At 56.0% G+C, this 57,671-nt stretch carries 46 protein-coding genes, 1 tRNA gene and 3 pseudogenes (2 of these 50 only partly in view); 36 read left to right on the forward strand and 14 right to left on the reverse strand.

Annotated elements, in window-relative coordinates:
- The 5 genes in view from LQK91_RS02530 to LQK91_RS02550 are tightly spaced (at most 29 nt apart) and all read right to left on the reverse strand, a layout consistent with a single transcriptional unit that may run on beyond the window.
- Positions 1 to 187, reverse strand: partial view of an ABC transporter substrate-binding protein gene (locus tag LQK91_RS02530; RefSeq protein WP_039659879.1) — the 5' end (the start) only. The gene continues 797 nt to the left of window position 1, outside the view; only the first 187 of its 984 coding nucleotides appear in the window; the start codon lies at positions 185 to 187; the stop codon falls past the left edge of the window.
- A gap of 13 nt (positions 188 to 200) precedes the next feature.
- Entirely contained in the window at positions 201 to 1,082 is an 882-nt protein-coding gene (locus LQK91_RS02535; protein ID WP_004571368.1) for a creatininase family protein, read from the reverse strand.
- A 29-nt stretch (positions 1,083 to 1,111) separates the two neighbouring features.
- Positions 1,112 to 1,573: a RidA family protein gene (locus tag LQK91_RS02540; RefSeq protein ID WP_105099009.1), complete on the reverse strand. Its 462-nt coding sequence runs from the start codon at positions 1,571 to 1,573 to the stop codon at positions 1,112 to 1,114.
- Positions 1,563 to 2,843 carry an amidohydrolase family protein gene (locus LQK91_RS02545; protein ID WP_039659882.1) on the reverse strand — a complete coding sequence of 427 codons (1,281 nt, stop codon included), beginning with the start codon at positions 2,841 to 2,843 and terminating at the stop codon, positions 1,563 to 1,565. Before LQK91_RS02545 ends, LQK91_RS02540 begins: the two co-directional genes overlap by 11 nt.
- A gap of 20 nt (positions 2,844 to 2,863) precedes the next feature.
- Positions 2,864 to 3,838, reverse strand: coding sequence for a PDR/VanB family oxidoreductase (locus LQK91_RS02550; protein ID WP_105099010.1), 975 nt, complete (start codon positions 3,836 to 3,838; stop codon positions 2,864 to 2,866).
- Between the two features lie 212 nt (positions 3,839 to 4,050).
- Between LQK91_RS02550 and LQK91_RS02555 the strand changes: the two genes are divergently transcribed.
- The 4 genes from LQK91_RS02555 (at position 4,051) to LQK91_RS02570 (ending at position 8,680) form a co-directional block, all read left to right on the forward strand.
- Entirely contained in the window at positions 4,051 to 4,974 is a 924-nt protein-coding gene (locus LQK91_RS02555) for a LysR family transcriptional regulator (RefSeq protein ID WP_039659886.1), read from the forward strand.
- Between the two features lie 263 nt (positions 4,975 to 5,237).
- Positions 5,238 to 6,227, forward strand: coding sequence for an ABC transporter substrate-binding protein (locus LQK91_RS02560; RefSeq protein ID WP_105099011.1), 990 nt, complete (start codon positions 5,238 to 5,240; stop codon positions 6,225 to 6,227).
- Positions 6,228 to 6,238: 11 nt separating this feature from the next.
- Entirely contained in the window at positions 6,239 to 7,666 is a 1,428-nt protein-coding gene (locus tag LQK91_RS02565; RefSeq protein ID WP_105099012.1) for an amidohydrolase family protein, read from the forward strand.
- Between the two features lie 27 nt (positions 7,667 to 7,693).
- Positions 7,694 to 8,680, forward strand: coding sequence for an isopenicillin N synthase family dioxygenase (locus LQK91_RS02570; protein WP_105099013.1), 987 nt, complete (start codon positions 7,694 to 7,696; stop codon positions 8,678 to 8,680).
- 466 nt (positions 8,681 to 9,146) lie between these two features.
- On the opposite strand, the gene LQK91_RS02575 is transcribed toward LQK91_RS02570, so the two are convergent.
- From LQK91_RS02575 to LQK91_RS02590, 4 genes are all read right to left on the reverse strand, one after another.
- Positions 9,147 to 9,707, reverse strand: coding sequence for a hypothetical protein (locus tag LQK91_RS02575; RefSeq protein WP_139364710.1), 561 nt, complete (start codon positions 9,705 to 9,707; stop codon positions 9,147 to 9,149).
- Between the two features lie 170 nt (positions 9,708 to 9,877).
- Positions 9,878 to 10,330 carry an AfaD family invasin gene (gene afaD / locus LQK91_RS02580; protein ID WP_008925995.1) on the reverse strand — a complete coding sequence of 151 codons (453 nt, stop codon included), beginning with the start codon at positions 10,328 to 10,330 and terminating at the stop codon, positions 9,878 to 9,880.
- A 55-nt stretch (positions 10,331 to 10,385) separates the two neighbouring features.
- Positions 10,386 to 12,842, reverse strand: a complete 2,457-nt coding sequence (locus LQK91_RS02585; protein WP_370640807.1) for a fimbria/pilus outer membrane usher protein — start codon at positions 12,840 to 12,842, stop codon at positions 10,386 to 10,388.
- Between the two features lie 72 nt (positions 12,843 to 12,914).
- Positions 12,915 to 13,700, reverse strand: a complete 786-nt coding sequence (locus LQK91_RS02590; RefSeq protein WP_105099016.1) for a fimbria/pilus periplasmic chaperone — start codon at positions 13,698 to 13,700, stop codon at positions 12,915 to 12,917.
- An 847-nt stretch (positions 13,701 to 14,547) separates the two neighbouring features.
- Here LQK91_RS02590 and LQK91_RS02595 point away from each other — a divergent pair.
- Both LQK91_RS02595 and LQK91_RS02600 read left to right on the forward strand, forming a co-directional pair.
- Positions 14,548 to 15,330, forward strand: a complete 783-nt coding sequence (locus LQK91_RS02595) for a winged helix-turn-helix domain-containing protein (RefSeq protein ID WP_231001589.1) — start codon at positions 14,548 to 14,550, stop codon at positions 15,328 to 15,330.
- Between the two features lies 1 nt (position 15,331).
- Entirely contained in the window at positions 15,332 to 15,826 is a 495-nt protein-coding gene (locus LQK91_RS02600) for a FidL-like protein (protein WP_008925991.1), read from the forward strand.
- A 298-nt stretch (positions 15,827 to 16,124) separates the two neighbouring features.
- Here LQK91_RS02600 and LQK91_RS02605 read toward each other — a convergent pair.
- Positions 16,125 to 16,200 (reverse strand) — tRNA-Asn (locus tag LQK91_RS02605).
- Positions 16,201 to 16,706: 506 nt separating this feature from the next.
- Here LQK91_RS02605 and LQK91_RS02610 point away from each other — a divergent pair.
- The 24 genes from LQK91_RS02610 (at position 16,707) to LQK91_RS02725 (ending at position 48,524) form a co-directional block, all read left to right on the forward strand.
- The gene (locus LQK91_RS02610; protein WP_008925990.1) at positions 16,707 to 17,630 is read left to right on the forward strand and encodes a sugar ABC transporter substrate-binding protein; all 924 of its coding nucleotides are present in this window, start codon (positions 16,707 to 16,709) and stop codon (positions 17,628 to 17,630) included.
- 32 nt (positions 17,631 to 17,662) lie between these two features.
- The gene (locus tag LQK91_RS02615) at positions 17,663 to 19,147 is read left to right on the forward strand and encodes a sugar ABC transporter ATP-binding protein (RefSeq protein WP_105099018.1); all 1,485 of its coding nucleotides are present in this window, start codon (positions 17,663 to 17,665) and stop codon (positions 19,145 to 19,147) included.
- 23 nt (positions 19,148 to 19,170) lie between these two features.
- Positions 19,171 to 20,196 carry an ABC transporter permease gene (locus LQK91_RS02620; RefSeq protein ID WP_181162214.1) on the forward strand — a complete coding sequence of 342 codons (1,026 nt, stop codon included), beginning with the start codon at positions 19,171 to 19,173 and terminating at the stop codon, positions 20,194 to 20,196.
- A gap of 452 nt (positions 20,197 to 20,648) precedes the next feature.
- Entirely contained in the window at positions 20,649 to 21,566 is a 918-nt protein-coding gene (gene nac / locus LQK91_RS02625) for a nitrogen assimilation transcriptional regulator NAC (RefSeq protein ID WP_003852599.1), read from the forward strand.
- A 1,303-nt stretch (positions 21,567 to 22,869) separates the two neighbouring features.
- On the forward strand, positions 22,870 to 23,829 hold the full coding sequence (cbl, locus tag LQK91_RS02630) for an HTH-type transcriptional regulator Cbl (protein WP_003853203.1): 960 nt from the start codon (positions 22,870 to 22,872) through the stop codon (positions 23,827 to 23,829).
- A gap of 158 nt (positions 23,830 to 23,987) precedes the next feature.
- The gene (locus tag LQK91_RS02635) at positions 23,988 to 25,445 is read left to right on the forward strand and encodes an NAD-dependent succinate-semialdehyde dehydrogenase (RefSeq protein ID WP_105099020.1); all 1,458 of its coding nucleotides are present in this window, start codon (positions 23,988 to 23,990) and stop codon (positions 25,443 to 25,445) included.
- A gap of 446 nt (positions 25,446 to 25,891) precedes the next feature.
- Complete coding sequence (locus LQK91_RS02640) at positions 25,892 to 27,361, forward strand: aldehyde dehydrogenase family protein (RefSeq protein WP_008926926.1); 1,470 nt, start codon at positions 25,892 to 25,894, stop codon at positions 27,359 to 27,361.
- A 28-nt stretch (positions 27,362 to 27,389) separates the two neighbouring features.
- On the forward strand, positions 27,390 to 28,058 hold the full coding sequence (locus LQK91_RS02645; RefSeq protein ID WP_105099021.1) for a haloacid dehalogenase type II: 669 nt from the start codon (positions 27,390 to 27,392) through the stop codon (positions 28,056 to 28,058).
- 10 nt (positions 28,059 to 28,068) lie between these two features.
- Entirely contained in the window at positions 28,069 to 29,346 is a 1,278-nt protein-coding gene (locus LQK91_RS02650; RefSeq protein WP_105099022.1) for an NAD(P)/FAD-dependent oxidoreductase, read from the forward strand.
- A gap of 82 nt (positions 29,347 to 29,428) precedes the next feature.
- Positions 29,429 to 31,036 (forward strand): ABC transporter substrate-binding protein, encoded by a 1,608-nt coding sequence (locus tag LQK91_RS02655; protein WP_003852374.1) that lies wholly within the window; start codon positions 29,429 to 29,431, stop codon positions 31,034 to 31,036.
- 40 nt (positions 31,037 to 31,076) lie between these two features.
- Positions 31,077 to 32,033, forward strand: coding sequence for an ABC transporter permease (locus LQK91_RS02660; RefSeq protein ID WP_003852376.1), 957 nt, complete (start codon positions 31,077 to 31,079; stop codon positions 32,031 to 32,033).
- Entirely contained in the window at positions 32,030 to 32,881 is an 852-nt protein-coding gene (locus LQK91_RS02665; protein WP_105099023.1) for an ABC transporter permease, read from the forward strand. Before LQK91_RS02660 ends, LQK91_RS02665 begins: the two co-directional genes overlap by 4 nt.
- On the forward strand, positions 32,878 to 34,542 hold the full coding sequence (locus tag LQK91_RS02670) for an ABC transporter ATP-binding protein (RefSeq protein ID WP_003852379.1): 1,665 nt from the start codon (positions 32,878 to 32,880) through the stop codon (positions 34,540 to 34,542). Before LQK91_RS02665 ends, LQK91_RS02670 begins: the two co-directional genes overlap by 4 nt.
- Positions 34,543 to 34,664: 122 nt before the next feature.
- Positions 34,665 to 35,996 carry an NAD(P)/FAD-dependent oxidoreductase gene (locus LQK91_RS02675; protein WP_003852381.1) on the forward strand — a complete coding sequence of 444 codons (1,332 nt, stop codon included), beginning with the start codon at positions 34,665 to 34,667 and terminating at the stop codon, positions 35,994 to 35,996.
- Positions 35,997 to 36,007: 11 nt separating this feature from the next.
- Positions 36,008 to 36,850, forward strand: a complete 843-nt coding sequence (locus LQK91_RS02680; RefSeq protein WP_105099024.1) for a GNAT family N-acetyltransferase — start codon at positions 36,008 to 36,010, stop codon at positions 36,848 to 36,850.
- Complete coding sequence (locus tag LQK91_RS02685) at positions 36,850 to 37,776, forward strand: 2-hydroxyacid dehydrogenase (RefSeq protein ID WP_039659905.1); 927 nt, start codon at positions 36,850 to 36,852, stop codon at positions 37,774 to 37,776. The genes LQK91_RS02680 and LQK91_RS02685 overlap by 1 nt, the downstream gene beginning before the upstream one ends.
- Before the next feature lies 1 nt (position 37,777).
- Positions 37,778 to 38,911 carry a M20 aminoacylase family protein gene (locus LQK91_RS02690; RefSeq protein ID WP_105099025.1) on the forward strand — a complete coding sequence of 378 codons (1,134 nt, stop codon included), beginning with the start codon at positions 37,778 to 37,780 and terminating at the stop codon, positions 38,909 to 38,911.
- Between the two features lie 113 nt (positions 38,912 to 39,024).
- Positions 39,025 to 40,341, forward strand: coding sequence for a 4-aminobutyrate--2-oxoglutarate transaminase (gene gabT / locus LQK91_RS02695; protein WP_003852389.1), 1,317 nt, complete (start codon positions 39,025 to 39,027; stop codon positions 40,339 to 40,341).
- 166 nt (positions 40,342 to 40,507) lie between these two features.
- Positions 40,508 to 41,017 carry an Lrp/AsnC family transcriptional regulator gene (locus LQK91_RS02700; RefSeq protein WP_003852391.1) on the forward strand — a complete coding sequence of 170 codons (510 nt, stop codon included), beginning with the start codon at positions 40,508 to 40,510 and terminating at the stop codon, positions 41,015 to 41,017.
- A gap of 252 nt (positions 41,018 to 41,269) precedes the next feature.
- Positions 41,270 to 41,716 carry a GNAT family N-acetyltransferase gene (locus LQK91_RS02705; protein ID WP_105099026.1) on the forward strand — a complete coding sequence of 149 codons (447 nt, stop codon included), beginning with the start codon at positions 41,270 to 41,272 and terminating at the stop codon, positions 41,714 to 41,716.
- 18 nt (positions 41,717 to 41,734) lie between these two features.
- On the forward strand, positions 41,735 to 43,780 hold the full coding sequence (locus LQK91_RS02710; RefSeq protein WP_105099027.1) for a hydantoinase/oxoprolinase family protein: 2,046 nt from the start codon (positions 41,735 to 41,737) through the stop codon (positions 43,778 to 43,780).
- A 1-nt stretch (position 43,781) separates the two neighbouring features.
- Entirely contained in the window at positions 43,782 to 45,740 is a 1,959-nt protein-coding gene (locus tag LQK91_RS02715) for a hydantoinase B/oxoprolinase family protein (RefSeq protein WP_105099028.1), read from the forward strand.
- A 61-nt stretch (positions 45,741 to 45,801) separates the two neighbouring features.
- Positions 45,802 to 47,583 carry a thiamine pyrophosphate-requiring protein gene (locus tag LQK91_RS02720; RefSeq protein ID WP_003852397.1) on the forward strand — a complete coding sequence of 594 codons (1,782 nt, stop codon included), beginning with the start codon at positions 45,802 to 45,804 and terminating at the stop codon, positions 47,581 to 47,583.
- A 98-nt stretch (positions 47,584 to 47,681) separates the two neighbouring features.
- On the forward strand, positions 47,682 to 48,524 hold the full coding sequence (locus LQK91_RS02725; RefSeq protein ID WP_105099029.1) for an oxidoreductase: 843 nt from the start codon (positions 47,682 to 47,684) through the stop codon (positions 48,522 to 48,524).
- An 87-nt stretch (positions 48,525 to 48,611) separates the two neighbouring features.
- On the opposite strand, the gene LQK91_RS02730 is transcribed toward LQK91_RS02725, so the two are convergent.
- On the reverse strand, positions 48,612 to 48,839 hold the full coding sequence (locus LQK91_RS02730) for a hypothetical protein (RefSeq protein ID WP_003852400.1): 228 nt from the start codon (positions 48,837 to 48,839) through the stop codon (positions 48,612 to 48,614).
- On the reverse strand, positions 48,826 to 49,392 hold the full coding sequence (locus LQK91_RS02735) for a hypothetical protein (protein WP_003852402.1): 567 nt from the start codon (positions 49,390 to 49,392) through the stop codon (positions 48,826 to 48,828). Before LQK91_RS02735 ends, LQK91_RS02730 begins: the two co-directional genes overlap by 14 nt.
- A 366-nt stretch (positions 49,393 to 49,758) precedes the next feature.
- On the opposite strand from LQK91_RS02735, the gene LQK91_RS02740 reads away from it, so the two are divergent.
- The 3 genes from LQK91_RS02740 to biuH are packed head-to-tail and all read left to right on the forward strand — an operon-like array spanning position 49,759 to position 53,175.
- A complete protein-coding gene (locus LQK91_RS02740; protein ID WP_105099030.1) occupies positions 49,759 to 51,195 on the forward strand; it encodes an amidase in 1,437 nt (478 codons plus the stop codon).
- The gene (locus tag LQK91_RS02745; RefSeq protein WP_008926915.1) at positions 51,192 to 52,508 is read left to right on the forward strand and encodes a purine-cytosine permease family protein; all 1,317 of its coding nucleotides are present in this window, start codon (positions 51,192 to 51,194) and stop codon (positions 52,506 to 52,508) included. The genes LQK91_RS02740 and LQK91_RS02745 overlap by 4 nt, the downstream gene beginning before the upstream one ends.
- On the forward strand, positions 52,489 to 53,175 hold the full coding sequence (biuH, locus tag LQK91_RS02750) for a biuret amidohydrolase (protein WP_008926914.1): 687 nt from the start codon (positions 52,489 to 52,491) through the stop codon (positions 53,173 to 53,175). Before LQK91_RS02745 ends, biuH begins: the two co-directional genes overlap by 20 nt.
- A gap of 91 nt (positions 53,176 to 53,266) precedes the next feature.
- On the opposite strand, the pseudogene LQK91_RS02755 reads toward biuH, so the two are convergent.
- Positions 53,267 to 53,450: pseudogene (locus tag LQK91_RS02755) on the reverse strand (EAL domain-containing protein); the annotation flags it as partial.
- Between the two features lie 200 nt (positions 53,451 to 53,650).
- Here LQK91_RS02755 and LQK91_RS02760 point away from each other — a divergent pair.
- On the forward strand, positions 53,651 to 54,742 hold the full coding sequence (locus LQK91_RS02760) for a mechanosensitive ion channel family protein (RefSeq protein WP_003852412.1): 1,092 nt from the start codon (positions 53,651 to 53,653) through the stop codon (positions 54,740 to 54,742).
- A gap of 55 nt (positions 54,743 to 54,797) precedes the next feature.
- Here LQK91_RS02760 and LQK91_RS02765 read toward each other — a convergent pair.
- Positions 54,798 to 55,073 (reverse strand): annotated as a pseudogene (locus LQK91_RS02765) (BCCT family transporter); the annotation flags it as partial.
- Here LQK91_RS02765 and LQK91_RS02770 point away from each other — a divergent pair.
- Together LQK91_RS02770 and LQK91_RS02775 are read left to right on the forward strand one after the other, a co-directional pair.
- Positions 55,072 to 55,493, forward strand: a pseudogene (locus tag LQK91_RS02770) (STAS domain-containing protein); the annotation flags it as partial. The pseudogenes LQK91_RS02765 and LQK91_RS02770 overlap by 2 nt on opposite strands.
- Before the next feature lie 585 nt (positions 55,494 to 56,078).
- A protein-coding gene (locus tag LQK91_RS02775; RefSeq protein ID WP_105099031.1) for a methyl-accepting chemotaxis protein crosses the window boundary here: on the forward strand, positions 56,079 to 57,671 show its 5' portion. 324 nt of this gene lie beyond the right edge of the window; the window shows 1,593 of its 1,917 coding nt (coding positions 1–1,593); it begins with the start codon at positions 56,079 to 56,081; its stop codon lies off the right edge, out of view.

The following is a 57,671-nucleotide window of genomic DNA, read 5'->3' on the forward strand; positions in this document are numbered from 1 at the left end:
TAATGCTGACATCCAGACCGGCGGTTTTGTACAACCCTTTAGCCTGCGCCTCGTAAAATCCGCCATGCTCCGCCTGCGCGTACCAGTTGGTCAGGAACGTGAATTTCTCTTCCGCCATTGAACTGGCCGAAACGCCGCTCAGCAGCAGAGCCAGCAGGGTGTAAGCGGGTGAACGCCGTAGTTTCATCTTGAGAATTCCTTTATTCAGAGGCCAGAGAAGACGAAGGAGGAGTGAAGCGGGTTTGCACAAAGCCGTTCCAGTGGTGTTTACCCCAGGTGGGTTCGCTGCGGACTGTCCATTCCATCAGGTGGATCTCCGTGATCGCCTGCGCCCAGCTTGCCGCCAGCGAATCGAGGATCGCGTGCCCCTGTTCGGCGGTTGCGCCAATCGGATCGCCGATTACGCCGCTCGGACCAAAATCATAAGAAGCCCAGGCGGCGACAGGGCGGCCAGATGACAGCGTCGGACAGGGAAACGCCGGCGGATAATTGGCGACCGCGTGCTCCATGTGAACGCATTCCGGTGCCAGAGCCAGCATCACTGCCGTTTCGCTGTGACCGGCATGCATCGCCATTTTCTGCTCCTGCGCACTCAGGAACTGATTTTCCACGTTAGGCACGCGGAACACGTCGTGCGGGATCATGATCATGTCCCCGTGACGCAGGCGCATTTCCCGCGAGGCCATTTGCAGCACCTGCGGCTGTCCGCCGTGCCCATTGATCATCAGCAGTTTGCGGAACCCGGCGCGGTAGAGCGATTCGGCAATTTCCAGCACCGTCTGCAACAGCGTGTCGCCGGTCAGGGTCAGCGTGCCGGGGAAGTTCAGATGCTCGTCCGACTTGCCGTAAGTAATGGGCGGAATCGCGAAGGCCGGAATCTCTTCCGGAAGCCGCGCCAGTGCGTGACCCGCGACGCCGGAGGAAATCACGCTGTCCACCGAACACGGCAGATGCGGGCCATGCTGTTCGATGGCGCCGGTCGGTAAGACAATCACGGTGTTAGCCTTGTCGGGCAGAGCAGCGATAGCTGTCCAGCTCAGAAAAGGGAGAAAACGTTCTGCGGGAATATAGCCGTTAATCATGCTCTGCCTCGTATTCGGACTTGTCAGGGTTAGCGGGACTGGAGTAACCAGGCGGTGGCTTCCACTTCAATCAGCACGTCGGCGCAGGGCAGCATTTCGCTGACCTGAACCACGGTAGAAACCGGCGGTTGACCGGGATAAAAAAGCTTTCTGACCCGGCTGTAATAGGGGAAATGATCAAGATTGCGAAAGTACTGCACCAGCTTGATCACATCACTCATCTGCCCGCCGGCGTCTTCAATGATGTGGCGGATACTTTCGAGCACATACCAGCTCTGGGCGAGGATCGGCCCCTGTTTGATATCAGTCGAGAATTCGCCGGTTTCACCCAACAGCAGGCGTGCTTCGGCGGGGATATCCTGAAAGCCGCGCACGAAGGTCCCGCTCTGCGGATTAACCGGAATCACGCCCGAGAGAAAAACAAAATCGCCCGCGCGGCGCCACGCGGCATAGTTGGCGAGCGGTTTACCCGCACCCGCTTCAAGACTCATGGGATAACTCCGGATTCCAGGTACGTTGGTGGGCAAGCCTGCCATGGTGGAAAACCAGCCGGGCTGCGCTGTTTAAAGGCCAGGTCAGGCTGTCGCTGCCTGGAAAGAGAATCAGCGTGGCATCGCTGCCAGGTGCGAGTGGCAGGCCGGGCGGTGCATCACCGCTCAGCGCGGCGACATCGCAGATCAGTCGCGACTGCCAGTCAAAAACGTTATCCAGCTGCAGTGCGAACAGGGCACAGGCCAGCGTATCCAGCGGGTCGTAGCTGCCGGCCGGACAAAAAGCGTCCTGCACGTTATCGCAACCGAGCAGCACCGGAACGCCTGCCGCCTGCGCCTCTTTCAGCAGCGTTATGCCGCGCTGTCGTGGCGTGCGGCCGGTGACGGCATCCTGCAACAGCAGGTTGGTCATCGGCAGTGCAATCAGCGTGACGCGCTGCTCCGCCAGCAAACGCAGGACCTCCACTGCCTGATGTTCACTGCCGGAGGCCAGCGCGCAGCCGTGGCTGCAACAGATATGGCCGCTGAATCTATTTTCTGACAGGTAATGCGCCAGCCAGCTCAGGCCGTGTGCCACCGGCGAGAGCTCTTCATCGATATGCAAATCCAGATTCAGTTGCCAGCGCGAGGCACTGCGCATCAGGTTGGTCATGGCGGCCGGATCCCAGTTGGATGAGTGGATAAATCCACCCAGCAGGCAGTGGTTCCCGCTTTGCGCCACCGCAGCGGCGATGCGGTCAGCGGCCTCGCTGTCGGCAAAAAGAGTCAGCGGGACCAGCGCCACCCGTTCCAGCATGACGCCGGGTTGTGTGATAGTGGCCAGTGCCGTCCAGGCCAGCGGCGGCGTGGCATCGAACCAGTCAATATGGGTGCGCAGGCGGGTTACGCCGTTGGCGGCGGCCCATGCCATTCCCTGTCGGGCACGCTGATGAAGATCTGCCGTGGTCCAGTGCCGGCGATCCTCATGCAGGGTTTCAATCGCGGCCAGCAGACCGGGTTTTAGGGGACGGCTGCGACCAATGGTGAAGGTTTTATCAAGATGCGCATGAGGTTCGAGCAGACCTGGCAGCGCCAGCATGCCCTGTGCGTCCCACAAATCATTCTGGTCGGGCTGAAAAGGCGTCATGGAAGTTATTTTGCCTGCCTCAACGCGCAGATCTGCCGTCACCGGTTCACCTGCCTCCTCAGGCCACCCGGCAGGAAGCAGCCAGGCGGGAAGGCGAACGTTGGCAATGCCGTTTAACGGTGAGGCAAAAGAAGGAAAGTTCATATTGAGGCTCCGCGTTGGCATTACAGGTCCAGGACCAGAACAGGACTCTTAGCGCGCGAACAGCACAGCGTAATCTGCGTGTTCTCCGCTTTCTCTTCTTCTGTCAGCACGCAGTCGCGGTGATCGGGAATACCGTCGATGACATCCGTAATGCATGAGCCGCAAATACCCTGTTCGCACGACAGCATAATATCGACTCTGGCACTCAATAAGACTTCTGCAATGCTTTGGTCTGAACCAACTAAATAACGTTTTCCGCTGGATTTCAGCTCAATGTGAAATTCAGAGTTGGCGTTATTTTTGTTTATAGTGTTATTGCTGAATCGCTCAAAAGATAATTGATTCTTATGCCAGTGGTGCGTGTACATAATCTCTTCAAGGCGCTTAATAAACCCATCCGGGCCACAGGCCATCACCTGCGTATTGGCATCCGGCTGACACAGGCTCAGCGGCGTCGTGTGCCGCAGGGAATCGTTTGCGCTGCTGTCATGTAAAAAGAGATTTTTTGCCAGTGAAGGTGCTGTGAGACGCGGTATATACGCCGCTTTATCCAGGCCCGAAATGTAGTAGTGCAGTTCAAATTCAATGCCTTGCCGAGAAATCTGTTCCGCCATCGCCAGCAGTGGCGTAATGCCAATTCCTCCGGCAAATAACAGATAGCGCCCGGCGGCTGGCAGAGGGAAATGGTTACGTGGCATCGAGATATTGAGTGTGTCGTTAGCACTGAAATGATGATGAATAAAGTGCGACCCGCCGGTCGCGTTGTCTGCCAGTTTTACGCAGATTTCATAATATTCCCCGCTGTGATTTTCGTTGCAGAGAGAATACTGGCGCGGGCCAATTTCAGGAATGAAAAGGTCAATGTGCGCACCGGGTAACCAGGGCGGTAATAATCCACCGTCCTGCGCAATAAGTTGCAGTGAAATATTTCCTTTACCATTTTCGCCGATCGCCTTGATCGTGACAGGAATTAATCCGGCATCATTCATCGTCATTTACCGTATTCATTTTGATGAGTCATTCATAAACCAGGGTAACCTGTTCACCGCATAACCTGCTGCCATCCGGCCTGGAATAGCCCGCGGCGGGATGTAATGTCGATGAAACGATTGTTCCCATTGCAATGAAAGCTACGTTATTGTTGTAAAGCTGTTGCGTCCAGCGCTTTGATTCGCACATCCCGTTGCAAAAAAGAGAGCACTCAATCATGTTCGCATTCTCACGGTTTCTGCTGTACTTCACTGAGGTTGCCCGCCAGGGCTCGTTTCGTAAGGCGTCAGAAACCTTACATGTCGCCGCATCGTCGATTGACCGGCAGATCCTGCGGGTGGAAAAAGAACTGGCAATGCCGCTGTTTGAACGGCACCCGACCGGATTGCGGCTAACGGCAGCCGGCGAGCTGCTATTGCACGCCGCCAACAACTGGAAAAAGGATTTCACCCGCGTCTGCGAGCAACTCGATGACCTGCGCGGTCTGCGGCGCGGACACGTGCGAATTGCCACCATTGACGCCATCAACCGGCAGTTTTTCTCGGCGATGCTCAGGAAGGTGCATGCTGATTATCCGAATATCTCTTTCACGCTGACCACCATGAACAATGTGGACATTCAGCAGGCGCTGATATCTGGCGATGCTGACTTTGGTCTGATGCTTAATCCGCAAAGTTCACGAGAGTTGCAGGTACGCGCTTTTGCAGAAATCGAGCTGGGGATTGTGGTGCCGAAAGGGCACCCGCTCGGCGACAGAAGCCACGTGCGTTTTAGCCAGTGCATGGAATATCCGTTTATCCTGCCGGCTGCGCCGCTGATGCTGGCCGAACCCGTCCAGGCGCTGATGAATATCAACGGCGACATGATTAACGAAGTCGCGGTATCCAATAACATCCACATGATCCGCACGCTGATTAAAGAGAAAATGGGCATCGGTATTCTCTGCTGGCTCGACATCATTGATGAGGTGGAAAGCGATGAACTGCAATTTATTCCGCTGACCGATCCGCAATTAAAAACGTTCACCCTTTCGTTGTGCGTCGCCCCGACAAGACAGCTTTCGCTGGCCGCCTCGATGATGCTCAAACAGCTGGAGATGTTGTTCAGCGAGATCCAGATGCCGCGAGGTGATCGGGATTGATTTGCACTGTTCTGGTGCTGGTTGCTTTGTAATGAATCAAAGGTTGCAGAGCCAGCGCCGATCAATCCCCTGTTAAAGCGCAGAGAAAGCGCATTCGTGAAGTTGGCACCTTTCTTGTATAACCCACAGTGAGTAGAAGCGGTCAGTGCGGGCAACTGCGCGGGACATTGCTCAGCAACCATTTCGCGGTTCATTTTGAGCCGGTCAGGGGAGCTGAGCCGCATTCGCTCAACGCCCCTCCGGTGATGATTAGGAGAGGAGCAATGAAGTCAGTTTCCCGCATTCCCCTGTCTTGCTGCGTGCTGAGCGCGCTGATCCCTGCCGCATTTTCACTGTCGGCACACGCCGATGAGAAAATAGCGCTACTGACATCCTGGTACGCGCAGGCGGAGCAGGGCGGCTATTATCAGGCGCAGGCCACAGGCATTTACAAGCGTTACGGGCTGGATGTCAGCATTCAGTCCGGCGGCCCGCAGGTCAACGGCATGCAGTTGCTGCTGGCAAAGCGCGCGGACGTGATCATCGGTTATGATCTCCAGCTACTCGAATCCGTACAGCGCGGTTTTCAGGCCAAAGCCATCGCCGCCCCTTTCCAGTTTGATCCTCAGGGGCTGCTGACACATGCTTCAGTCACTTCCCTGGACGGTCTGAAAGACAAAACCATTTTAGTCTCCAGCTCCGGGCAATCGACCTGGTGGCCATGGCTGAAAGCACGCTATCAGCTTAGCGATTCACAGGTTCGTCCTTACACCTTCAATATCCAGCCCTTTGTGGCTGACGAAAATGTCGCGCAGCAAGCCTATGTCAGTTCTGAAGTTTTTCAGGCACAAAAGGCGGGTGTGAAATCGAATTTCTTCCTCTTCTCAGAGCACGGCTATCCCCCTTACGGCGGCATTCTGATCACCCGTCCTGAACTGATCAGCGGCCGTAAAGAGGCGATGGCTAAGTTTGTAAAGGCGTCGATGGAAGGATGGGTAAGCTATCTGCAAAATCCGGCGGCGGGCAACGCGCTGATCAAAAAGGATAACCCGAAGATGACGGACGACCTGCTGGCCTGGGGCGTTCAGCAAATCAAAGCGCACCATCTGATTGACGGCGGTGATGCGGCAACAAAGGGGTGGGGCACCATGACGGAAGCCCGCTGGCAGAAAACCCGTGATTTCATGGTGAACGCCAGACTGCTGAATGCGAATACCGACTGGAAGCAGGCGTATACCACTGAAATTGTCGACCAGATGCAGGTTAAGCCCTGAGGAGTGTTGCAATGTCATCTGACGTTTTACTGATTAAAAATGCGCACGCAATCCTCACCGGCTTGCCGGGAGAGGCAGCGCGTCACGCCGGGCCGGATATTCGCGTGCGTCATGGGGTGATCGAGGCGATAGGTTCCCTGACGGCAATGCCCGACGAGCAGCTGATCGACGCCCGCGATTGCGTGGTTTATCCCGCCTGGGTGAATACGCACCATCACCTGTTTCAGTCATTGTTAAAAGGGGAACCGCAGGGGCTGAACCAAAGCCTGACCGCATGGCTGAGTGCCACGCCTTATCGTTTTCGTGCCACCTTCGATGAATCCACCTTTCGTCTTGCGGTGCGTATCGGCCTGACTGAACTGCTGCGTTCCGGCTGCGCGACGGTGGCGGACCATAACTACCTTTACTGGCCAGATATGCCGTTCGATACCTCGGAAATCCTGTTCAGTGAAGGTGAGGCGCTGGGAATGCGCATTGTGCTATGTCGGGGTGGCGCAACGCAGGGGCGCGCGATCGAGAAAGATTTGCCGCAGGCGCTGCGCCCGGAAAACTTCGGGGATTACATGGCGGATATTGAACGGCTGGTGGGTCGTTATCACGATCCGAAACCAACGTCACTGCGCCGTGTGGTGATGGCACCTACAACCTTGCTGCATTCTGCACCCGGTGCGGAGTTGCGCGAAATGGCGAAACTGGCCCGCAGTCTGGGGATTCGGCTGCACAGCCACTTGTCGGAAACCGTGGATTATCTTGATGCGGCGCGTGCCAGATTCGACATGACGCCGGTGCAGTTTTGTGCGGAACACGACTGGCTGGGTGAGGACGTCTGGTTTGCGCACCTGGTAAAACTGCTGCCGCAGGAAATCACGATGCTGGGTCAGACCCGCTCTGGCATTGCACACTGCCCGCAAAGCAACGGGCGTCTGGGCAGCGGCATCGCTGATTTGCTGGCGCTGGAACAGGCCGGTGTGCCTGTTTCATTAGGCGTAGACGGTGCGGCATCGAACGAAGCTGCCGATATGCAAAGTGAAGCGCATGCGGCCTGGCTTTTGCAGCGCGCCCGAAAAGGCATGCTGGCGACACCGCGTTATGACGGCGGCACGTTTGAAGGCGGCGGCGACGCAGCATCTGTTGAAGACGTGGTGCGGTGGGGCAGCGCAGGCGGGGCGCAGATCCTTGGCCTGCAACAAAGCGGCACCGTGCAGGTGGGCAGGCTGGCGGATATCGCCATTTATCGGCTGGATGACCCGCGCTACTTCGGCCTGCACGAAATGGCCATTGGTCCGGTGGCCTGTGCCGGACGCGCTTCGCTTAAGGCACTGATGATAAATGGCCGGGTGATCGTCGAAAACGATGTCATCCCCGGACTCGATTTGGAGGCCATGCGCCATGAGGCAATGTCTGCCGTCCGTACTTTACAACAGCGCGCTGCGCGCTAACCCTATTGATTAAGAAGGATAAGAACAATGACGCAATCAAATCAAACAGCATATGCATTACAGGAACTGGAAAAAGAAGCAGGAATGGGCGCGATGGGTGAAGAAACTTTTGCCCGTGAAGTGCGTTGTATCGATTTATCAGATTTCGAAAACCGTAAAAGTGAGATCGCCGACGAACTCTGGAGCGCAGCCGTAGAAATTGGCTTCTTCCAGGTCAGCAATCACGGCATTGCACTCGGCGATATCCGTCAGGCGTTCAGCATGACAGAGGATTTCTTCTCACTGCCCGAAGAGATAAAAGCGCAATATCCGCTGGCGCGTAACGCAGGCTGGGAGAATAAGTCTCAGGTGCGTCCATCAACCCGAACGCCAGACCAGAAAGAGTCTTACCAGATTACCCGTCCGCTGATGGCACCGCTATGGCCGACCGAACAGGAACTGCCGGCCTTCAAAGAGACCATGCTGAATTTTGAATCGCAATGCTGGCAACTGGGCATGAAACTGCTTTCCTGTTTTGCCCTCAAACTGGGCTTTCCTGAGCACTTTTTCGAGCAGGCACATAATCCGGACCTGCAAACTTACCAGAGTACGCTGCGCATGCTGCACTACTATGCCACTGAGCAGTCAGAGCAGGGGATGTGGCGCGCGGGTGCGCATACAGATTTTGACTGTCTGACGCTGCTGTTCCAGCGTCCCGGTCAGGGCGGGTTGCAGGTATGTCCTGGCAAAGACCGCGAAAGTCAGCAGTGGACCAGCATCGAGCCGCGCGAAGAGGTGATCACCTGCAACATCGGCGACATGCTGATGCGCTGGAGCGACGATCAGCTGCCGTCAAATTTCCACCGTGTGAGAAGCCCACTGCCCGGCGAATACCAGGGTGCGCGCTACAGCCTGGCCTTTTTCTGTCAGGCTAATAAAGATGTGGAGATTCTGGGGCCGCAGGCGAAATATCCGGCCATCACCGCCGAAGATTATCTGCAACAGCGCATTCAGGCGAACTTTGCGAAAGGATAATTTGCCAGAAAGATAAAGAGAGCTGAAAAGCAAAAAGCCCGCTCAGGGAAAACTGAGCGGGCTTTTTTAATTCTGGCTTTTCTGGCTGAGATCGCCTTTGTCAGTAACTCGCTAATATAGCCTTCGCCTTCATGTACTTACGGGCATAAAAAATACAACCCTCGCATAGAAGGAATTTAATGCGATCTCATTATTTGATTTGAACATGATAACAACATTCTTTGTTGCGTAAATCTCTGTTACTGCCGAACAGGCAGAACAATGTAACCAGAAGGATTTGTGTCGATTACTGTTAATGAATGTTGAAATATGAAGCTATTCTCTGAACTGGCTTACCTGAGATTGAAAATTTGAAGCTGTAAGCATAGGCGGGATTCCCCGCCTATGCTTCTGATTAACGTCAATGCGACAGAGTCAGTCAAATCCCTGAACATTACAGGGTGTTCGCCTGATGTTTTTATTTCTGTCAGTCTCCATACGCGTAAGCGGTGGTCTGGACGGTATAGGTATCAGGTTTCACTTTCTGCGTCCCGCTTAATGTAACATTGTAAGTTGATACGCCGTTGGTGGCAGTGCTGTATAAAATGTAATCGGTGTCGGTGTTACATGTCAAACCTAACTCTGTGCAACGAGTAAAGCCAGTAGAGCCAGGAGTATCAGAAGGCCTGAGTATTGTTACAAGAATGGCGTTATTGCTGTCGTTTTTGCCTTTAATATTTAATGGGAACTGGGGTGTGCCGTTACCAGACCCTGTTAATGACCCGGGCATACCCAAAGCTATGTAATGACGAGAGGCGCCGCCTGTCGAAGTGATGGTACCATTTGCCAGCACTTTTCCACTATTATGAGTCCCGTCCGACAGACCCGACACCGGTGTCAAAACGTTAGAAACAGTGAGCGGAGAAGTAAAAGTAATGTCGGCCGACGTAGTACTGGCTTCGGACACCGTTGCGATTGCTGCGTGGGATGAAATACCCGCGATGATTATCGCTGCTGCCGCTGAGGTTTTGATGTTTAAAAATTTCATATCTCTATCCTTTGTTGTGTTGAATTAACGACTGCAGTCGTCCCTAAAAGTCGTAGACAGTGCGTCTACCCGACCATCGAGGCATATGTGCCACCGATGGCTCCCCGTCACCAAAAATGTCAGTGACGTGGTATTCGTGAAATCTCTATATAGCGCCCGGCTGTTGCACGTTACTGAGTGACCACCTGACCAGCGATGTTTAAAGAGTAGGTATCCGCTTTCACCCTCTGGTCACCATCCGCCAGAATGTCAAAAACCATTCTGTCTTCGCCGGTATGCACGGTTATCACCTGCATGTCCGCCATTTCCGTTACCACCTGTTGCTGTGGCACCAGACGCACCCGCAACTGATGCGCCGGATTCTGCTGGCCTGTCAGCACATAACGTCCTCCCTGCTGGCCGGATACAGCCTGCTCGCTCCGGAGCTGAAAGCCCGTATGGATGTCGTAGCTGACCAGCGTGCCCCTGCCGAGCTTTGTGCCGTCTCTGACAGCACCCGCCTGCAGGCCATGGTTCATCTGCAACACCAGTTGCGGGCTACCCGTCGCGACAGCCGGAGCGCTGCTGGCCATGACTGTCAAAAGCGCTGCCGCTATCAGATACAATCTTTTTCTGTTCATCATTCCCCTTCTCCGGGTGATGTTTCTGTTCAGTTTTTTCGGGAGCCGGTAACTGCTTTCAGCGACAAACTGCCTCTGACAGATACAGCCCTGCTGGCCCTGGTTTTTCCGGCAGACGGTAATCAGCCCGGCACTGTTGCTTCTCTCCCCATCTCGCCATCAGGGCACCTTTTCCGTTCAGTCCGGACAGATACACCTGCCCGGCTTCACCGGTAATGCCACTGCCTGATGACGCCTGGTTTTCCGGGGTAACCAGTGCCCCAAAAGGAACCGGTTTACCGTCCGGACGTATCAGTGTCACCAGCGCCCGCCGGCCAATATGCGTGATAAAGGTGGCCGGGATAACCGCGCCCTGCGTCGGCACTACCGTCACGTCCGTCTGTTTTATTTCTGCATCAGCCGAAAGACGAGCAGGGTCCAGGCTGACAATATTCTTCCGGTAAGGCTGCAGGCCTGACTGTGTGGTGTAGCCACGAAAATCGGTTTTCACTCCCGGCCAGCCGCCAACAGCCACTCCGGAGGCACCCGGCGCTTCCACCAGTGCCACGGTATCGTTCAGCGTCTGCCCTGCGGTGACACTACTGCGGGTAATCACGATGCCGCCTGACGCATCCAGTCCTGTCTGCCGGTAAGACGGACTGTAGCCGTAACGGCCATTCAGCTGGCCGTAGCCCCCGCTCCAGCCAAGGTTCAGGTCGCTGTCGTTGCGGTCTCCGCTCACCGCCCCCGAACGTTGACGCTGGTTCACATTCCACTGCAACTGGCGGTCATACGCCTGACCACTGAGCCCCACCTGCTGTGTATTGCCGCCGGATGAAGGCGACGTCATCTGATAGGTCGCCCGGGTTGCCCCACCAGGCCAGCGGTCCAGTGGAATACTGACCATCATGTTAATCAGCCGGTTATCCTGCCATTTACTGCCGCTGTTCCGGTTACGGTTCTGCGTCGCATTCAGCGACAGGGAAACGCCGCGTATACTGACGCCATAGCCGGCACTGAACGACTCTGTACTCCCTTGCCCGTTGCCGTAACTGTTGCGAGAACCGCTCAGGCTGAGACTCCCCAATCCGCCCAATGACTGACTGAGCGTCAGGGTTGTCTCAGACCGGCGTTGTGCGTCACTGCCGGCTGGGTTTTCCTGCCGATAGCTGTCCATTACCTCAGACAGCGTGCTGAAACCGGATGCGTCATAGCGGGTATGGGACAGATCAAGCGAGGTGTTGGTTACCTCAACGCGCTTGCTGTAGCGCAGCCGTCCGTATCCCCCCGTTTCACTTTCACGCTCTTTCTTCTGCCCACGGCCGTGGGTCCCATCCAGAGATACCGCGCCCCACGACCCGAGCAACATACCCAGCCCCGCAGTCGTCGCCTGATAGCGCTCCGCGCCCTGCAAACCGCCGTATAGGGTCAGGCTCCACGGCAGGCCATACATAACAGTGGCCTGTGCAACCAGAGGCGAATCAACCGTGTTATCTGATGCCCGATACTGCCCGGCCATCAGGTTGTACACGCTGTGGCCTTCCTGCAGCGCAATCGCCGGCGTCTGATAAGGGACGCTGAATTCCTGAGTAGTGCCGTCGGCTTCCCATACGGTAACCTGCAAATCCCCACCCGAGCCGCCAGCGGCAAAGTCACTCAGGGCAAACGGGCCGGGCGCTACCGTGGCGTTGTAAACCGTGTAGCCATTCTGCTTCACTTCTACCCTGGCCTGAGTGCGGGCAATACCGCGCACCACGGGTGAAAAAGTCCGCTGCGAAGAGGGCAGCATATTTTCATCCGAACCCAGCATCACGCCGCGAAAAGGTACGCTGTCAAAAATTTCAGACGGCGTGAAACGCTCTCCCAGCGTCAGCCTGCTTTGCATGTCATACAGGCCCCGATCAAGATAGGTATAAGGAGTCTGCCAGCGGCCGGTCTGTCCGCGGCTCTTCTGCCACGTCGTCGAATTACGTAATCGCCATGGTCCCCAGTTAGCGCCGGGCTCCAGCTGCAGGTACTGCGATTCATTGACATTTCTACTCCCGACCCGGGATTCCACATGGCTGGTACCGGTCCGGTAATTCATCAGGATCGCCGGGACTCCCTCATCCCACAGCTCTCGGGGAGAAATGCCCTTTACTTCAGGGCGCAATGCTATCTGCGGAACGCTCAGCACCAGCTGCTGTGCCCCGAAATTAAAATCAGCTCTGGCATGCGGAATAACGCGGATGTCAGCACAATCTTTGTTTGCGTCCAGGCCTTTGCCGGACAATGCCGGATAGTCTTCCGTCTTTATGCCGTAACGTAAAAGCTGCTTCCTGCTCAGGCAGGGCTGCAAAACAGGCATGCCCCGGGAATCTTCCTGCTGAACAAAAACCACTTCACGGGAATCCACCTGCTCACCATTGAGCAACACGTCAACCAGATAGGTTCCTGGAAGCTGCCCGCCCTGGTTAAATAGAGCGATATCCGCATCACTGACACCACCACCCAACTGTGAAGCATCAAATTCCCAGGTCCGGGCCATCACCGGCATTGAAAACAGCCCGGCAGATACCACGATGGCCACCACAGAAAACCGAAAATATTGCATTATCCAGGCGCCTTATTAGTGCAACGGTGACTGAAACGTGCGGCTCTCTCCACCTTCATCAGTGATAACCGTCCACTTCACCTGACCGGCAGCGCCTTTTGGCAGGATAAAGCTGCGGGAAGAGTGCGGAGCGACATATTCCCTATCCGGAATATTCATCTTCCCCACGCTGAGTGAGGACAAATTCATATAAAATGCGGAAGGGTTAGTTACCGTCAGCTTATCGCCCTGGCGTTGCCACTTAAGCGCGGATACGGCATCCATCATCGTTCCTTTCACGCCGGACGGGCGCACCAGCAGCTTAATACAGCTGTTTGCGCTGACTTCCAGGTTCAGCGTGACTGCTGTGGGCTTTAACGGTGTCCCTTTCGCATCCTGAGCCCAGACATCACTATCTTTAGGCGGAATACCGGTCACGCAAAGCCAGTGCAGCGTTTCACGGTCACCGGCCATTTGACCGCCGGTACGAATAATTCGCAGGCGGTTCTGCTGCAGTGCATCCAGACGGAAAACTGGCGGGGTGACAATAAAAGGCGCAGGTGTTTTTTTATCTTCCGCAAGCACCTTTCCCTGCACCAGTATGGGGTAAGCCTGCGCATTGGTGATGGATAAAGACGCTCCGCTGGAGTCCGGGTTATATATCACTCGTGAGGCACCCAGTTTGACCTCGAATACTTTGGTATTGGTGACCGTCTTCAGCTCCTGCGCAAAAGCCGGAGTAGCGCCATTACTGATTAATATCGCGGCGGCCAGTACAGCCCCGGCTGCCCTGTAAGTTTTTTTATTACAAAGTAAATACATAACACATCCCTATCAGAGAATAATTATTCCTGACTAAACGTAATCGTAAAATACCCTTGTTAATTTTTAGGTAAACGTAAAATTAACAAAGAAATTCATTTTAAAAATACACGGCCAGATTTTTAAGAAGAGAAAAGCTTCAGATAAAAAGCGGCACAGGTAGTTAGCGAGCCCGATGAGCCACAGGTGGAAAGGGCAGTCGTGCAATAATGTTTAAATTTAAGTTTCATATTCAGTAATCCTCTGGTGTGTTTTCGGGTTATTTATAATGCCCATAAAGCATGTTGAAGAAATTACCAGGTCATTGCTTTTCACATTCATATAGATGGCGCGGATTCAGGTACATCTATAATCACCGAGCTGAAGCAAGATGCGTACCCACCTTAACCCCCACACTGGCCGGGGCTTGCCACCTCAGGATGGAAACAGTGTTATACAGGAAAACCAATAACGGAATGTAATTCGAATTTATCTGTATTTTTAGTTTAATGATCTATTTTTGTTATTTTTTTAGCTTAAACAGTCGCCGATTGTTGCAGGCTGCCCACTACCTGACATCCGGAGGAGAGTTTAAAAGAGCATCTCCTGCCGTGAATCTGGTTGAATCGTCGTAATTCCCTTCTGACAGCGGAAGGTTCAGCTGTGCGAATATACTCATACTTTCGTTAGCAACGGCGTTCCGACATCAGGACAATGATTTCCCTGAAACAGAGTCAGTGGGTATCAACGCGTTCCCGTGCTTTTTATTCGCTTGGTTTAAAAATGCTACGTGCAAAAAGGGTTTAACTGTATTATGTTGTGAGATAAATCTGAGATTGAATTTATTTAATCGGGGGGGGATGTGAAGGTGTTGTATACCATTAATGGTTCAATAGTGTTTAATACGGATGACAGTACTCTCCGACATATACCGACGAAAGATACCGTTCAGATTAACCTGCCTTCGGCGCGATTACTGGCACTCATTCTTGATTCCAATGGCGATATTCTGACAAGAGAATATTTGATTGTTGAAGTCTGGGATAAACATAACCTCAGAGGGTCAAATGCAAATTTAACGCAATACCTGAGTATAATGAGACGTGCATTATCCGCATTTGGATGTGATGAAATTGTCATTACCATTCCTAAAATTGGTATTAAGTTAAATACTAATCATTCTGTCGTTAAATCCCCCTCCTTTGACGGAATAGAGTCATCCCCACCGGCTCATTTACCTAAGGCATTATTAAATAAACCTGGATCTTTTCTTTCATGGAAAGTCATTGTTCTTTGCCTGTATATCATGTCACCCGTTTTTATTGCAACTGCGGTGTTAGTCTTTAAAAACAATACGTCTTCATTGGATAATATCAATATTTATCTGAAATCAGATTTTCTTGCAGAGGGGTGCGAGGTGGTTTTTGTTAAGGATCTCAATGAAAATAAGATGAAAGAAGTAAAAAGTAAAATAACTGCTCTTTTAGCAGAAAATAATTTAGTCTGTGATAAAAATAAAAAAATCTATTTTGATAACTATACGTCTTTTTCGCCAAAAGATGATGGCCGAACATTAATTTCGTATTGCAAGCTTGGAAAAGAGAGGAATGTAACCAGTTGCAATAATTTCTTCCATATTAACGAGAATTAATATGATGTTTCCAAACGTGAGAGTTCTGATAGCTATTTCAACTGTCTGTACGGCAATTCTTCTGGGTTTTATATTTTTTGGGTCTGAAAATAATTTAATATTGCCACTGAGATGTTACTCTTTTACCCAATACGATCTGGGTGGTGAGGGACAGACGCTTAAATTTAATGTCGCCCAGGATCTCAGACTATACAAGGACGGAACCGGATATTTTTTACTGAATGGACGGGTGTTAATCAATAATGAGGAAAAAAATTTAGGAAGAACCCTCATACTGAATAGGGGGGAAGTAAGGGGCAGTAATACAGCGCATTACTCTATAAGCCGCATCATTATCTCTCCCACTGACAATACAGATAATCCAACCTTTGAGAAGCTGTTAGCTGAATTTACCGGCGACCCGGAAACCTTACAACTTGATGTGATTAATGTCGGACATCATACTTTTATGATGGGAAGCCCACTTTCGTTTGTCTTTACCTGCGTGGCTTTTTAACTGATTGCATGAAAGCTCGCAGAACCTTTGCACTAAAGAAAGAACCAGGCACTGGCGCTATTTTCTCTGGCAGGCAGCAAAGGAAAAGGATGGCGGAAAGGCACAGCACAAATGCTAAACCGCTTCCTGGCTAACATCAGTGGGGGTCGATAGACACGCTATCTACAGGGCCGCCTGAGTAGCGCCCACAGCACATCGTTATTTGATGGTTCACATCTGAACCTGTCAGTGATTCACCGACCTGTAACACAAAAGCAAAAAGCCCGCTCAGGTTTCCCTGAGCGGGCTTTTCTAATTCTGGCTCCTCTGACTGGACTCGAACCAGTGACATACGGATTAACAGTCCGCCGTTCTACCGACTGAACTACAGAGGAATCGCTTGAACGGGGCGAATATTAGCGGCGTAGATCCTGCTTGTCAAAGCCCTGTTTACTGATTTGCGTTCAGATGCTCGTAAAAGCAGCGGATTGGCGGTTTTTAGTCACTTGTGATGGATTTTCAAACTGCCAACAGGATCTCACTTTGCTGGCATTTCTCAGTAGATGTTAGATGCATGTCAAAGTTTTGTTATTTGCCGATGTTAAAACAAGCGTTTCAGTGCTTTTATGATAAAAATTTCAAAACGAGATCATATGGAACAAATGAACTGCTTATCATCACGGTCGTCATCATCGGCCAGAAGTGAAACGGCATTTTGAAACTAACTGTTTGCAGATCAAGTGATTGTGAAAAGGAGTGGTCGATCACAAAAATAGCCAGAACCTGAAGTCTTACCTCAAATTTTCCGAAACAGACGCCAGACAGGCTGGGTGAATGTAAAAGATATTTTTCATTCGTGGTCCGCAGCCACTGAGCAAGTTAACAAATAAGAAGGGTCCCTATGAACATTAAAAAAACGATTGTCGCCTCACTGTTAGCCTGCATGTTACCTGCCGCCGCTATGGCAAAAGATATTTCGGTTGGCGTCTCAATGGCGCTGTTTGATGACAACTTCCTCACCATTCTGCGTACCTCAATGCAGAAAGAGATGCAGAAAGATGGCGTCAAAGGGCAGGTTGAGGATGCAAAAGGCGACGTTTCACAGCAGCTGCAGCAGGTACAAAACTTTATCGGACAGGGTGTTGATGCGCTGATCGTTAACCCGGTCGATACCAATGCGGTGAAACCGATTATGGATCAGGCGAGCAAAGCGGGTATTCCGCTGATCTTCGTAAACCGCCGCCCTGGGGCTGAACTGACCGGAAAAATGGCTTATGTCGGATCCGACTCAGAACTGGCCGGACGCTTACAGATGGAAGCGCTGGCGAAGGCGATGAACGGCAAAGGCAACGTTGCCATCCTGATGGGTGACCTGGCAAACGAAGCGACCCGCGACCGTACTAAAGGCGTGGAAGAAGTCGCAGCTAAATTCCCTGGCATCAAAATCGTTCAGAAACAGACCGCCAAATTTACCCGTAACGATGCGGTGGATGTGGTCAGTAACTGGATGACTGCCGGTGATCAGATCAATGCCATCGCCTCGAACAACGATGAAATGGCGATTGGTGCGCTGCAGGCGCTGGGTAAAAACCCGGACAAAATCCTGATCGCGGGTGTCGATGGCACACCGGATGCGCTGCAGATGCTGAAGCAGGGCAAGATGGTCGCCACAGTATTCCAGGATGCGCAGGGCCAGGGTGAAGGTGCGGTGCAGACGGCAATCAAGCTGGTGAAAGGTGAGAAAGTCCAGAAAATCATCAACATTCCTTACCAGCTGATTACCAAAGAAAACATGGAACAGTTTACCAACCGTAACCTGAAATAATCGTTCCCGACTCAGCTGTACGGAGGTGATGTATGAACGCGTTTGCGCTTGAAGCCGAAGGCATCAGCAAGTTCTTCCCCGGCGTTAAAGCCCTCGACAACGTCTCGTTGCGGGTGCGTCCGGGAACGGTACATGCCTTGATGGGCGAAAATGGCGCGGGCAAATCCACTTTAATGAAGTGCCTTATCGGGATGTACCGTCCCGATAAGGGCACCATCAAAATTAAAGGGGAGCCGGTGCAGTTTCAGGACACCATGGACGCGTTGCGTTCCGGCATTTCGATGATTCACCAGGAACTCAATCTGGTGCCCTATATGACCGTCGCTGAGAATATCTGGCTGGGTCGTGAGCCAATGAAGTTTGGTTTTGTTGATCACGCCCGGCTGAATCAGAAGACGCAGGAGCTGCTCAACCGGCTGAATATCCGCCTGAAAGCGGAGAGCATGGTGGGCGAGCTGAGCATTGCGTCACAGCAGATGGTCGAGATTGCCAAAGCGGTCTCCTGGGATTCAGATATCGTCATCATGGATGAGCCCACCTCCGCGCTCACCGAAACTGAAGTGGCGCACCTGTTTACCATCATTCGTGATCTGCGGGAGCAAGGCAAAGCAATCATCTACATCAGTCACAAGATGGATGAAATTTTTAACATCACTGATGAAGTCAGTATTTTCCGCGACGGCGCCTGGATTGCCAGTGATGATACGGCGAAATATACCCGTCAGTCGCTGATTACGCAGATGGTGGGACGTGAACTGACCCAGCTGTTCCCGAAATTCAACAGCGCCATCGGAGAAGATGTCCTGACGGTTCGCAATCTCACCTGCAAAGATCGTTTTACTGATGTCAGTTTCAACGTCCGCAGGGGTGAAATTCTCGGCGTCGCCGGACTGGTGGGTGCCGGTCGCAGCGAAGTGATGGAGAGCCTGTTCGGCATGGAGAGCTTCGACAGCGGCGAGATCTTAATTGATGGCGTGCCGGTGACGATCGACTCACCTTCCACGGCGATTGAAAAGGGCATGGCGTTTCTGACCGAAGATCGCAAAAAGTCCGGGCTGTTTCTGGTGCTGTCGGTGATGGAGAACATGAGCATCGTCAACATGCCGGAGTACAGCGGTAAAAGCGGGTTTGTCAGCCATGTGAAGATGGCGCAGGACTGCATGGACCAGATCCGTCGCCTGAATATCAAAACACCGACCATGGATCAGATCATCAACAACCTCAGCGGCGGTAATCAGCAGAAAGTCCTGATTGCCCGCTGGCTGCTGGCGCAACCGAAGATTCTGATTCTGGACGAACCGACGCGCGGCATTGATGTCGGCGCTAAAGCGGAGATTTACCGCTTAATCAGTGAACTTGCCAACCGTGGCGTGGCTATCATCATGGTCTCCTCTGAACTGCCGGAAATCCTTGGCATGAGCGACCGGGTGATGGTGATGCACGGCGGGCGTATAACCGGCATCCTCGATAAAGAAGAAGCCGATCAGGAAACCATTCTGTCGTTGGCATCCGAGTGAGGCGCGAGACCACTATGAGCAATATGAAAGCTACTGCTACCCCGGCAGCCCCGCAGCAACCCTCTTTTTTCGCCAGCCTGCGTCATAAATTGCCGAAAGATACCGGCATTTTCGTGGTGATGGTGGGGATTGCGTTAATTTTTGAAATGTTTGGCTGGTACGTGCGTGACCAGTCTTTCCTGCTCAACACCAACCGTCTGATCCTGATTGTCCTGCAGGTGGCGATTATCGGGATTATCGCCGTTGGCGTGACCCAGGTCATCATTACCACCGGTATCGATCTCTCCTCCGGGTCGGTGATTGCCCTGGCGGCGGTGGTTGCCGCGAGCCTGGCGCAGACGTCTGACAGTCTGTCACCGATGTATCCCTCGCTGGTGAATATGCCTGCGGTGATCCCTATCGCGGCCGGTATTGGCGTCGGTTTACTGGCGGGCGTCGTCAACGGCGTACTGATTACCCGCACCGGGATTCCACCGTTCATTGCCACACTGGGCATGATGGTATCGGCACGCGGTCTGGCGCAGTATTACACCCAGGGTAACCCAATCAGCTTCCTGTCTGACGGTTTTACCTCAATCGGGCAGGGTGCAATGCCGGTGGTGATTTTCCTGGTGGTGGCGCTGCTGTTCCACATCGCCCTGAAACATACCCGCTACGGTAAATATGTTTACGCCATCGGCGGCAACATGACCTCGGCGAAAGTCTCCGGTATTAACGTTAATAAGTATCTGATCATCGTCTACACCATTGCTGGTGCACTCTCTGGCCTGGCGGGTGTGGTCCTGGCGGCGCGTGTCAGCAGCGGTCAGTCAAGCATGGGGATGTCATACGAGCTGGATGCGATTGCCGCAGCTGTGATCGGCGGCAGCAGCCTGATGGGCGGCGTGGGCCGTATCACCGGCACGTTAATCGGCGCGGTCATTCTCGGCCTGATTAAAAGTGGATTCACTTTCGTTGGTGTCGATGCCTACATTCAGGACATCATCAAAGGGATCATCATCGTGGCGGCGGTCTCAATCGATATGCACCGTAACCGCAAAAAACGTTAATCAGCAGGCGTTGCCCTCTTCTGCATGCGGGAGAGGGCACTGTTTACTTTCCTCCCTCCCTTCGTCAGCGATAAGAAATCCTGCTGATAGCGTTTACATTTTTATCCTGCGCTTTACCGCTACGCTTCAGGCCCTGCAAGCCTTCATCAGGTGCAATACGTTTCCACTGCACTAAAACTGTACAGTCTGTCATCACTTTTATGCACGTCTGACTCGCAGCGTCTGCACTGTCACAGTGCGCCCGGGATCCTTACTCACACTGATTACGCATTCCTGATCCTTATTAACCCTTAAGAGGTAATCAGAAACGCTTATTTTCCGGGCCGTTAGGAAATATCTGGCTGGACACTGACTGCTGCTCTTTAAACCTGGCCTGCATCTTGCAAAATCTCTGTTATCAGGGCGATTGGATCAGACCCATTTCGCTATTCGGGGTGAGTGACGGAGGCAAGATGAATTTAAGACGACTAAAGTACTTTGTTAAAATCGTCGATATCGGCAGTCTGACGCAGGCAGCAGAAGTGCTGCACATCGCACAGCCTGCACTCAGTCAGCAGGTCGCGACACTGGAGAATGAACTGGATCAGCAATTACTGATTCGCACCAAGCGCGGCGTTACGCCTACGGAAGCCGGTAAGATTCTCTATGGCCATGCGCGTACTATTCTGCGCCAGTGCGAGCAGGCCCAGACCGCGGTCATCAACGCCGGTCAGGTGCTGAGCGGTCAGGTGTCGATTGGACTGGCACCAGGCACGGCGGCATCCTCGCTGACCATGCCGCTGCTGCAAACCGTACGCGATCAGTTTCCGGAAGTGCTGGTCTACCTGCATGAAAACAGTGGCAGCGTGCTGAACGAGAAGGTGATGAGCGGTCAGCTGGATATGGCGGTGCTGTATGATCGCGCACCCACTGCCGGAATTAACAGTATGCCGCTGATGAAAGAGGATCTCTTCCTGGTAGGCGCCACTGATTATCCCGGTGTCAGCGTCGATCTGGCCGATGTGGCACAGATGAGCCTGTTTTTACCACGCGACTACAGCGCCGTGCGCAAGCGGGTTGATGAGGCATTTTCACTGCGTCGCCTGAGCGCGCGCATCATCGGAGAGATCGAATCAATTTCTACTCTGACCGCAGCGATTTCCAGTGGGATGGGTGTGACGGTATTACCTGAATCCGCTGCCCGTGCGCTGGTGGGATCAACGGATGCCTGGATGTCGCGCATTAACAGTCCATCGTTGAGCCTGCCGCTGTCGCTGAACATTTCCGCCCGTTTGCCGCTGTCGCCTTCCGCACAGGCGGTGAAGAATATCCTGCTGTCGCTGCTGAACAAGCCGCTGACTGAGGAGCGGGAGTTGATGTTAGTGGGGTAGGGGCGCTTGCAGCGGGCGGATTCGGAATCGATCTCGCTTAGCAGCGGGCCAGGTATTGAGCTGATTACGCTTAGCAGCGGGGGCGGGTCTCGCTTTGCTGCACCTTCACACTGAGAAGATTACGTTGCGCGGTGCCTGCCCACTGAGCGGGTAACGCCCGCCAGGCGGTGGCGAATTTCAGGTCTCCCGTGCAGGCGGACGCATTAAGGGGCGTACGCCCGCCCCTTAACAATCCCGGCGTCCGGCAGCCTGCGCGCCCCGCTGTGCGGGGTGCCTTCGTCACGCCCTGCGGCTCGCGGACCGTCCGGACGCGCCATCCCTGGCGCGAGCCGTCCTTTCGCCGGCGTCCTGTCGGCTCCTCCTGGCCTCCGGTTGTTCCTCAGCGCTTCGGATGCCTCTGGTAAACCCCTGCCTTTAATATCCTGGTTTTTATCGGACATGGCGTTGTCTGGTGGTTTGAAAGCCAAAGCTAATTTTGGAAACTATCAGCGGCAATGCATCAGCATTAAAAAGAAGAGGCAACATTTGATAGGGTGAAGAGCCATTCTTCCTGCCAGGCAGAGAGCCGCAGATAATCCTTCAGACTTACAGCGATGACGTACCCAGTACAAAAAGAAGAGATAAAAGCGAGGGTAGAAGGCCATCCTTCCTGCCAGGCGGAGAGCCGCAGATAATCCTTCAGACTTACAGCGATGACGTAACCAACACAAAAAGAAGAGATAAAGCGGGGAAGGAGGCCGTCAGAGCCGCTGAGCGGATGAGGGATTTCAGGACGAGCGGCAGGGATGCCGCGAAGAGGCGGGTTCGCGCCAGGGAGGGCGCGTCCCGCCGGTCCGTAAGAAATCCGGAAGAAGCGAAGGGACCGCGAAGCGGCGGTGAAGCAGGCCGGAGCCCGGGGTCAAGGGGGCGCGGCGACTGGCGCCCCCTTGTTGGTCGCCTGCAGAGGCGTAACTGAAACTCCCCAACCCGCCAGGCGAACGAAACCTTCTCAGCGCCGGTTCGCGCAGCGAACACCCCCCAGCACCCAGGTGCACCCCAGCCCGTTCGCGCAGCGAACCCCCCCAGCACCCAGGTGCACCCCAGCCCGTTCGCGCAGCGAACACCCCCAGGCACCCAGGTGCACCCCAGCCCGTTCGCGCAGCGAACACCCCCCAGCACCTGCGTGCACCTCAGCCCATTCGCGCAGCGAACACCCCCACCCTTTATTCCCTAAAGTCATAAAGCCAAATTTTTAAGTATTTCCAGTTATCAATAATTGTTCTTACCATCAACGAATCAGATTATGTAAAGGGAGGTAAATATCGTGAATTTCCAGCAGCTTAAAATCATCCGCGAGGCGGCCCGCTGTGAGTTTAATTTGACGGAAGTCGCTAATACGCTGTTTACCTCCCAGTCGGGTGTGAGCCGCCATATTCGCGATCTGGAAGACGAGCTGGGCGTGGAGATCTTTATCCGTCGCGGTAAGCGCCTGCTGGGCATGACCGAACCGGGCAAAGCACTGCTGACAATTGCCGAACGCATTCTGGATGAAGCAGGAAAGGTAAGAAGACTGGCTGATGTCTTTACCAATGAAACCAGCGGCATCCTGACTATCGCCACCACCCATACTCAGGCGCGCTACAGCCTGCCGAAAGTGATTAAAGCGTTCCGTCAGCTTTATCCCAACGTCCGTCTTGAGTTGAATCAGGGATCGCCACAGGAAATCGTCACCATGCTGCTGGCGGGTGAAGCAGATATCGGTATCGCCAGTGAAATGCTGGTGAATAACAGCAGTCTGGCGGCATTCCCCTGGTTCAGCTGGCATCACGCTTTGCTGGTGCCGAAAGGACATGAGCTGGTACAGAACCAGCCGGTCTCACTGAGTACGCTCAGCCGCTATCCTCTCATCACGTATCGACAGGGCATTACCGGACGTTCACGGGTTGACCGCGCTTTCCAGGCGGCGGGCCTGAAACCGGATATCGTGCTCAGCGCCCAGGACTCAGACGTAGTCAAAACCTACGTAAAACTCGGTCTGGGTGTCGGGATCCTGGCCGACCAGGCGTGTGAAACCGAAGAGAATGAAGAGCTGGAACGCCTGGATGCCACGCATCTGTTCGATGCCAGCACCGTATGGCTCGGCCTCAAACGCGGTCAGCTGCAGCGTAACTACGTCTGGCAGTTCCTGGAACTCTGCAACGCCAACCTGTCACTGGAAGAGATCAAACGTCAGGCGCTCTCCTACAGCAACGACGATGAACCGGTTATCGACTTCCAGATTTAAAGTGCGCGCATCCAGCCGGATGCGCGGCTGTTTATGCACGGCATAAAATTTCAAAACAGCGCGAAAAACTATTTCACTCATCTTTCTCACCCCGCACAACAACATCCTGCGCTGACCCGGCACGATAAAGTGGAATTAACTGACCACGAGGGGATGTTATGTCGCGATTAAAACTTACCGATAGCAATCTGCTGCGCCAGCAGGCGCTGTTTGCCGGACGCTGGCAGGATGCGCATCAGGGCGCCACGCTGCCGGTTATCGATCCCGCTACGGGCGAAACGCTGGCCACCATTCCGGCGCTGGGCCGCACGGAGACGGAGCAGGCGATAGCCTATGCAGAAACGGTGCGCATCAGCTGGGGCAAAACCACCAATGCCAGCCGGGCCGCGCTGCTGGAAAAATGGCATCAGCTGATTGTCGAACATGCTGATGACCTGGCCATCATCATGACCGCCGAGCAGGGCAAGCCGCTGGCGGAAGCCCGGGGCGAGGTGCTCTACGGCGCCAGCTTTGTGAAATGGTTCGCAGAAGAGGCGCGTCGAATCTACGGCGACACCATTCCTGCACCCAGCGAGGACCGCCGCATCCTGGTGCTGAAACAGCCTGTTGGGGTGGCAGCGGCTATTACGCCGTGGAACTTCCCGATTGCAATGATCACCCGCAAGGTTGCTCCGGCGTTAGCCGCCGGATGCCCGATTATCGTTAAACCTTCGGAGCTGACACCGCTCTCGGCGCTGGCCCTGGCCGTGCTGGCAGAGCGCGCCGGATTCCCGTCTGGCGTGTTGCAGGTACTGACCGGGCTGCCCACGGAGATTGGTGCGGCGCTGACTGAAAGTCGCACGGTGCGCAAAATTTCGTTTACCGGCTCCACCCGAATCGGCCAGTTGCTGATGCAGCAGAGCGCCAACAGCATAAAACGCCTGAGTCTGGAGCTGGGCGGCAACGCGCCGCTCATCGTGTTTGATGATGCAGATATTGAAATCGCGGTCGCCGGCGTCATGCTCAGCAAGTTCCGCAACGCCGGGCAGACCTGCGTTTGTGCTAACCGTATTCTGGTGCAGCGAAGTATCTATCCGCGCTTTACCGCACGACTGCTGGAGGCTGTTGCCACCCTGAAAGTGGGCGATGGCTTTGCGCCAGACAGCACCATAGGGCCGCTAATCAACAGCCGCGCCGTCGAGAAAGTGAACGGCCATATCGACGATGCGCTCAGTCACGGGGCAACGTTGCTGACCGGCGGCATCAGCCAGGGCAACGGCACGTTTGTGCAGCCCACGGTGCTCGGTGAGGTCACGTCCAGTATGCGTATCGCCCATGAAGAGACGTTCGGTCCGGTCGCGCCGTTGTTTATCTTTGATGATGAAGAGGAGGCGATTGCGATGGCGAATGACACGCCTTACGGCCTGGGCGCCTATTTCTTTACCGAGAATATCCGGCGAGCCTGGCGGGTGGCGGAAGCGCTGGAGTTTGGCATGGTCGGCTTTAATACCGGCGCTATTTCCCTGGAGGTCGCGCCATTTGGCGGCGTCAAACTCTCCGGTATAGGGCGTGAAGGGTCCCGCTACGGAATTGATGAATATCTGGAACAGAAAACATTTCACATTGGCAGTTTGTAATTAAATATTAAGAGAACGCCAGCCGGATCATCCGGCTGGCGTTTTTTTTTGCCTGATGCGCAACCTGAATTCTTCGGCGTCAAATAATAGTCTTTAAAAATTTAAAGAATTTATCCGGGATGTGAGGCACGTCGGTAAACGGTGAGTCAGGAATCGAAGAATGAGCGGCCTGGTCACTAATATCCGCTTTGGTGCAATTTCCGTGCAGGTTGCACCAGCAGGGCGCATAAATTTTGTGAAGTAAATCATCTGTTTAATTGTTCGGCAATTCCGCAAAAAATCCCCCGGCAATACGGCAGAAAATTTTTTTGCGCTGTTTTAAACGCATTTTTATTTTTTGCCCGGCTGGCATACTTTCTGCATTAGCTTATTAACGCCACAGAAATCGGCCAGTGAAAACGCTAATAAACCAGCAACTGATGGGTGTAACAAATAAGGATTTTTCCATGTTAAGTTTCGACCCTGAAAAAGTTTCTCTTCCGGCTGGCCATTATATTGGCGGCCAGCACTGCCAGAGCCAGGGCGCATCATTTGAGGTAAAACGTCCCTCGGATGGCAGAGTCTATGCCACGCTGCAGGATGCGACGCCGCAGGATGTTGATCGCGCTGTCACTGTTGCGCATCAGGCGCTGAAAACCAGCGGCTGGTCCGGCTGTCCGCCGCGCGAACGCGGTCGCGTGTTACGCCGCTGGGCCGATCTGATTGAGCAGGACACGCTGCTGGCTCAGCTGGAAGCACTGGGTTCGACACGTCCAATCAGCGACGTTGTGCTGCATGAAATTCCGTTCACCGCCGAAGCGATTCGCTTCTATGCCGAATGCGCCGACAAATACAGCGGTGACCTCTTTCCAACCCGTGACAGCAGTCTCGGCATGCTGATTGCTGAACCTTATGGTGTCATCGCCGCGATTACCCCGTGGAATTTTCCGCTGTCGATGGCGTCGTGGAAATGCGGACCGGCGCTGGCGGCGGGTAACGCCGTGGTGCTCAAACCCTCTGAACTGACCCCGTTTTCAACCGTGCGTATGGCTGAACTGGCGATCCAGGCGGGCTTACCGGCGGGCGTGCTGAATATTGTTCAGGGCAGTGGCGCGGTGACCGGCAGCGCGCTGGTGACCCATCCGCTGGTGCGCAAAGTCTCCTTTACCGGCTCGACCGTGACCGGAAAACGCATCATGAGCGATGCCGCGCAGCACGGTATGAAACCCGTGACACTGGAGCTGGGCGGCAAGAGTCCGCAACTGGTATTCGATGACGCGGGTGACCTTGAGGTGCTGGCTCAGCGCATTCTGCGCGGCTTTACCGCCAACGGCGGGCAGGCTTGCGTGGCGGGCACCCGTCTTATCGTACAACGCAATATCGCCGATCCGCTGGTTGAGCGGCTGGCCCAGCTCTGCCGCGAACTTAAACCGGGCGTCACGTGGCAGGAAGAGAGCCGTTATGCGCCCCTGATCGACGAACGCCAGGGCAACAAAGTCTGCTCGGTCATTGAGGCAGCAAAAGCACAGGGCGCAGAAGTGCTGGTGGGCGGAGAGCGTTTTGCCGACACCGACAACGGCTGGTTCTGGCAGCCCACACTGCTGAGCCACGTGGCGCAGGATAACCCGGCGGTGCAGCAGGAGATTTTTGGTCCGGTGCTGACAGTACAGACGTTTGACGACGAAGAGCAGGGGCTGGCGATGGCCGCCCATGACACCTATGGCCTTTGTGCCGGCGTGCACACGCTGAGCCTGCCTCGTGCCATGCGGGCGATGCGTGCCATAGAGGCGGGCACCGTCTGGATTAACCGCTATGGACGCTCCGGCGACTTCATTATTCCAACCGGTGGCTTCCTGGGTTCTGGCATTGGTAAAGATTTAGGGCGTCAGGCGTTTCAGGCCTGCCAGCGCCAGAAAAGTGTACTCATCGATTTCTAAGCGCAACTGACAATGACGAGGGTGTTACATGGCACTGTTTAAACCGAAATTCATCACGTTTGACTGTTACGGCACACTGATTCGCTTCGATATGGCTGGCGCGGCGGAGCGTTGTTTCAGCGACCGCGTCGACCCGGATGCAATGCATGCCTTTACTACCGACTTTTCCAGTTACCGGCTGGATGAGGTGCTCGGCGCATGGAAACCCTATTACGACGTGGTCAGTAATGCGATTCAGCGCACCTGCAAAAAGTGGGGCGTGACGTGGAGTAAAGCCGACAGCGACTTTATCTACACTGACTGCGCCAGCTGGGGACCGCATCCTGATGTGCCCGCCGGGCTGGCAAAAGTGGCTAAGGAGTTTCCGCTGGTGCTGCTGACCAATTCGATGAAAGACCTGATCCCACAGCATGAACCGCGTCTGGGTGCACCCATCTACCTGACCATCACGGCTGAAGAAGCGGGCGCATATAAACCCCAGATGAAAGGTTTCGAATACATGCTGGATAAGCTCGGCTGCGGCCCGGAGGAGATTCTCCATGTCTCCTCCAGCTTCCGCTATGACCTGATGACCGCCTACGATCTCGGCATCAAAAACAAGGTCTGGGTCAATCGCGGCCATGAACCGGCGAATCCGTACTACCAGTACACCGAAATCAAAGATATCGGCGGCCTGCCTGGCGTCGTCGGACTCTGAGGAACACCCCATGAAACTGGAATCGTTCTGGCAGGCCACCGCTCCCACCTTTACCGGCGCCGCCCGCGAACCGCTGCCCGCACAGGCGGACGTGGTAGTGATTGGTGGCGGTTTCACCGGCGTCTCGGCGGCGCTTAACCTGGCGCGCAGCGGCATCAGTGTGGTGCTGCTGGAGAGTGGTGACGTGATGAGCCAGGCCTCGGCGCGCAACGGCGGCCACTGCAACACCGGTGTAGCGCAGAACTTCGCCTCGCTGGTGGCAAGTCAGGGTCTGGAACAGGCCAGCCGCTTCTATCGGGCGTTCGACGATGCGGTGAGCTATGTCCAGCAACTGATCCAGGATGAAGCCATCGACTGTGACTTCCGGCTGTGCGGCAAGCTTAAGCTCGCCAGCAAAGCGTCGCACGTGGCCGGACTGCGGGAGGCGTATGAACTGATGCGTCGCACTGTGGACCCGGAGATCGAACTGCTCGACAAAACGGCGGTGCGCGACGAGATCGCCAGCGACGATTTCCACGGCGGCCTGCTGCAGAAACGGGGCGGTCAAATGCACATGGGTAAGTTTGGCGTCGGGCTGGCTGAAGCCGCTGCACGAAGCGGAGCGAAGATTTTTCCGCATCACGCGGTAACGAAGTTAGAGCGACTTAAAGGCTATCAGCACCGGATACACACGGCGCAGGGCACCATTGTGGCGGATAAAGTCCTGATGGCGACCGGCTGCTCCAACGTCGGTCCTTTCCCCTGGTTTCAGCGCCGCATTGTGCCGGTCGGCAGCTTTATTGTGGTGACCGAAGCGCTGGACCCGACGCTGCTGCGCCAGGTGCTGCCCAACAATCGGACTTACGTCACCTCGCTGAATATCGGCAACTACTTTCGCACGACTGCTGACAGCCGTCTGGTGTTTGGCGGCCGTGCCCGGTTTGCCGTCAGCAACCCGACATCCGATTCGCGCAGCGGCGAGATCCTGCGCCGCGCCATGACGCAGATGCTGCCGCAGTTAGGCCAGGCAGCGGTGGAGTACTGCTGGGGCGGCATGGTTGACATGACCGCCGACCGTCTGCCGCACGCGGGCGAACAGGATGGCCTGTTCTATTCGCTGGGCTACAGCGGTCACGGCACGCAGATGTCGGTGTGGATGGGGCGGGTGATGGCCGATCTGCTGACCGAAAAGCGCACTGAAAATCCCTGGCAGCGCGACACATGGCCCGCGCTACCCGGTTATCACGGCAAGCCATGGTTTTTACCGCTCGCAGGACTCTATTACAAAGCAAAGGATCGCCTTTCATAACGTCCCGTCGGGTGCTGGCCGCCAGGTCACCAGCACCGCCAGAACATCATTCCCGGTTCGCCTGACTATTGAGGGTAGAGAGATGAGTAAATTTGATAATAACGATGCTGATGCGGTAAATCCGGCCCTGACGCGCATGATCACTGAAGGCTCACTGTCACGTCGCAGCCTGATGAAAATCCTCTCCGCGGGCGCGGCGATGAGCAGCGGCCTGATCGGTTTTTCAGGGAAAGCACTGGCGGATGACAAGCCGGTTAAAGGCGGAAAACTGCGGGCAGCGATGTCGAATGCGTCAGCCACCGACACGCTCGATCCCGCCAAAAGTAACAACAGTGCGGACTACACCCGTCAGTTTATGTTCTACAGCGGCCTGACCGAACTGGATAAAAATCTGATGGCGAAACCGGCGCTGGCCGAATCGATTGAATCCAGCGACGGCATCACCTGGCATATCAAACTGCGTAAAGGGGTGACCTTTCACGATGGCAAACCGCTGACCGCGAAAGATGTGATCTTCTCGCTCAGCCGCCACAAAGATCCTGCCATCGCCTCTATCGCTTTTAAGCTGGCCGATCAGTTTAAATCGTTCAGTGCGGTGAATGACAATGAGGTGCAGCTGGAGCTCAACAGTGCCAACTTCGATGTCCCTTACATGCTGGCAACGCCACCGTTTTTAATTGTGAAGGATGGCACCACCGATTTCAGCAAAGGCATCGGCACCGGTCCCTTTGTCTGCAAAACGTTTATGCCGGGGACGCGCACCATCGGCACGAAAAATCCCAACTACTACAAGCCCGGACTGCCCCATCTGGATGAGGTGGAATTGATTGGTGTCACCGACGGTGCGGCACGCGTCAATGCCCTGATGTCGGGCGATCTGCAGATAGTGTCGACACTGACCGCCGCTGACTGCAAGCGCCTTAAAGGCAGCAATGAATTTGGCGTGCTGGAGAGTAAATCGGGCATGTATACCAACCTGATCATCCGCACCGATGTTAAGCCAGGTAACAACGAAGATTTCGTGCTGGCAATGAAATACCTGCAGCCGCGCGAAATGCTGGTGAAAACGGTACTGCAGGGATACGGCGACGTCAGTAATGACACCCCGGTTCCGCCGTGGCATCCGCTTTACAACGCCGACCTCAAGCCGCGCCCGCTCGACGTTGAAAAAGCGAAATTTCATATCAAAAAGGCAGGCATGACAGGCTCCACGGTAGAGATCATCACCACGCCGAATATCGAAGGCGCGAACGAAGGCGGACAGCTGATTCAGCAGATGGCGCGTGGGGCGGGTCTCAACGTGAAAGTACGCCGCGTGCCCTATGACGGTTACTGGTCTTCGCACTGGATGAAAGATCCGATCGGATATGGCTCGATAAACCCGCGTCCAACGCTCGATATGCTCTTTTCTCAGTTCTACCTCTCTACGGCCCCGAACAACGAATCGGGCTGGAAAAATCCCCAGTTTGATCAGCTGGTGGTCGCCGCACGCGGTGAGCGCGATCAGGCAAAACGCAAGCAGATGTATGGCGACATGCAGGCCCTGATCTATGACCACTGCGGCACGATTATCCCCACCTTTATCAGCTCCACCGATGGTTATAACAGGAAGGTTAAAGGGGTAGAGGCCTGGCCGTCGGGCATGATGATGGGTTATCGCTTCCATGAGTTTGCGTGGCTGTCAGCCTGATCCCCGCCTGGCCCAACAGGCTCTTTTAAGGAGTACGCCGATGAACCGATACATGATGTTCCTGATTGCCCGGCGGATTGGCGCCGGCATCCTGACTTTGCTTATCGTCTCGGCGGTGGTGTTTTTCATCACCAGCCTGCTGCCGGGTGACGCGGCACAGATGATCCTCGGCCAGAACGCCACGCCGGAAACGGTGGCGGCGTTACGGCAGCAGCTGGGTCTCGATCAGCCTTTGCTGATGCGCTATATCCACTGGCTGACCGGCATGGTGCAGGGCGATTTCGGCACCTCGTTTGCCAGCCATCTGCCGGTCTCACAGCTGGTGGCGCAGCGTATCCCCGCCACCTTTGAACTGGCGGGTATCACCACGCTGATCTGCGTGCCGATGGCGCTGATCATCGGCATCATCGCGGCGATGAATCGCGGTTCCCGGCTCGATCGGGCACTGGTTATCGGCACGATGGCGACGGTTGCGGTACCGGAATTTCTGGTGGCCACCGTGGCGGTGCTGATTTTCGCCGTCAAACTCCACTGGGTGTCGGCGATGTCGTTCGGCAGCCCGGACAGCGACCTGCTGAGCTACCTCAAAGCATACGCGCTGCCGGTGCTGACACTCTGCTGCGTGCTGGTGGCGCAGATGGCACGCATGACGCGGGCCGCCATTATCAATCAGCTCGACAGCCCCTATCTGGAGATGGCGCTGCTGAAAGGGGTGTCGCCGCTCCGCGCCGTGCTGCGCCACGCGCTGCCCAATGCGGTCGGCCCTATCGCCAACGCGATTTCACTCAGTCTCTCCTATCTGTTTGGCGGGGTGATCATCATCGAAACCATCTTCAGCTATCCCGGTCTGGCCAGCCAGCTGGTGGATGCGGTCAGTAACCGCGACCTGCCGGTGGTGCAGCTCTGCGTGATGCTGTTCGCCGCCTGCTATCTGGTGCTGCTGCTGGCGGCCGACATTCTGACTATCGCCTTTAACCCGAAATGGAGAAGCGCATGAATACTCTCTTGTTGCCCTGGCGTTTCTTACAGTCTCTTTCCTGGTCAGGTCGGCTGGGTCTGATGATGTCGCTGTTCTGGCTTCTGATGGCGGTATTCGGCACATCGCTGGCGCCACACAGCATTGATGACATCGGCGGCGGCCCGCTGATGGGTGGCCTGACGGCGGATAACCTGCTGGGCACCGACTATCTGGGACGCGACATGCTGAGCCGTATTCTCTACGGCGCGAAATTCTCTATCGGCCTGGCACTGAGTGCGGCGCTGCTGGCCAGTCTGATCGGCACGCTGCTGGCACTGCTGGCCGCGGTCACGGGGCGCTGGCTGGAGGAGTTACTGGGCCGTGTTAATGACGCGCTGCTGGTGCTGCCAGGCAAAGTGCTGTCGCTGATGATCGTCGCGGTATTTGGCTCCTCGCTGCCGATGCTGATCCTCACAGCGGTTTTCACCTACTGGCCGGGTGCATTTCGTATCGCTTTTGCCATGGCCAGCTCGCTGCGTAGCATGGATTACGTCCGGGCTTCACGGCTGCGGGGCGAAAGCCGCTGGTATATCGCGATTCACGACATCCTGCCTAACATGGTGCACCCAATGCTGACGGACTTTGGCCTGCGCTTTGTCTACATCGTGCTGCTGCTGAGCGGCCTGAGTTTCCTCGGTCTGGGCGTTCAGCCGCCGTATGCCGACTGGGGCACACTGGTGCGTGAAAATATGCAGGGGCTATTTGACGGTTCGCCTGCCGTCCTGATGCCCGCGCTGGCGATTGCCAGCCTGACCATTGGCGCCAACCTGTTTATTGACAGCCTTCAGGCGATGCGTCCGATGACGCTGGCGAAGGAGGGAGCATGAACGTGACACCACATACCGCCATGCCAGTGATATCGGTGGATAAACTGCGCGTCACCGCGCAGACCGATCGCGGCGAAGAGATTGACCTGGTTTCCGACATTCATTTTACCGTGCAGAAGGGTGAGGTGCTGGCGCTGATAGGCGAATCCGGCTCAGGTAAAACCACCATCGCCATGGCGCTGATGGGCTATGCCCGCAGCGGTTGCCGCATTGCCGACGGTAACATTCACGTTGCTGGCACCGATGTTAACAGCCTGACGCCAGGCCAGTTACGCGCCTTTCGCGGTAACAAAGTCGCCTATATCGCCCAGAGCGCGGCGGCATCGTTTAATCCGGGCATGAAGATTCTCGATCAGGTCATTGAGCCGGTGGTTATTCACGGCACCCTGACGCGCAAGGCGGCGAAAGAGAAGGCCATAGGCCTGTTTCGCGAACTGGCGCTGCCAAATCCTGAGACGATTGGCGACCGTTTCCCGCACCAGGTATCGGGCGGACAGCTACAGCGTCTGATGACGGCGATGGCGCTGATTGGCGATCCGGATGTGGTGATCCTCGATGAACCGACCACCGCACTGGATGTGACCACCCAGGTGGAAGTGCTGAAAGCGTTTCGCCGCGTGGTGGTGCAGCGTGGCGTCACCGCGATTTACGTCAGTCACGATCTGGCCGTGGTGGCACAGATGGCTGACCGGATTCTGGTGCTGCTGCGCGGCAAAATGGCGGAGTATGGCAGCACGGCGCATCTGATTGGCGCGCCTAAGGCAGAGTACACCCGCTTACTGATGGACGCCGCGCGGCAGAAAGAGCGGCCCAGCAACTGGTGCCCGGCCGCTGCCGATATTCAGCCGCTGCTGGAGGTGCGCGACCTCAACGCAGGTTATGGCCCGCGTGGCAGCGACGGCCATTCGAAAGTGCGCATTCTTGAGGAGATTAACCTCAAACTGTGGAAAGGACAGGCGATTGGCATTATCGGTGAGTCAGGCTCGGGCAAAACCACCCTGGCGCACGCCATTGCCGGTCTTAATGCCCCCAGTCACGGCCACATCCTGTTTAACGGCCACTACATTGCGGGCGATATGCAAAAACGCCCTGACAACGAGCTGCGGCGCATTCAGTATGTGTTCCAGATGGCGGATACCGCATTGAATCCGGCCCACAGCGTTGAACGTATCCTGTCGCGACCGCTGACGCTGTTTCACGGCCTGAGTGGTTCGGCCCGCCAGCAGCGACTTTATCAGCTACTGGATCTGGTACAGCTGCCACGCAGCGTGTTGTGGCGGCGTCCCTGGGCACTTTCTGGCGGGCAAAAGCAGCGCGTCAACCTTGCGCGTGCGCTGGCGGCTGAACCGGACCTGATTCTGTGTGATGAAGTGACCTCGGCGCTGGATACCGTGGTTGCCGCCGCCGTACTCGACTTAATCAGCGAGCTGCGCCGTGAGCTGGGCCTCTCAGTAATCTTTATCAGCCACGACATGCATGCCGTTCGCGCGGTGTGCGACGAAATTGTGGTAATGAAGAGCGGTCGCATCGTCACCCAGCTGGCGCGCAACGACTACGACAAGCCGACCAGTGAACTCTATTTCGAGCGGCTGAAGCGCGCGGTGCCGGAGCTGCGTCAGGGCTGGCTGGATGAGCATGAAGAGATTTTAAAAGCAGAGTGAGTTAGCGTGCTCTGATTTACCCGCCTGCAGAGCAGTGATGCATTGCGCAGGCGACGTACTTACGCACAGCGGCGATGTTGCCCTGCGCCAGACCCGATACTGACAACAGAGGTTATTGTGTTATGCCTGCACCCATTCGTTATGTACAGGACAGTGCGAATTTCCCTGATTCCGCCGATGTGGTGGTGATTGGCGCCGGTATTGCCGGTGCCGCAGCCACCTGGGAGCTGGCAAAGCAGGGAGTGAAGGTTGTGCTGATTGAGAAAGGCCTGGTAGGGGCAGAGCAGTCAAGCCGCAACTGGGGCTGGTGTCGACAGCAGAACCGCGATGAGCGCGAACTGCCGCTGATTATTTATGCGCTGCAACGCTGGGGTGAGCTAAATGATGAAACCGGCGAAGAGCTTGGGTTCCGGCGCAGCGGGCTGGTTTACGCCACGCAGGAAGAGTCGGACATTGCGGCCTGGGATAAGTGGATCCAGATGGCAAAGGGCTATGGCGTAAACAGTTCGATTCTCACGGCGGAGCAGGCCAAAGCAATGACGCCGGGCAGCACCACTCCGTGGCGGGGCGGTCTCTCAGCGCCGACCGACGGTCACGCCGAACCGCGCCTCGCTGCGCCTGGGCTGGTGGCGGGCGCGCTGAAAAAAGGCGCAATGCTGTTTCAGCAGTGTGCGGTGCGCGGGCTGGATATCGCTGGCGGCCGTGTCAGCGGCGTCTGGACCGAACGCGGTCTGATCAAAACCAGCCGGGTTATCTGTGCCGGCGGAGCGTGGACCTCGATGTTCTGCCGTCGTCATGGCATCGATCTGCCGCTGGGCAACGTTATTGGCACCGCTTTCCGTACCCAGCCTATCGAGCAGGCGATCGCCATGCCGCTCTACACGCCGGGCTTTGCCTGCCGGCCGCAGATGGATGGCAGTTACACCGTCTCCGTCTCGGGTCGCGGGCGTCTGGAGCCAGGCGCACAGGGGCTGCGTTACGCTCGTCAGTTCTATCCCACATTCAAAAGTCGCCGCAAGAATCTCACCCTCAACCTTGGGCTGTCGCCGTTCTTCAACGGCCCGGAGGCGATGGGTGGCTGGGCATTTGACCGCGAGTCACCGTTTGAGCGCATGCGCATTCTCGATCCGGCCGCCGATGCAAAAATCGTGGAAGAGGGGCTGGCGGCGATGCGGCGTGAATACCCGGCGCTGGCGAACCTCCGGCTGGCGCAGTCGTGGGGCGGCATGATCGACAGTACCCCGGACGCAATTCCGGTGATCTCTACCGTGGCGAAACTGCCGGGGCTGGTGCTGTCTGCAGGGTACAGCGCCCACGGCTTCGGTATCGGACCGGGAGCCGGTCGACTGGCGGCGGATCTTGCCACCGAAGCCACCCCCATCGTTGATCCAACGCCGTACCGCTACAGCCGTCTGGTGGACGGCAGCGGACTTGAAACACCAGGCATGATGTAAGGAGAGTTTTAATGAGCCTGACAATACGCGCAATGACGCCAGACGATCTTAACCCGTGCTTCAGCATGACGCAGGCACTGAAATGGCCCCACCGACGCGAAGACTGGGCGCTGGCGCTGCAGCTGGGCGAGGGCACAGTGATTGAAGAGCAGGGCAGGCTGATCGGCAGTGCCTTGCTCTGGCGCTGGGGCGACAGTGCCGCCACGCTGGGTCTGGTGATTGTCGATAACCAGCAGCAGGGGCGTGGCCTCGGCAAACAGCTGATGCTGGCGCAACTGGAAAAAGTACCGGATTACAACGTGCGTCTGCACGCCACTGAAATGGGCAAAGGCTTGTATGAAAAGCTCGGGTTTGTCAGCTGTGGTGAGATTCGTCAGCACCAGACCGGTGAAGTCACCACGCTGCCAGACGTTGTGATCCCGGCGGGATGCCAGCTGCGCCCGGCGACACTGGCCGATCACAGCACGCTGGTGACGCTGGATCAGCAGGCACACGGTATGCATCGCCCGGCGCTTATTGCGCATTTACTGCGCGACTGTCAGACGGTGATTTTAGAGGACGCATCACAGCAGATTCAGGGCTTCGCCAGCCTGCGCCGCTTTGGGCACGGCTGGGCAATTGGCCCGGTAATCGCCGCTGACTTTGCGATCGCGCAGGCGCTGGTCGCCTCGCTGATGCAGTCGTTACAGGGTGAATTCCTGCGAATCGACACCGACGCCGCGCTGCCGATGGCTGCCTGGCTAACCTCTCTCGGTATTCCTCAGGTCGATGCGCCCACCACAATGGTGCGCGGCATGCCCTGGACACCGCAGGGTATGCAGGCGTTTGGATTGATGACGCAGGCGATGGCCTGATGCATATCGTCTATAAATCGGAGCCTGAACGTGGGCGGATCTGGCAGCGCTGGCTGGCAGAACATGCACCTGACATTCACCTGCATATCTGGCCAGAGACCGGTGAACCAGACCAGGTTGAGGCGCTGGTTGCCTGGCAGCCTCCGGCAGACATTCCGGCGCGGTTTCCACACCTGAAACTGCTCTTCTCGGTGGGTGCCGGCGCCGATCAGTTTGACTTCAGTGCGCTGCCGCCCGACCTGCCAGTAATCAGGATGATCGAACCGGGTCTGACGCAGGGCATGGTGGAATATGTCACCTTTGCGGTGCTCGGGCTGCATCGTGATATGCCGCGCTATTTTCATCAGCAGCGCCAGCAGCAGTGGCTGGCGCACGTGGCATTACCCGCCTCGCAGCGGCGGGTCGGCGTGATGGGGCTGGGCGAACTGGGTCAGGCCGCGTTAGTGCAACTGGTGGCGCTGGGTTTTGACTGCGCAGGCTGGAGCCGCACACCACGCCACTTTCCTGGCGTACGCTGCTGGCACGGCGCTGATCAGCTCGCTGACTTCCTGGCCCACAGCGAAATTCTGATCTGCCTGCTGCCGCTGACCGACACGACGCGGGGTTTGCTGAACCACAGCCTGTTTAATCAGTTACCCCAGGGCGCGGCGCTGGTGCAGGCCGGTCGCGGCCCGCAACTGAACCATGACGATCTGCTCAAAGCGCTGGAGAGCGGTCAGCTCCGTGCTGCCGTGATTGATGTCACCGATCCGGAGCCGTTACCTCAGGGCCATCCGTTCTGGCACCATCCCGCCATCTGGCTCACCCCACACATCGCCAGCCAGACGCAGAATGAGAGCGCCATTGCGGCACTGCTGGAAAACCTGCGGCGCTACCAGCGTGGCGAACCGCTGCACGGTGAAATTGACCGTTCGCGAGGATATTAAGATGGAACATTTACTGGCACTGCGCCGCGATCTGCATGCGCACCCGGAGCTGGGCTTTCAGGAGCAACGCACCAGCGAGATGGTGGCGAATTTCCTGCAACAGCTGGGCATGGAGGTGCATCGCGGCATCGGTAAAACCGGCGTGGTCGGGATACTGAAAAAGGGCAGCAGTGACCGCATGATCGGCCTGCGCGCCGATATGGATGCGTTGCCGATGCAGGATCAGAGCGGCACAGAGTGGCAAAGCCAGGCAGAGCAGGTGAGTCACGCCTGCGGCCATGACGGTCATACTGTGATGCTGCTGGGGGCCGCCGAAAAACTGGCGCGCGACGTCAGCTTTGACGGCAGCGTCTGCTTTATCTTTCAGCCTGCCGAAGAGGGGCAGGCGGGCGCAAAGGCGATGATCGAGGATGGCCTTTTCAGCCGCTTTCCCTGTGAGGCGGTCTACGCCATTCATAACTGGCCTGAACTGCCCCTCGGTCAGGTGCAGACCCGGCCCGGCGCCATCATGGCGGCAGCCGACCGCTTTGATATTCGGGTGCTGGGTGGCGGCGGTCACGCTGCGCAGCCTCATCTCACATGCGATACGCTTCTTGCGACCAGTGAGCTGGTGGTGCAGCTGAATACCCTGGTTTCACGCGCACTCGACCCATGCGAAACCGCGCTGCTCACCGTTACCCGAATGCAGGGTGGCTTTTCACACAACATGATCCCGGCAGAGGCGAACATCACCGGCACGGTGCGCACCTTCAGCCCGACTGCACAGGATACGATTGAAGCGCGTTTGCGCCAGATGGCGGCGCACATCACCGCCGCCCACGGCCTGCAGGCAGAGGTCAGCTATCGGCGCTACTACCCGGCGACGATCAACAGCGCAACGGAAGCGCAGCTTTCCCTTGAGGCGCTAAAGCAGGCGGGCATCCCGGCTGACCTCGCACCACAGCCCGCGCTGACCTCAGAAGATTTTGCTTTTATGCTGCAGGCGCGCCCCGGTGCCTATCTGTGGCTGGGATCGGCACCCTGCAAGCCGCTGCACCATGCCGCTTACGACTTCAATGATGCGCTGATCCCGCATGGCATTAACGTTTTTGTCGCCCTGATTCGTCAGGCGCTGGCAGAGAAATTTCCCTGCTGAATGCAGCGGGATTTTGACAGGAAATGCCGCTGCCTGGGGAATTACGGCAGCGTAAGAAACCAGCAGGTTGCGATACTTGAGCCAACCGAACGTTACGTGGATGAGGGTTTAAAATGCAGAATGTCATGGCAGAGCAGCAAGCATATTCCGATAACAGCCTGTTACTGGATGCACGTGAGCAGAATGTGCCGCGCGGTGTAGTGACCGCCCATCCGCTGGTGATCGAACGCGCCAGAGGCAGTGAAGTATGGGATGTGGAGGGCAATCGCTATCTCGACTTTGTTGGCGGCATCGGCGTGCTGAACGTCGGCCACAATCACCCTGCGGTGGTCAATGCGGTCACCAGGCAGTTGGGTCTGGTTTCTCACGCCTGTTTTCAGGTGGTGGCCTATCCGGGCTACATTGAACTGGCACAGCGGCTGAACAAACTGGTCGGCGGCGATGAGGCATACAAAAGCGTCTTCTTCACCAGCGGCGCCGAAGCCGTGGAAAATGCGGTGAAGATTGCCCGCTCGCACACCCAGCGGCCTGGCATCATCGCGTTTGATGGTGCGTTTCATGGGCGTACCCTGCTGGGTGTCACCCTGACCGGTATGTCCGCGCCTTACAAACAGAACTTTGGTCCGTTCCCTGGCGACATCTATCGTCTGCCATTCCCGAACCCGCTGCACGGCATCACCGAAGCGGACTGCCTGAAGGCGATGGATCAGCTCTTCGCCGTGCAGATCCTGCCTGAGCGTGTGGCTGCGATTATCATCGAGCCGGTACAGGGCGATGGCGGCTTCCTGCCAGCCGGACCGGCCTTTATGCAGGCGCTGCGTCGTATCACCAGCCAGCACGGCATTCTGCTGATTTGCGATGAAGTGCAATCCGGCTTTGGGCGTACTGGCACCATGTTTGCCTTCCAGCAGTTGGGGATCAAACCAGATTTAATTACCCTGGCGAAAAGCCTCGGCGGCGGTCTGCCGATTTCCGGTGTGGTTGGCCGTGCAGAGATCATGGATGCGCCAACGCCAGGCGGGTTAGGCGGCACCTACGGCGGCAACGCACTGGGCTGTGCGGCGGCGCTGGCGGTACTGGATCTGTTTGAACATGAGAACCTGTTGCAGCGGTCCTGTCAGCTCGGCGAACAGCTCAACGCCCGTCTGCGACAGCTGGCGGACAAATATGCCTGCATTGGTGATGTGCGCGGCGTGGGCTTTATGCAGGCGGTGGAAATTCTCGACTTCGAAACGGGGCGTCCCGATGCGGCGCTTACCCAGAAGATCCTCGACAGCGCCTGCCAGGAAGGATTGCTGCTGATCAAATGCGGCCTGCATCGCAACACCATCCGTTTCCTGGCGCCGCTGGTCACGACCGACTCACAATTGGAAGAGGCATTGCATATCTTTGATATTGCGCTGGCCCGCGCCACGGGCCGGTTGGGTTAAATCTGCATTCCTCATTGATTTTATTAGAATAATTTGAAAGCCTCCCGCTGGTATAACCACTGCGAAGCGCTGGCGCGTTTACGGTAAAGCGTGTTATATCTTCGGGAGGTTCTGAACATTTGATTAAGCGCCTGGCCCAACAGGCTCTGACAATGAGGGGGGTGCTATGAACGGCTTAATGAAACTTGACCGCATCGACATCAACATCCTGGTGCAACTCCAGAAAGATGGCCGTATCAGCAACGTTAACCTCGCCGACGCCGTCGGTCTCTCGCCCAGTCCCTGTCTGCAACGGGTCAAACGTCTGGAACAGGCTGGTTTTATCACCGGTTATGAAGCGCACATTAATCTCACCCGCATTACCGATTCGGTGACCGTCTTTACCGAAGTCACCCTGTCAGGCCATCGCCGCGAAGATTTTATGAAGTTCGAAAGTGCGATGCGCGACGTCGATGAGCTGATGGAGTGCCATCTGATCACCGGCGGCTATGACTATTTGCTGCGCTTTATTACCCGCAGCATTGAACATTATCAGGAAGTGATTGAGAAGATGCTGGATGCGCAGATCGGCATTGATAAGTACTTCAGCTATATCGTGATTAAATCCCCGATCATGAAAAGCAGCGTGCCGTTACGATCGCTCATCGGCAAGCACACTGTGGAGTTCGGCGTATAAATGTCGGTCCGGCGTCGCCTCTCTCCTGCGTCCACCGGAGAGAGGGCCGTCACACTCATCCCGCTTTTTCGCTGCCTGCCTGACCCGTTATCCCGTTACCTCTATACCGCTTTGAACTGCCCAATCTTCCCTCAGCATAAAATTTTTTTCCGTTACAAAATTCAGTGGCTGCACCCGGTTTCAGGGCGCGCTACAGCCTCAACCATCGTCCGAACCCTTTTAAAATGATTTCAACCGATACAAGGAGTTGCCATGGACTCATTACAGATTGCTGATCAGCAGTGGCAGCGCGATATGTTCACCATTTCTACCGATCGCCAGCGGCTGGACCTTGCCTGGATCCATATTCAGCTGGCGGAGAAGTCCTACTGGGCCAAAGGTCAGCCGCAGGCCAAAACCACGCGGGCGATTGCCGGTTCGCTGCCGTTTGGTCTTTATCACCAGCAGACTCAGATAGGTTTTGCCCGACTGATCACTGACTACACCCGTTTTGGCTGGCTGTGCGACGTGATCATTGATGAAAACTGGCGCGGTCACGGGCTGGGCAGCTGGCTGGCGACCTGCGTCCGTGAACATCCGGAGCTGCACACGGTGCACCGCTGGATGCTTTCAACCCAGGATGCCCATCAGGTCTACCAGCGACTCGGCTGGCGTGTTGTGCAGCATCCCGAGACGCTGATGGAATTTCCGCTCTCATAACTCTGGAGTTAACCCGATATGCGATACCGCGTTGGCGTGGATATTGGTGGATCCTTTACTGATTTCGCCGTGCTGGACCAGCAAACGAACCAGATCCATACCCTCAAAGTCCTGTCACGCCCGGACAAACCTGGCAGCGAAATCGAGACCGGGCTGACGCAATTTCAGCAGCATCAGGGCATGGATCCCGCTGAGATTGGCTACTTTACCCACGGCACGACGGTAGGGATTAACGCGGTGATCCAGCGGCGCGGTGTGCGGCTGGCACTGTTTGCTACCGAGGGCTTCTGCGATGTTCTGGAGCTGGCGCGGCTGAAAATTCCGCATATCCATGATCTTTTCTCCCGGCGTGCCGCACCGCTGATTACCCGCGACCGGGTATTTGCCATCCGCGAACGCATTGACGCCCACGGCAATGTGCTGCACGCGCCTGATCGTCAGAGCGTGCTGGACGCCATTGAGCAGGCACGCGCCGCAGGCTGTCAGGGCATTGTGGTCTCGCTGCTGCACAGCTATCGCAACCGGCATAATGAAGCAGCAGTAAAAGCGATTATTGAGGAAGCCGCGCCTGAGCTGCTGACCTCCTGTTCCGCTGACATCTGGCCGATTATTCGTGAATATGAACGCACCATCACCGCCACTATTAATGCCTACGTGCAGCCGATGGTCATTCACTACCTGGAATCCTTTGAGCAGGCACTGAAACGGCTTGGCGTAAAGCCGCCGCCGCGCATCACCAAATCCAACGGTGGGGTAATGGGCGTCGGGCAGGCGAAACGCGAATGCGTACAGATGGTGCTCTCCGGCACCGCCTCCGGGGTAATCGGAGCCAGCTATCTGGCCAGCGCCTGCGGTTTTGACAAAATCCTCAGCCTGGATATTGGCGGCACCAGCGCCGACGTAGCGGTGATCATTGACGGCAAAGTGGCGCAGGGCAACGGCGAAATCATCGGCGACTTCCCGATCTTTATTCCTTCTGTCGCCGTCACCTCAGTGGGGCAAGGCGGCGGCTCGCTGGCGTGGATTGACGGGCAGGGCGTATTGCAGATGGGACCAGACAGTGCCGGATCGCTGCCGGGTCCGGTCTGCTTCCAGCGCGGCGGCACACAGCCGACGGCCACCGATGCCTTTGCCGCCTGCGGCATGATGGGCCACGGTGCGTTGGGTTATAACGCCGTGGCGGTGGATGTTGCCGCCGCCCGGGCGGCCTGGCAGCCTCTGGCCGATGCGCTCACTATTTCGGTCGAGGAAACCGCGGAAACCGCGATTCAACTGGCGATCTCCAGCATGTACAGCGACACCAGTGGCCTGCTGTCCCGCTTTGGCCTGGACCCACGTGAATTCTGGTTCCTCGCCTTTGGCGGAGCGGGCCCGATGATGGGCTGTTTTCTTGCCCGCGAACTGAACATGAAAGGGGTAATTGTTCCGCCCACGCCAGGCGTGCTCTCCGCGTTGGGCGGACTGGTAGCGGACATCCGCAACGATTTTATCCGCACACTCTACGGCGACCTGACGCCTGCGCTCGCTGACACATTAGCCAGTGAAGCCGAAGCCTTGCAGCAGCGCGCCTGCGGCTGGCTGACACAGGAGCACGGCAGCGACATGCCCTATAGCCTGCAGTTCAGCGCGGATATGCGCTATCACGGACAGTCGTTTGAAATCGACGTGCCGCTGGAGGCGAGCTGGCTGACGCAGGCAGATTTCACTGCGCTGCATGACGCCTTTGATCGCCAGCATCAGCAGCTGTTTGGTCACAGTGACCCGCAGGCACCGGTGCAGTTGATTAACCTGCGGCTGGTGATCGCCTCACCCACGCCAAAACCGGTGATTAACCGGCTCGCAACGGCGACAGAACCGGTGCCAGTGCTGAAACAGACCGATGCATGGATCGACGGCGCATGGCATCAGGTGGATGTGGTGCTGCGAACCGTATTGCTTGCCGGCCATCAGTTACGGGGTCCGGTCATCATTGCGCAGAACGATTGCACCACCTGCGTGCCGCCCGGTATGGGCGTGACGGTCGATTCCTTTGGTAACCTGCTGATCACGGCGAACGAGGCATAATATGGCGATTGATGGACGTAACTTACAAATCCTGGCGAACTACTGCGCCGCTGCTGCCGATGCGATGGCCTTTACCCTGATGCGTACCGCGCACTCCACCTTTGTTAAAGAGACGGAAGATTTCTCCTGCCAGATTGTCAGCCGCACCGGACTGGCGTTTGCCTCGCCGCGCAGTTTTGGCGCACCCTGGTACAGCGGCATCGACTATGCGCCGGTGCTGGCACTGATTGACGATTACGCCGACGGCGATATCTGCATTACTAATGACGCCTACGCCGGCAATGTGGCAACGCACTCGCCCGATATCCACATCTGGAAGCCGGTGTTTTACCAGGGCGAAATTGTCTGCTTCGTGGTGGGGCACATTCATAACACCGACGTCGGCGGCGCGGTGCCCGCCTCACTGTCGCGCTCGTTGACCGATATCGTGCAGGAGGGGATCCGCATCCCGCCACTGAAAATCATGCGGCAGGGGCAGCTCAATGAAGAGGTCGCCAGCATCATGCGGCTTAACGTGCGGGTGCCGGACCAGAACTGGGGTGATTTCAAAGCACAGCTGGCTTCAGTTAACGTCGGTGAGCGTAAAATCCACGACATTATCGCCCGTTTTGGTATCGACGATTTTTTACAGGGCATAGAAGGGATTCTCGATTACGCCGAAGCACAGGCCCGCAGCATTATCAGCACCATTCCCGATGGGGAGTATTTTTATGCCGACTACGCCGATGAAGATGGCGAGGGCGGTTATCCCTGCCGTATCGCCATTACACTGCGGGTGCAGGGCGATCAGCTGGAGCTGGACTACACCGGCAGCGACCCGCAGCTGGCCTCGTCACTGAACATGCCGACCGGCGGCCGTGAACGGCATCCGCTGGCGCTGGTGGGCGTCACTTATGTGCTCTCCACACTGGATCGTTCGCTGCTGCTGAACGCGGGAACACTGCGACCGACCCGGGCGATCCTGCCGCCGGGTACGGTGATGAATTGTGAAGCACCGGCGGCGGTGGGGATGCGCTCGCTGACCTGTGCACTGTCGCAGATTGCGACAATCGGCGTCTTCTCGCTGGCGATGCCGGACCGTCTTCCCGCCAATTCACCGGGCGGTAATTCAATCATGAACATCCGCACGCAGACGCATAACCGCAGCGTGGTTGCTTCTCTGGGTCCAGTGGGTGGTGGCGCGGGCGGTACGCCGCGTCATGACGGGCCTGACGGCTCTGGCGGGCTGTCTGCCTTCCTGAAAAACACGCCCATTGAGATCAACGAAGCGGAAGTCCCGATCCGTTTTCATCGTTACGGGCTGGCTCAGGACAGCGCCGGCCCAGGTCGCTATCGCGGCGGCTTAGCGACCGAAATGGCATTTGAGATTTTCTCGCCCAACACCACGATTACCGCGCGCAACCGTAACCGGTCAGTGTTTGCCTCGGCGGGTGTGGTGGGCGGGCAGAACGGGGCGCTCTCTTACTTCCGCACCCGGCGCGATGGCGAGGTTATCAATCACTGCAACACAGACGTAATCCACTGCCAGCCGGGTGACGTGGTCGAAGTGCGCGGCCCTGGCGCGGGCGGTTATGGCCTGCCGTCACAGCGCGAGACTGAGGCGGTCATGCAGGATGTGCGCTGTGGTTATCTCAGCGTCGCAGCAGCCCGGGCGCAGTATGGCGTAGTGATCGTTGATGACGGTGTGGATGAGTCAGCCACAGCACGCCTGCGCGCCGCGATGCCGCAACGCGCTGCGCAGCATTTTGAGCACGGCGAGGCACGGAATCGCTTTGAAACGCTCTGGACACCTCAGCGTTACCAGTTGCTGACCGCTTTTCTGGCAGGCGCACCGGTCAGCTGGCGTCATTTCCTGAAAACCCAGGTATTCCGGGCGGTAGCGGAGATAGGCGAAACGGCGGATATGAATCAAATATTCAGTGATTTGCATCAGCGATACCCGGCCATGGCGAACAATTAACGGAGAGTGCGCATCGTCGACTACGCTTTAAGTCTGCATGGACTATGAAGGCAACGCGACGATGAGCATGAAAACCAGTGATTTTTTTGTCCAGCGCCTGAAAGAGTGGGGCGTCACACGCATCTACGGCTATCCAGGTGACGGGATTAACGGCGTGCTGGGAGCTATCCAGCGCGCTAACGCTAAAGGTGACGGCATCGAATTTATTCAGGTGCGGCACGAGGAGATGGCGGCCTTTATGGCGGCCGGGCACGCGAAGTTTACTGGGGAGCTGGGCGTCTGTCTCTCAACTGGCGGGCCGGGCGCAACCCATCTGCTGACCGGGCTTTATGACGCCAAAATGGACCATGCGCCGGTGCTGGCAATTGCCGGACAGGCAGAAGCGACTGCGCGGGGAGCCAGCTATCAGCAGGAGATGAACCTGGACCGCATCTTCTCGGACGTCGCTAACTTCGTTCAGGAAGCTTCGACCCCGACACAGGTGCGCCATCTGCTGGATCGTGGCGTGCGCATTGCCAAAGCGCAAAACGGCGTGGCGGTGATCATCATCCCTAAAGATATTCAGGATGAAGAGTGGCAGCCGCCGCAGCATCTGCATGGCTTCACCCATTCCGGCAGCGGCTATCAGCGTCCCAAAGTTATCCCCTACGAAGCGGACCTGCAACGCGCTGCCGACGTGCTTAACGCCGGTAAAAAAGTGGCGATTCTCATCGGTGCGGGCGCACGCAACGCCGCCGTTGAGGTGGTGCAGGTTGCCAATGTGCTGGGTGCCGGAGTAGCAAAAGCGCTGCTGGGCAAAGATGTGCTGCCGGACGACGCGCCGTTTGTTACCGGCTCGATTGGCCTGCTCGGCACGAAACCTTCATCCGATTTAATGCAAAACTGCGACACCCTGCTGATGATTGGCAGCGGCTTCCCGTGGACGGAATTTCTGCCGGAAGAGGGCAAGGCGCGTGCGGTGCAGATAGACATCGATCCCGCCATGCTGGGCCTGCGCTATCCCAGCGAAGTGAACCTGCATGGCGATGCGGCAGAAACGCTGCGCGCGCTGCTGCCGCTGCTGGAGCATAAAGCGGATCGCAGCTGGCAGGAGGATATTGCGGTTCAGGTACGTGACTGGTGGACGCTGATGGAAGAGCGCGCCATGGCACCGGCTAATCCGGTCAATCCGCAGCGGGTAGTGTGGGAGATGTCACCTCAGTTACCGGACAACGCCATTGTCACCTCGGATTCCGGCTCCTGCGCCAACTGGTTTGCCCGCGACTATCGGGTAAAACAGGGACAGCGCGCGTCACTCTCCGGCGGTCTGGCCTGTATGGGTGCGGCGGTGCCTTACGCGATTGCCGCGAAATTTGCTCACCCGGAAAAACCGGTGGTGGCGCTGGTGGGAGACGGTGCGATGCAGATGAACAACATGGCCGAGCTGATCACTATTCAGAAATACTGGCAGCAGTGGGCCGATCCGCGCCTGATTGTCTGCGTGTTCAATAATCAGGATCTGAATCAGGTCACCTGGGAGCAGCGCGTGATGGAGGGTAACCCACGCTTCGACGCGTCACAGCAGCTGCCGGATGTGAAGTACGCTGAGTTTGCGCAGTCGCTGGGAATGGTCGGTATTTTTGTCGACAACCCTGACGATCTGGCAGGTGCCTGGCAGCGTGCGCTCAGCGCCGATCGCCCGGTATTACTGGAGGTGAAAACCGATCCGGAAGTCGCGCCATTACCGCCACACATCACCTTCAAGCAGGCGAAAGCCTTTATGGCGTCGATGGTGAAGGGCGATCGCGGCGCAGCGCAAATCATCAGCGACACCGCCAGCCAGCTGTTTCATAAAAAGCATTAAGGGCTAAGTGGGGCGGTCGCGTCTCACTAACCTTTATTCCCGGATGCCCTCGCGTCCGGGTCTTAAACCCCTTCATCATTCTCAACGGGAGTCTTGTTATGACTGCTCATTCCAGCCCTGTCTGGTTAATCTCGGGATGTTCGACCGGTTTTGGCCGTGAACTGGCGCAGCAGACCATCGCGCGTGGCTTTAAGGTGGTTGTGACGGCACGTGACACCGCGTCCATTGCCGATCTGGTTGAGGGACACGACAACGCACTGGCGGTGGCGCTGGATGTGACGCAGCAGTCGAGCATCGACCAGGCCGTCAGTGCGGCCCTGGACACGTTCGGCACCATTGATGTGCTGGTAAACAACGCCGGTTACGGTTATCAGAGCTCAGTGGAAGAGGGTGTGGAAAGCGAAATCCGCGCGCAGTTTGATGCCAACGTTTTCGGTCTGTTTGCCCTGACCCGCGCCGTGCTGCCCGCAATGAGAAAGGCGCGTAGCGGCCACGTGATCAACATTACCTCAGTGGCAGGCTTAATCGGTTTTGCCAGCTCAGGCTACTACTCTGCCAGCAAACATGCGGTGGAAGGCTGGTCCGATTCGCTGGCGCTGGAAGCCGGTCCGCTGGGCATTCACGTGACCTGTGTTGAGCCAGGTCCGTTCCGCACCGACTGGGCCGGACGCTCACTGCATCAGACGCCAAGCACGCTGCCAGACTATGCGGAGACCGCCGCCGCGCGGATGAAAGCGACCTCCGAATACAGCGGCACTCAGAAGGGCGATCCGGCGCGGGCCGCCGCGGCGATGATTGCTATTACCGAGCATGAAAACCCGCCACGTCATCTGGTGATGGGTGCCTGGGGCCATGACGCCGTGACAGGTAAGCTCAAAGAGCGGCTGGCTGAGATAGACGCGTGGAAACAGACGTCGGTGGAGACGGATTTTCCGGAATAGAGGTGAATTGTGGGTGGCGGGAAGCCGCCTGTGGGTGAACCAGAAGCTATTAAAATACGAAAGGCCCGTTTATCGGGCCTTTGAGTGCTAATCGGGGATCTTTGCTTCCTGCATGTCGCGCGCATTCAGTTCTTTCAGCTTGCGGCGCAACAGGGCAGATGAGGAACGTTTTCTCGCCTGAGCTAACTGAGCTTTAATGGCGGGCAGATCGGGCCGGGCCAGCCACTCTGCAATCAAAAGTGCCCTTAACTCTTTATATCGGGTTTCAACCGGAGCCAAAGGGGTTGTTTCATCGTGTGTATCATAAAACGACATAGCAAGCTCTCCCTGTAGTCACTACTTTATAAGCCTGGAAACAGTCCGGGATTAAAGGTTGCGGCGCTTTCTTCGGCAACCCTGTTCGGCGATTGTAGCGTAGTTCATTTTTTAACCCAAGCATGGCGTCGTAGATCTCTTCCAGAGGAGTCGGACGATTGCGTTCAACGATCTCGCCAGACGCAGGCTGGAAAACAAAACCGCCGATAGAGAAGCTTTCATGGTGTGCCATTAACGCAAGTACTACACTTTTTAAAACGACTGCACTACCTAATCCGGGAATGCTGATGTGGCGAAAATCGCTCATGCACTCCAGACCATCGAACACGTCAAAACAGACCTCAGCCAGCCCGTTAACAGGAAAGGAGATACCGGGTGGCATCCGATATCCGATGCGGGTAAAGGTCTGTTCATCTATCCGGTCGCCAACGATGACAGTGTAAGTTTCGCTGCCGCCAACAAAAACGTAGCTGTGATAAATCTGGCGGTCATAAATAAATCTTTTTCGTCTGATTTCGTAGTTTTCGAGATAAATATCTTCTTCAATACGCACTTCTCATCCCTGCCGTAACATATGAATCCCTGAAACTCGATTTTTCAGTTCCTGCTCAGTACCGTCAAACATCCATGGTAAAAGTGAGGTTATTCATTCCAGCATTTCAGCCGCTGTTGCGCATTAACAACACCGTTCTGTAAGCCAGCCCACAAACCATTCACCTGGCACGCACCCTTATTGCGCAGCCCTGCGCCATCACTGTGCTGAAAAAATAAACAGCGACCCGCTTCTGACACCATAAGAATTCGATCTTGTATCCCAGCCCGTATTCCACCTCGCATCCCTGACCCAGCCCCTTGAGTTCGCGGCTATCTGGCACGCTTCATGCACTAGCTCATGGGTACACTTTTGGCGAGGTAACCCATGTTTGACTCCTTATTAGACGACGATGCCACCACGATGGCCGCTCTGATCCGCAACGGGGAAGTATCAGCCTGCGAACTGACCGCTGCGGCGCTGGCGAGGATGGAACAGCGTGAACCGACGGTGCAGGCCTTTTGCACCCCGACACCCGAGCTTGCGATGGCACAGGCTAAAGCCATAGATGACCGACGTGCGCGGGGAGAAACACTGGGCGCGCTGGCAGGCGTGCCGCTGGCGGTAAAAGATCTCATCTGCACCGCAAACGTCCGCACTACCTCCGGTTCAGCAGCTTACAAAGAGTTCATACCCGAAGATGACGACATCACGGTGGAACGGCTACTGGCCGCCGACGCCATTCTGCTGGGTAAAACCACCGCGCCGGAGTTCGGCTACAGCGGCGTCGGGCACAATCCGCTTTTTCCGTCGCCACGTAATCCCTGGAATCTGGCGATGACGCCGGGCGGTTCCAGCGCGGGTTCCGGGGCGGCGGTGGCGGCACGCCTTTGCCCGATTGCACTGGGCAGCGATGGCGGCGGGTCAGTGCGTATTCCGGCGGCGCACTGCGGCATTTTTGGCTTCAAGGCGTCGATGGGGCGGGTGCCGTTATGGCCTGGCTGTCGTGATGAACGCTATCCCGGCGTCTCAAGCTGGGAGTCGCTGGAGCATATCGGGCCGATGACGCGCAGCGTGCGCGATGCCGCTCTGATGATGTCACTGATGGCAGGACCGGATATGCGTGACCGCCACTCCATCCCCTGCAGCGACGTTGACTGGCTGGGTGCACCGGAACATCTTCCGGGCAAATTGCGCATCGCATTCAGCGCAGATTTTGGCTATGTGGCCGTTGACCCGGAAGTTCGCGCAGTGGTCAGCGCGGCGGTGCATCGATTTGCTGCTGAAATCGGTGCGGAACTGGAGCTGGCCGATCCTGGCTTCCCGGATCCGGCTGCCGCTTTTGGCGCACTGGTGGCGATGGAAAGTGATCTCACCGGCATGCGCCAGATGATGGCGGAGCAGGGCAGCACAATGTCACCGCATCTGGTCGCTATGTTACAGCGCGACTGGCGGGCAGAGAACTTTACCGATGCCATCGCCACCCGCAAAGCGGTCAGCAACAGCCTGTGGCGCTTCATGCAGCGCTTTGATCTGTTGATCACGCCGACACTGGCCGTACCGCCGTTTCCGCTGGGAATGCAGGGACCAGAGATCATTGATAGTCGCATGGTTCGCAACGATCACTGGCTCTCATTCTGCTTCCCGTTCAATTTCACCGGCCAGCCCGCCGCGTCAGTGCCTGCAGGTTTCACCGCCAGCGGCCTGCCGGTCGGTATGCAGATTGTTGGTCGTCATCTTGATGATGCTTTAGTGCTGGCTGCCAGTGCCGCTTTCGAGCGCATTCAGCCGTGGAATCACCTTCAACCCGGAATCGCCCAATGAAAACGTCTGACACACCTGCGCTGGAGCAGGAATTTGAACATGAGCCGGTGCCGCTGACGCATCGTCATTCAACCCGCTCTGTTTCAGCGGTCTGGTTTGGATTCCCGATGATCCTCACCAATGCGCTGTTTGGCGGCATCATTACCTGGCATCTGGGCTTCTGGCCCGCGCTGATCGCCATTCTGCTGGGCAACCTGGTGCTGTTCGCCTATGTCGGCGCGCTGAGCTGGTACGCCGGTAACAGCGGGATGAACTTTGCTTTACAGGCCAGACGCACCTTTGGCAGCAAAGGCTACATCCTGGTCTCGGGTTTTCTCTCGACGGTGGTGATCGGCTGGTATGCCTTCCAGACCGGCCTTACCGGCACGGTGATTAATCAGACCTTCGGCTGGAATGCGCTGGCGGTGACGGCCTTTGCCATGATCCTCTACACCGGCATCACGTTCCTGGGCGTGCGGGCGCTGTCCGTGCTGGGGATGATCGCCGCGCCGCTGTTTGTGGTGCTCGGGATGGTGGCACTGTGGCTGATCAGCAAACAGCACGACTTCTCCGTGGTGACGCAGTGGAAAGGCAGCGCCAGCGCCGCCGGCGCAATGAGCATGGGCACCGCCGTCACCATGGTGGTGGCCGGTTTTGCCGACTCCGGCACCATGACCGCTGACTTTACCCGCTGGTCGAAGAATGGACGCTCAGCGGTCATCGCTGCCTTCTCCGCTTTTCCGGTTGCGAACGTCATCTCGTATCTGTTCGGCGTGGTAATTGTAGCCGTGGGCGCGGCGGTGGATCCGCTGACCAATGGCGGTAACTTCCTGCCGATGCTGATGGGGCACAGTGCCATCCTGTCGGTGGTGGCCTGCCTGTTTGTCTTTATCAATCTGGGATCGGTCTGCACACACTGCCTCTACAACGGCGCAGTGGGTTTCAGTCATCTGTTCAGCAGCAAAATGCGTCTGTGGACGCTGATCCTCGGCGCCATTGGTGGCGCGCTGGCACTGGCGGGCGTCTGGTCTTACTTCCTGGAGTGGCTCAGCCTGCTCGGGATCGTGGTGCCACCATTTGGTGCTGTGATGATTGTGGATTTGATCTTTATGGCACGCATCAGTGAGCAGCGTCCGGCGCAGCGATTCCGTGGTACAGCGTTTGCCGCCTGGGCAATAGGTAGCCTGTGTGCGGTGATCGCTCATGTGGCTTTCCCGCAGTTCGGTGAAGCAGTGATTGGTCTGGTGACCGCCGCCATCAGCTACAGCGTGATCAGCAAAATGCGCATGCCGCGCCCGGTAATGGAGAACAGCAATGCCCGATTACAGCGTTAATTCAACCCCTTACGCCTGGCCTTTTGACGGCAGTTTCACCCCGGCTGACACGGCGTTAATTGTGATTGATATGCAGACCGACTTCTGTGGCGTCGGCGGCTATGTCGATAGCATGGGCTATGACGTCAGCCTGACCCGCGCACCCATCGCCCCGTTGCAGCAGGTGCTGGCCGCGATGCGCGCCCGGCAGTTTCCGATTATTCATACCCGTGAAGGGCATCGGCCCGACCTCAGCGATTTGCCCGCCAATAAACGGTGGCGTTCGAGACGGATGAATGCCGGCATTGGCGATGTCGGACCGTGCGGCCGCATTCTGGTGCGCGGCGAGCCAGGCTGGGAGATTATTCCGGAGCTGGCCCCGTTGCCGGATGAGGTCGTGATTGATAAGCCAGGTAAGGGGTCATTTTACGCCACCGATCTGGAGCTGATACTGCGCAGTCGTGGCATACGTAATCTGATTCTCACCGGTATAACCACCGATGTCTGCGTTCATACCACGCTACGTGAAGCCAACGATCGCGGTTTCGAGTGTCTGGTGTTATCTGATTGCTGTGCCGCAACGGAGCGGCGTCATCATGAGGCGGCGCTGAGTATGATCCATATGCAGGGCGGCATCTTTGGCGCGGTTGCCACCTCTGCCGCACTGCTGGACAGCCTGGGCAGTTAGTCTTTCTGGCGGATAACCTGAGCGTACAAATTGCTCAGGCTATCCCGTCAGGCGATGATACCTGCCTGACTGTCTGGCGCCGCTCTCTTCATCAGCGTTTCAGGTCGGGCACCGCCTGACTGAACAGATCGCTCTGAAGCTGATTACAGCCTGCATCCGCCAGTGCAGACATCTGCCCCCTGTGTTTTCACGCCTTCTGCTATGACCATCAGGCCCAAAGGCTGAACCAGCTTCATCACCGATTCAATACTTGCTACTGAATTTTCCGCTACGCCGGGCGGGATAGTCCGACCGCTCGCTTGGGCCATTGAGGTAAATCTGCCGTATCATCGCGCATTTCCTGCCAACTTCGCTGCGATGGTTCATACTCATGGGCGCTAAATGTGTTACGAACGGATAGCCGTGAAGACAACGGTTACTGAGTTTGTCACTTCGCTGACAGCCTGAGGTTGCCAGCTGACTATAAGGGAAAATAATGCCATTGTTATTCGGTGAGTTATCTGGTTTCCCGTCATGGGTGCCTGTTGTATTACTCGTCTCGCTTTCGTTTATCGTGGGCTTCCTGGCCCGGCTTATCCTGCTGGCCTTTATCCGCTACTGGCAGAGTCGCGACAGAAAGCTGTTCAAATCCCTTGAGAAGCACCTTAGCGGGTCCATGTTCTTTTTCGTACCGCTATTAATGATCAATGTCGGGATTAACTACATTAACTTTCACCCTGAGTCGCTTGAGTTAATCACTAACATCATCAACGTCTTTATTATTATGTCATTCTGCTCGGTCCTGATACGGCTGACCAATGTGGCGCAGGATATGCTCTATATCCGCTATGACATTAATATTTCGAATAATCTTCGTGCACGAAAAATTCGTACGCAGATTATCTATGTCAAAAAAGTGGTTATTGTCATCCTGGTACTGTTCTGCATTTCACTGATACTGCTGAGCTTTCCTGGCGTCCGTAAATTCGGCACCACTATTCTGGCCGGTGCAGGTGTTGCCGGTATCATTATTGGTTTCGCCTTACAGAAGTCGCTGGTTAATCTGTTTGCCGGTATTCAGATCGCCTTTACCCAGCCTATCAAAATTGATGACGCGGTGGTGGTGGAAAAAGAGTGGGGCTGGATTGAGGAGATCAACCTGACCTATGTGGTGGTGCGCATCTGGGATTTGCGCCGTCTGGTGCTGCCAATTACTTACTTCACTGAGAATCCGTTTCAGAACTGGACGCGTAATAATGCCCAGATTTTAGGATCGGTATTTCTCTATGTGGATTACTCCATGCCGCTGGAGCCGCTGCGCAGGCAGTTTGAAAAAGTCCTGAGTGAAACCAAACTCTGGGATGGGGAAACGTCTGTACTTCAGGTGACGGATACCACCGAAAAAACCATGACCATCAGGATGCTGATGACTGCCCAGAACTCGCCAATCGCTTTTGATCTGCGCTGTTACGTCAGGGAAAAGATGATTGAGTTTATTCAGCAGAATTACCCGGAAAGCCTGCCACAGGTGAGGGCGTCACTGACGGATAGCGGGGGTGAAAAGTCAGCAAGGGAAATAGCTGAATAGCGGGTTTTGAGGTGCGGAACGGCGTTTACTGTTGCAAACAGGCGTCAACGCGTAAAGCCTTAAACAGGCCATACCGACAGGGGGGCTTGTCGGTGCCGCCCGATGCCAGCGTATCGACCACCCTGGCGCCTGAGTCCGCAGAGGTGACAAAGAGCACGGCCACCATCGCCATGGCAATAAAGGAGAGCAGCGAGCTGAAGGGGAAGTGCTCAGGGAAGTTGAACAGTGCCAGCGTCTGATCGCTCACGATCGTCTGCGGCAGGTCAGTGGCACCCTGCTGCACAATCAGCCAGATTGCGCTGTTGCCGAAAAAAGTCATCCAGCGCAGCGTAGCGACCGTTGCCGTGGTGGTGGCCACCCACAATCTGGCGTTTGGGTACTGACCGGCGTGCTGATTGCGTCGCTGAACTTTGCCACCAAAGTGGCCTGCTTTATGGCGGTCTCCTCGGTGCTGAAGGGCGAGACACGCACCTATACCGTAACCGGGCAGGTCTTCTTTGCCTCGGCTGACCGGTTTATCCATCACTTCGATTTCCACGAGGCGCTGGATCGCGTGGTCATCGACGTGTCGCTCGCCCATTTCTGGGACATCACGTCGGTCAGCGTGCTGAACCGCATCGTGATTAAGTTCCGCCGCAAAGGTGCCGACGTGGACGTCAGAGGCATGAACGGGGCGATCCGCACTCTCGTTGACCGCTTTGGTGTGCATGACAAACCCGAAGAAGTTGAAAAGCTGATGGGCAGCCGCTAAACCGGATGTGCCGCTAGCCCTGATGCACGTGCTGGAAAAAAGATCCTCCCGCAGGTTCCGGACTGAATGAAAAAGCAGGCTTGTTAATGATTTTTCATTTGCATAATCGGCTGCTTACAAAATTAAGTAACGCGTTGACCTCGTATTCTTATTCTGGAAAACAAGAAGGCTGAAATGCCCTTTTTCCCCTGTCCTTCCGGTAATACCTTTCCAGGTAAAAACACAAAGCTTAATAAAGCCTTAAGATCTGAAGGCTATTTCTCTCTATTTATTCAGTTAACATGCTATTCCGTCTCATGTCTTTTAATTTGTACAATAAAATCAGAAGACTGCGGAATAGGTTATCGCTTTTTTTTCACCAGAGCCTTTCAGGTTAGAGTCTGAATGATAACCTGGTGAATTATCAGGGTCTTAATTTACACGGCCAGATACAAATATTAAGGGAGGTGATCTGCATCAATAAATATCATTATTTAAGGGCGGGTGATGAAAGTGGCTCTAATAAATATCGTCGCTATGCCGATATGTAACGTAACCCTGAGGAAATGTCAGTCTCAGGTACTTTTCAACACCAGGATTATTAAAATGAATATTATAAAAAAAGTGTCAAAATTCAATATAGGCAGGAAACTTACTCTGGGGTTTTTGCTGGTTATACTGGCGTCACTGGCTATATCAGTCCTTGCTGCCCTCTGTTTTTTAAAAATCCAGGATAACTCGGAAAAGCGCGACGTCACGGTACAAATGGTTGATGCACTGGCGAAAGCGAGGCTGAACCGCACGCTATTTCAGTACACCCGTGACACTAAATTCATCGAACTCAACGGTGAGGCGATGAATCAGTTGTCTGCTTTGTACAAAAATCTTGAGAAATATTCCTGGTCAACAGGCGGTCGTGAAAAGCTTTCTGCGCTCAATACTGCTCTGGCTCAGTATCAGGAAAAGCGTCAGCACTTTCTCGCAAGCAACCACAGTGCAGCCCTTTCTCTGAATGATATTCAGGCTCTCGGACTGACGTCAGTGGCGGAAAAACTGGCTGCCCGACAGGCTTATGTCCCGGCAGACCTTACTGCACCCCTGCTGGCTCTCAGCCTCAAAACTGAACAGGCTGCATTTTATGTTCAGGCGTTCATGCATGGGCCAGATGCTTCCACACTGAATAAGTTTAACGAAATCAAAGACGGTTTTTCACCACTCGTCAGTCAGCTTAGTGGTCTCGCTGACACCTCACTCGGTGCGCTTCTGGCCGATGTGGCGCAAAAAACCACCTCAGGCACCACGCTGTTAAATAATTATCTCCAGTCAGTGCAGGTCGAAAAACGCGCCTCAGATGAAATGACCGCAGCGGCGGGAAAACTGAATCAGTCAATCACTGACCTCGCGTTCTTTCAGTCTGAACAGGCTCAGAAATACATGCATACCGCACTGTGGCAGATTGGTTTTGCCACCCTTGTCTGTATCACTCTCAGTCTCTTGATCGCCTGGAGAATGACCCGCAGCATCACCGTTCCGCTGAGAGAGACGCTTACTTCGGCACAGCGTATCGCTGAAGGTGACCTGACCGCCGAAATAACCAGTTCCCGTACTGATGAGCTTGGCGAACTGATGACTGCCATGGGTGCCATGAACCAGAGCCTGCGTAACATCATCTCCCGGGTCCGGGATGGGGTGAATAACGTCGCCCGCGCCTCGTCTGAGATTGCAGCAGGAAATACCGACCTCTCATCACGCACAGAACAGCAGTCGGCTGCCGTGGTTGAGACGGCTGCCAGCATGGAGGAATTAACCTCCACCGTTAAGCTGAATGCGGAGAACGCCCATCACGCCAGTCAGCTGGCCACGGATGCGTCGCATAATGCCAGCTGCGGCGGGGAAATCATCAGTGAGGTGATAACCACAATGGGCGGAATAAGTCAGAGCTCAGGCAAAATCGGCGAAATCATCACCGTTATTAACGGTATCGCTTTCCAGACGAATATTCTGGCGTTGAATGCGGCAGTAGAGGCCGCGCGCGCAGGTGAGCAGGGCCGGGGCTTTGCCGTTGTGGCAGGCGAAGTGCGCAATCTTGCACAGCGCAGTTCACTAGCCGCAAAAGAGATAGAAGTGCTGATTCGGGAATCACTGGACAGAGTGAGTAACGGTACTGAGCTGGTAAACCGCGCCGGCGTGACAATGGAG

The organism is Pantoea sp. MHSD4 (genome assembly GCF_021043305.1).
In the GTDB taxonomy this organism is placed as follows: domain Bacteria; phylum Pseudomonadota; class Gammaproteobacteria; order Enterobacterales; family Enterobacteriaceae; genus Pantoea; species Pantoea eucalypti.

Bases quoted from the DNA above. Each gene is read 5' to 3' on its own strand.
- LQK91_RS02535 (WP_004571368.1), bottom strand. From the start codon at position 1,082: ATGATTAACGGCTATATTCCCGCAGAACGTTTTCTCCCTTTTCTGAGC.
- LQK91_RS02540 (WP_105099009.1), bottom strand. From the start codon at position 1,573: ATGAGTCTTGAAGCGGGTGCGGGTAAACCGCTCGCCAACTATGCCGCG.
- LQK91_RS02545 (WP_039659882.1), bottom strand. From the start codon at position 2,843: ATGAACTTTCCTTCTTTTGCCTCACCGTTAAACGGCATTGCCAACGTT.
- LQK91_RS02550 (WP_105099010.1), bottom strand. From the start codon at position 3,838: ATGACGATGAATGATGCCGGATTAATTCCTGTCACGATCAAGGCGATC.
- LQK91_RS02555 (WP_039659886.1), top strand. From the start codon at position 4,051: ATGTTCGCATTCTCACGGTTTCTGCTGTACTTCACTGAGGTTGCCCGC.
- LQK91_RS02560 (WP_105099011.1), top strand. From the start codon at position 5,238: ATGAAGTCAGTTTCCCGCATTCCCCTGTCTTGCTGCGTGCTGAGCGCG.
- LQK91_RS02565 (WP_105099012.1), top strand. From the start codon at position 6,239: ATGTCATCTGACGTTTTACTGATTAAAAATGCGCACGCAATCCTCACC.
- LQK91_RS02570 (WP_105099013.1), top strand. From the start codon at position 7,694: ATGACGCAATCAAATCAAACAGCATATGCATTACAGGAACTGGAAAAA.
- LQK91_RS02575 (WP_139364710.1), bottom strand. From the start codon at position 9,707: ATGAAATTTTTAAACATCAAAACCTCAGCGGCAGCAGCGATAATCATC.
- afaD (WP_008925995.1), bottom strand. From the start codon at position 10,330: ATGATGAACAGAAAAAGATTGTATCTGATAGCGGCAGCGCTTTTGACA.
- LQK91_RS02585 (WP_370640807.1), bottom strand. From the start codon at position 12,842: ATGCCGGTGATGGCCCGGACCTGGGAATTTGATGCTTCACAGTTGGGT.
- LQK91_RS02590 (WP_105099016.1), bottom strand. From the start codon at position 13,700: ATGTATTTACTTTGTAATAAAAAAACTTACAGGGCAGCCGGGGCTGTA.
- LQK91_RS02600 (WP_008925991.1), top strand. From the start codon at position 15,332: ATGATGTTTCCAAACGTGAGAGTTCTGATAGCTATTTCAACTGTCTGT.
- LQK91_RS02610 (WP_008925990.1), top strand. From the start codon at position 16,707: ATGAACATTAAAAAAACGATTGTCGCCTCACTGTTAGCCTGCATGTTA.
- LQK91_RS02615 (WP_105099018.1), top strand. From the start codon at position 17,663: ATGAACGCGTTTGCGCTTGAAGCCGAAGGCATCAGCAAGTTCTTCCCC.
- LQK91_RS02620 (WP_181162214.1), top strand. From the start codon at position 19,171: ATGAAAGCTACTGCTACCCCGGCAGCCCCGCAGCAACCCTCTTTTTTC.
- nac (WP_003852599.1), top strand. From the start codon at position 20,649: ATGAATTTAAGACGACTAAAGTACTTTGTTAAAATCGTCGATATCGGC.
- LQK91_RS02635 (WP_105099020.1), top strand. From the start codon at position 23,988: ATGTCGCGATTAAAACTTACCGATAGCAATCTGCTGCGCCAGCAGGCG.
- LQK91_RS02640 (WP_008926926.1), top strand. From the start codon at position 25,892: ATGTTAAGTTTCGACCCTGAAAAAGTTTCTCTTCCGGCTGGCCATTAT.
- LQK91_RS02645 (WP_105099021.1), top strand. From the start codon at position 27,390: ATGGCACTGTTTAAACCGAAATTCATCACGTTTGACTGTTACGGCACA.
- LQK91_RS02650 (WP_105099022.1), top strand. From the start codon at position 28,069: ATGAAACTGGAATCGTTCTGGCAGGCCACCGCTCCCACCTTTACCGGC.
- LQK91_RS02655 (WP_003852374.1), top strand. From the start codon at position 29,429: ATGAGTAAATTTGATAATAACGATGCTGATGCGGTAAATCCGGCCCTG.
- LQK91_RS02660 (WP_003852376.1), top strand. From the start codon at position 31,077: ATGAACCGATACATGATGTTCCTGATTGCCCGGCGGATTGGCGCCGGC.
- LQK91_RS02665 (WP_105099023.1), top strand. From the start codon at position 32,030: ATGAATACTCTCTTGTTGCCCTGGCGTTTCTTACAGTCTCTTTCCTGG.
- LQK91_RS02670 (WP_003852379.1), top strand. From the start codon at position 32,878: ATGAACGTGACACCACATACCGCCATGCCAGTGATATCGGTGGATAAA.
- LQK91_RS02675 (WP_003852381.1), top strand. From the start codon at position 34,665: ATGCCTGCACCCATTCGTTATGTACAGGACAGTGCGAATTTCCCTGAT.
- LQK91_RS02680 (WP_105099024.1), top strand. From the start codon at position 36,008: ATGAGCCTGACAATACGCGCAATGACGCCAGACGATCTTAACCCGTGC.
- LQK91_RS02685 (WP_039659905.1), top strand. From the start codon at position 36,850: ATGCATATCGTCTATAAATCGGAGCCTGAACGTGGGCGGATCTGGCAG.
- LQK91_RS02690 (WP_105099025.1), top strand. From the start codon at position 37,778: ATGGAACATTTACTGGCACTGCGCCGCGATCTGCATGCGCACCCGGAG.
- gabT (WP_003852389.1), top strand. From the start codon at position 39,025: ATGCAGAATGTCATGGCAGAGCAGCAAGCATATTCCGATAACAGCCTG.
- LQK91_RS02700 (WP_003852391.1), top strand. From the start codon at position 40,508: ATGAACGGCTTAATGAAACTTGACCGCATCGACATCAACATCCTGGTG.
- LQK91_RS02705 (WP_105099026.1), top strand. From the start codon at position 41,270: ATGGACTCATTACAGATTGCTGATCAGCAGTGGCAGCGCGATATGTTC.
- LQK91_RS02710 (WP_105099027.1), top strand. From the start codon at position 41,735: ATGCGATACCGCGTTGGCGTGGATATTGGTGGATCCTTTACTGATTTC.
- LQK91_RS02715 (WP_105099028.1), top strand. From the start codon at position 43,782: ATGGCGATTGATGGACGTAACTTACAAATCCTGGCGAACTACTGCGCC.
- LQK91_RS02720 (WP_003852397.1), top strand. From the start codon at position 45,802: ATGAGCATGAAAACCAGTGATTTTTTTGTCCAGCGCCTGAAAGAGTGG.
- LQK91_RS02725 (WP_105099029.1), top strand. From the start codon at position 47,682: ATGACTGCTCATTCCAGCCCTGTCTGGTTAATCTCGGGATGTTCGACC.
- LQK91_RS02730 (WP_003852400.1), bottom strand. From the start codon at position 48,839: ATGTCGTTTTATGATACACACGATGAAACAACCCCTTTGGCTCCGGTT.
- LQK91_RS02740 (WP_105099030.1), top strand. From the start codon at position 49,759: ATGTTTGACTCCTTATTAGACGACGATGCCACCACGATGGCCGCTCTG.
- LQK91_RS02745 (WP_008926915.1), top strand. From the start codon at position 51,192: ATGAAAACGTCTGACACACCTGCGCTGGAGCAGGAATTTGAACATGAG.
- biuH (WP_008926914.1), top strand. From the start codon at position 52,489: ATGCCCGATTACAGCGTTAATTCAACCCCTTACGCCTGGCCTTTTGAC.
- LQK91_RS02760 (WP_003852412.1), top strand. From the start codon at position 53,651: ATGCCATTGTTATTCGGTGAGTTATCTGGTTTCCCGTCATGGGTGCCT.